General features: G+C 68.0%; 40 protein-coding genes (1 of these 40 running past the window's edge). 31 read left to right on the top strand and 9 right to left on the bottom strand.

The window, feature by feature from the left end; all coding sequences use genetic code 11:
* The 4 genes in view from GVY41_RS17595 to prpB are tightly spaced (at most 12 nt apart) and all read left to right on the top strand, a layout consistent with a single transcriptional unit that may run on beyond the window.
* A protein-coding gene (locus tag GVY41_RS17595; protein WP_161348321.1) for a tripartite tricarboxylate transporter substrate binding protein crosses the window boundary here: on the top strand, window positions 1–721 show its 3' portion. It extends 269 nt beyond the left edge of the window; the window shows 721 of its 990 coding nt (coding positions 270–990); its start codon lies off the left edge, out of view; it ends in the stop codon at window positions 719–721.
* 12 nt (window positions 722–733) lie between these two features.
* On the top strand, window positions 734–1,174 hold the full coding sequence (locus GVY41_RS17590; protein WP_161348320.1) for a tripartite tricarboxylate transporter TctB family protein: 441 nt from the start codon (window positions 734–736) through the stop codon (window positions 1,172–1,174).
* A complete protein-coding gene (locus GVY41_RS17585; protein ID WP_161348319.1) occupies window positions 1,174–2,697 on the top strand; it encodes a tripartite tricarboxylate transporter permease in 1,524 nt (507 codons plus the stop codon). The genes GVY41_RS17590 and GVY41_RS17585 overlap by 1 nt, the downstream gene beginning before the upstream one ends.
* A 1-nt stretch (window position 2,698) precedes the next feature.
* On the top strand, window positions 2,699–3,604 hold the full coding sequence (gene prpB / locus GVY41_RS17580; protein ID WP_161348318.1) for a methylisocitrate lyase: 906 nt from the start codon (window positions 2,699–2,701) through the stop codon (window positions 3,602–3,604).
* Window positions 3,605–3,888: 284 nt separating this feature from the next.
* Here prpB and GVY41_RS17575 read toward each other — a convergent pair whose 3' ends face one another.
* From GVY41_RS17575 to GVY41_RS17565, 3 genes are read right to left on the bottom strand one after another with little or no spacing between them, the layout of a single operon-like run.
* Window positions 3,889–4,815, bottom strand: coding sequence for a 2-hydroxyacid dehydrogenase (locus GVY41_RS17575; protein ID WP_205600093.1), 927 nt, complete (start codon window positions 4,813–4,815; stop codon window positions 3,889–3,891).
* A gap of 24 nt (window positions 4,816–4,839) precedes the next feature.
* Window positions 4,840–6,147 carry an NAD(P)/FAD-dependent oxidoreductase gene (locus GVY41_RS17570; protein WP_161348317.1) on the bottom strand — a complete coding sequence of 436 codons (1,308 nt, stop codon included), beginning with the start codon at window positions 6,145–6,147 and terminating at the stop codon, window positions 4,840–4,842.
* 25 nt (window positions 6,148–6,172) lie between these two features.
* On the bottom strand, window positions 6,173–6,799 hold the full coding sequence (locus GVY41_RS17565) for a cupin domain-containing protein (RefSeq protein ID WP_161348316.1): 627 nt from the start codon (window positions 6,797–6,799) through the stop codon (window positions 6,173–6,175).
* A 273-nt stretch (window positions 6,800–7,072) separates the two neighbouring features.
* Between GVY41_RS17565 and GVY41_RS17560 the strand changes: the two genes are divergently transcribed.
* From GVY41_RS17560 to GVY41_RS17540, 5 genes are all read left to right on the top strand, one after another.
* A complete protein-coding gene (locus GVY41_RS17560) occupies window positions 7,073–8,737 on the top strand; it encodes an ABC transporter ATP-binding protein (protein ID WP_161348315.1) in 1,665 nt (554 codons plus the stop codon).
* Between the two features lie 50 nt (window positions 8,738–8,787).
* Entirely contained in the window at window positions 8,788–10,455 is a 1,668-nt protein-coding gene (locus tag GVY41_RS17555) for a peptide ABC transporter substrate-binding protein (protein WP_161348314.1), read from the top strand.
* A gap of 68 nt (window positions 10,456–10,523) precedes the next feature.
* Window positions 10,524–11,474 carry an ABC transporter permease gene (locus GVY41_RS17550; RefSeq protein WP_161348313.1) on the top strand — a complete coding sequence of 317 codons (951 nt, stop codon included), beginning with the start codon at window positions 10,524–10,526 and terminating at the stop codon, window positions 11,472–11,474.
* Between the two features lie 23 nt (window positions 11,475–11,497).
* Window positions 11,498–12,376 (top strand): ABC transporter permease, encoded by an 879-nt coding sequence (locus GVY41_RS17545; protein WP_161348312.1) that lies wholly within the window; start codon window positions 11,498–11,500, stop codon window positions 12,374–12,376.
* A gap of 125 nt (window positions 12,377–12,501) precedes the next feature.
* Window positions 12,502–12,855, top strand: coding sequence for a cupin domain-containing protein (locus tag GVY41_RS17540; protein WP_161348311.1), 354 nt, complete (start codon window positions 12,502–12,504; stop codon window positions 12,853–12,855).
* Between the two features lie 16 nt (window positions 12,856–12,871).
* Here GVY41_RS17540 and argE read toward each other — a convergent pair whose 3' ends face one another.
* Window positions 12,872–14,005, bottom strand: coding sequence for an acetylornithine deacetylase (argE, locus tag GVY41_RS17535; RefSeq protein WP_161348310.1), 1,134 nt, complete (start codon window positions 14,003–14,005; stop codon window positions 12,872–12,874).
* Between the two features lie 154 nt (window positions 14,006–14,159).
* Between argE and GVY41_RS17530 the strand changes: the two genes are divergently transcribed.
* The 6 genes from GVY41_RS17530 (at window position 14,160) to GVY41_RS17505 (ending at window position 22,728) form a co-directional block, all read left to right on the top strand.
* Window positions 14,160–14,615 carry a GNAT family N-acetyltransferase gene (locus tag GVY41_RS17530; RefSeq protein ID WP_161348309.1) on the top strand — a complete coding sequence of 152 codons (456 nt, stop codon included), beginning with the start codon at window positions 14,160–14,162 and terminating at the stop codon, window positions 14,613–14,615.
* Between the two features lie 8 nt (window positions 14,616–14,623).
* Window positions 14,624–16,666 carry a hydantoinase/oxoprolinase family protein gene (locus tag GVY41_RS17525; protein WP_161348308.1) on the top strand — a complete coding sequence of 681 codons (2,043 nt, stop codon included), beginning with the start codon at window positions 14,624–14,626 and terminating at the stop codon, window positions 16,664–16,666.
* Window positions 16,663–18,609, top strand: coding sequence for a hydantoinase B/oxoprolinase family protein (locus tag GVY41_RS17520; RefSeq protein WP_161348307.1), 1,947 nt, complete (start codon window positions 16,663–16,665; stop codon window positions 18,607–18,609). The genes GVY41_RS17525 and GVY41_RS17520 overlap by 4 nt, the downstream gene beginning before the upstream one ends.
* Before the next feature lie 129 nt (window positions 18,610–18,738).
* Window positions 18,739–20,202 (top strand): aldehyde dehydrogenase family protein, encoded by a 1,464-nt coding sequence (locus tag GVY41_RS17515; protein WP_161348306.1) that lies wholly within the window; start codon window positions 18,739–18,741, stop codon window positions 20,200–20,202.
* Window positions 20,203–20,209: 7 nt separating this feature from the next.
* A complete protein-coding gene (locus GVY41_RS17510; RefSeq protein WP_161348305.1) occupies window positions 20,210–21,241 on the top strand; it encodes a tartrate dehydrogenase in 1,032 nt (343 codons plus the stop codon).
* 11 nt (window positions 21,242–21,252) lie between these two features.
* Entirely contained in the window at window positions 21,253–22,728 is a 1,476-nt protein-coding gene (locus GVY41_RS17505) for an NAD-dependent succinate-semialdehyde dehydrogenase (RefSeq protein ID WP_161348304.1), read from the top strand.
* A 68-nt stretch (window positions 22,729–22,796) separates the two neighbouring features.
* On the opposite strand, the gene GVY41_RS17500 is transcribed toward GVY41_RS17505, so the two are convergent.
* Together GVY41_RS17500 and GVY41_RS17495 are read right to left on the bottom strand one after the other, a co-directional pair.
* Window positions 22,797–24,074, bottom strand: coding sequence for an NAD(P)/FAD-dependent oxidoreductase (locus GVY41_RS17500; RefSeq protein ID WP_161348303.1), 1,278 nt, complete (start codon window positions 24,072–24,074; stop codon window positions 22,797–22,799).
* A 4-nt stretch (window positions 24,075–24,078) separates the two neighbouring features.
* Window positions 24,079–24,747: a haloacid dehalogenase type II gene (locus GVY41_RS17495; RefSeq protein WP_161348302.1), complete on the bottom strand. Its 669-nt coding sequence runs from the start codon at window positions 24,745–24,747 to the stop codon at window positions 24,079–24,081.
* A 306-nt stretch (window positions 24,748–25,053) separates the two neighbouring features.
* Here GVY41_RS17495 and GVY41_RS17490 point away from each other — a divergent pair, with 306 nt between their 5' ends.
* The 7 genes from GVY41_RS17490 to GVY41_RS17460 all read left to right on the top strand — a co-directional run bounded on the left by GVY41_RS17490 (window position 25,054) and on the right by GVY41_RS17460 (window position 33,431).
* On the top strand, window positions 25,054–25,878 hold the full coding sequence (locus GVY41_RS17490) for a GNAT family N-acetyltransferase (RefSeq protein ID WP_161348301.1): 825 nt from the start codon (window positions 25,054–25,056) through the stop codon (window positions 25,876–25,878).
* Window positions 25,879–25,898: 20 nt separating this feature from the next.
* Window positions 25,899–27,275: an aspartate aminotransferase family protein gene (locus GVY41_RS17485; RefSeq protein WP_161348300.1), complete on the top strand. Its 1,377-nt coding sequence runs from the start codon at window positions 25,899–25,901 to the stop codon at window positions 27,273–27,275.
* A gap of 243 nt (window positions 27,276–27,518) precedes the next feature.
* A complete protein-coding gene (locus GVY41_RS17480; protein WP_161348299.1) occupies window positions 27,519–28,235 on the top strand; it encodes an HAD-IA family hydrolase in 717 nt (238 codons plus the stop codon).
* Between the two features lie 72 nt (window positions 28,236–28,307).
* On the top strand, window positions 28,308–29,921 hold the full coding sequence (locus GVY41_RS17475; protein WP_161348298.1) for an ABC transporter substrate-binding protein: 1,614 nt from the start codon (window positions 28,308–28,310) through the stop codon (window positions 29,919–29,921).
* A 56-nt stretch (window positions 29,922–29,977) separates the two neighbouring features.
* Complete coding sequence (locus GVY41_RS17470; RefSeq protein ID WP_161348297.1) at window positions 29,978–30,931, top strand: ABC transporter permease; 954 nt, start codon at window positions 29,978–29,980, stop codon at window positions 30,929–30,931.
* Window positions 30,932–30,939: 8 nt separating this feature from the next.
* Entirely contained in the window at window positions 30,940–31,788 is an 849-nt protein-coding gene (locus GVY41_RS17465; protein WP_161348296.1) for an ABC transporter permease, read from the top strand.
* The gene (locus tag GVY41_RS17460) at window positions 31,788–33,431 is read left to right on the top strand and encodes an ABC transporter ATP-binding protein (protein WP_161348295.1); all 1,644 of its coding nucleotides are present in this window, start codon (window positions 31,788–31,790) and stop codon (window positions 33,429–33,431) included. The genes GVY41_RS17465 and GVY41_RS17460 overlap by 1 nt, the downstream gene beginning before the upstream one ends.
* Here the strand turns inward: GVY41_RS17460 and GVY41_RS17455 are convergent, their stop codons facing one another.
* On the bottom strand, window positions 33,432–33,908 hold the full coding sequence (locus GVY41_RS17455) for an Lrp/AsnC family transcriptional regulator (protein WP_066815064.1): 477 nt from the start codon (window positions 33,906–33,908) through the stop codon (window positions 33,432–33,434).
* Window positions 33,909–34,117: 209 nt separating this feature from the next.
* Here GVY41_RS17455 and GVY41_RS17450 point away from each other — a divergent pair, with 209 nt between their 5' ends.
* Together GVY41_RS17450 and GVY41_RS17445 are read left to right on the top strand one after the other, a co-directional pair.
* Window positions 34,118–35,437: an NAD(P)/FAD-dependent oxidoreductase gene (locus GVY41_RS17450; RefSeq protein ID WP_161348294.1), complete on the top strand. Its 1,320-nt coding sequence runs from the start codon at window positions 34,118–34,120 to the stop codon at window positions 35,435–35,437.
* 17 nt (window positions 35,438–35,454) lie between these two features.
* Complete coding sequence (locus GVY41_RS17445) at window positions 35,455–36,783, top strand: NAD(P)/FAD-dependent oxidoreductase (protein WP_161348293.1); 1,329 nt, start codon at window positions 35,455–35,457, stop codon at window positions 36,781–36,783.
* Window positions 36,784–36,789: 6 nt separating this feature from the next.
* Here GVY41_RS17445 and GVY41_RS17440 read toward each other — a convergent pair whose 3' ends face one another.
* Window positions 36,790–37,662 (bottom strand): GNAT family N-acetyltransferase, encoded by an 873-nt coding sequence (locus tag GVY41_RS17440; RefSeq protein WP_211374371.1) that lies wholly within the window; start codon window positions 37,660–37,662, stop codon window positions 36,790–36,792.
* Window positions 37,663–38,399: 737 nt separating this feature from the next.
* Here GVY41_RS17440 and GVY41_RS17435 point away from each other — a divergent pair.
* The gene (locus GVY41_RS17435; RefSeq protein ID WP_161348292.1) at window positions 38,400–50,639 is read left to right on the top strand and encodes an autotransporter outer membrane beta-barrel domain-containing protein; all 12,240 of its coding nucleotides are present in this window, start codon (window positions 38,400–38,402) and stop codon (window positions 50,637–50,639) included.
* A gap of 20 nt (window positions 50,640–50,659) precedes the next feature.
* Window positions 50,660–51,175 (top strand): invasion associated locus B family protein, encoded by a 516-nt coding sequence (locus GVY41_RS17430; RefSeq protein ID WP_161348291.1) that lies wholly within the window; start codon window positions 50,660–50,662, stop codon window positions 51,173–51,175.
* A gap of 363 nt (window positions 51,176–51,538) precedes the next feature.
* On the opposite strand, the gene GVY41_RS17425 is transcribed toward GVY41_RS17430, so the two are convergent.
* On the bottom strand, window positions 51,539–52,279 hold the full coding sequence (locus GVY41_RS17425; protein WP_161348290.1) for an IclR family transcriptional regulator: 741 nt from the start codon (window positions 52,277–52,279) through the stop codon (window positions 51,539–51,541).
* 153 nt (window positions 52,280–52,432) lie between these two features.
* Here GVY41_RS17425 and GVY41_RS17420 point away from each other — a divergent pair, with 153 nt between their 5' ends.
* The 5 genes from GVY41_RS17420 to GVY41_RS17400 all read left to right on the top strand — a co-directional run.
* Complete coding sequence (locus GVY41_RS17420; protein ID WP_161348289.1) at window positions 52,433–53,656, top strand: ABC transporter substrate-binding protein; 1,224 nt, start codon at window positions 52,433–52,435, stop codon at window positions 53,654–53,656.
* Between the two features lie 74 nt (window positions 53,657–53,730).
* Window positions 53,731–55,233, top strand: coding sequence for an aldehyde dehydrogenase (locus GVY41_RS17415; RefSeq protein WP_161348288.1), 1,503 nt, complete (start codon window positions 53,731–53,733; stop codon window positions 55,231–55,233).
* 19 nt (window positions 55,234–55,252) lie between these two features.
* On the top strand, window positions 55,253–56,023 hold the full coding sequence (locus GVY41_RS17410; protein WP_161348287.1) for an SDR family NAD(P)-dependent oxidoreductase: 771 nt from the start codon (window positions 55,253–55,255) through the stop codon (window positions 56,021–56,023).
* Window positions 56,024–56,034: 11 nt separating this feature from the next.
* The gene (locus GVY41_RS17405; RefSeq protein WP_161348286.1) at window positions 56,035–57,150 is read left to right on the top strand and encodes a CaiB/BaiF CoA transferase family protein; all 1,116 of its coding nucleotides are present in this window, start codon (window positions 56,035–56,037) and stop codon (window positions 57,148–57,150) included.
* Window positions 57,147–57,671, top strand: a 525-nt coding sequence (locus tag GVY41_RS17400) for an ABC transporter ATP-binding protein (protein WP_161656923.1), incomplete at its 3' end; no start/stop codon positions are given. The genes GVY41_RS17405 and GVY41_RS17400, both read left to right, overlap by 4 nt.

Below are 57,671 nucleotides of genomic sequence, written 5' to 3'. Positions count from 1 at the left end.
TACGATCGTCGCCTTCTCGGCCGGGTCGCTGCTGAACCTCGCCCAGGGCAAGTTCGGCGCGCATGACGAAGGCGACGTGCGGTGGGTGGCGTCGATCGGCACCGATTACGGCGCGGTCGTGGTGCCGGCCGACAGCGAGTGGGAAAGCCTCGCCGCGATGATGGAGGGGATCAAGGCCGACGCGGGTTCGGTGATCCTTGGCGCCGGTGGCACCATCGGCAGCCAGGACTGGATGAAGGCCGCGCTGACGGCGCGCGCCGCGGGCATCGACCACAAGTCCATGCGCTTCGTCGCCTTCGAGGGCGGCGGCGATTGTGCCACCGCGCTGCAGGGCGGCCATGTCGATGCCTGCATGAACGACGTGGGTGACAGCCAGGCCGCTATCGATGGCGGGGCGCCGCTGAAGCTGCTGGCGGTGTTTGCGCCCGACCGGCTGCCCGGCAAGCTGGCCGAGGTGCCGACCGCGGCCGAACAGGGCTTCGACATCGAATGGCCCATCGTGCGCGGCTTCTACGTCGGCCCCGAGGTTTCGGACGCCGATTACCAGTGGTGGGTCGACGCCTTCGAGACCGCGATGGCGGCACCGGGCTACGCAGCCCTGCTGGAAAGCCGCAGCCTGCTGCCGCTGCCGATGACCGGCGACGAGCTGGATGCCTTCGTCACCGAGGCGGTCGCCACCTACCGCACGCTGGCGGGTGAATTCGAACTGGTTCAGCAGTAAGGACCCCGTGCCATGAGCAGTAACAGAAGCCTTGGGGCCATGGCATTGCTCATGGCCGGAATCCTCGCAGTCTTTGGCTGGGGGCTGGTCGCGCCCTTTGCCTATGAACCGGTGGGGCCGCGCGCCTTTCCGATGCTGACCGCCGTCCTGATCGCCTTTTGCGGGATCGTCCTGCTGATCGGCGGCGGCAACGATACCGAGGCGGTCAGCCGCCGCACCATGACCGGCATCGTGATGCTGACCGTGACGCTGCTGATCTACGCTGTCATCTTCGAACGGCTGGGATACGTTCCCTCGACCTTCCTGATGTCCGGCATCGTTGCCCGGATCTTCGGGGCAAGCTGGATACAGGCGACACTATCTGGCGCGGTGCTGTCGGTCGGCTCTTACCTGCTCTTCGACCGCGGGCTGGACGTGGTCCTGCCCGCGGGCATTCTGGGAGGCCTGTTCTGATGGAAACGCTCGCTTTGCTGATGACCGGGTTTGCCGTTGCAAGCAGCCCGATGAACCTGGCCCTGGCGGCGCTTGGCGCCGTGGTGGGCACCATGGTCGGCGTGCTGCCGGGGCTTGGCCCCGTCAACGCCGTCGCCATGCTGGTGCCGGTGGTCTTTGCCCTTGGGCTGCCGCCCGAAAGCTCGATGATCCTGATGGCCGCGATCTATATCGGGTCGGAATATGGCGGGCGGATCAGCGCCATCCTGATCAACGTGCCGGGCGAGGCATCGGCTGTGATGACCGCGCTGGAAGGCTATCCCCTGTCCCGGCAGGGCCTGGCCGGGGTGGCGCTGTCGCTGTCTGCCTGGACTTCGTTTCTGGGGTCGGTTCTGGCGACGGTGGGAATCGTGCTGGCCGCGCCGGTGCTGTCGCGGTGGGCGCTGGCCTTCGGGCCAGTGGAATATGTCGCGCTGATGATCTTTGCCTTTGCCTGCCTGACCGGCCTTCTGTCGGACCAGCCGATCAAGGCCCTGCTGGCGACCGGCATCGGCCTTGCCCTGTCCACCATCGGCATCGACGCCAATTCCGGCGTCATGCGCTATACCTTCGACATGCCGAACCTGATCGACGGGCTGGCCTTCTCCACCTTGGTCATCGGCCTCTTTGCGATCTCGGAACTGTTGATCCTGCTGCAAAGCCACCGCGACGGCGTGTCCGTCAAGATCGAACGGATGGGCCGCAACCTGTTCAACTTCAAGGAGATGCGCTTCACGCTGCCCTCGGCCCTGCGCGGGGCGGGGATCGGGTTCTTCATCGGCCTGCTGCCGGGCGCGGGCGGCACCGTCGCCTCGGCCCTCGCCTATTCGACCGAGCGCAAGATCACCGAACGCCGTGATCCCGAGGGCAGCCGGTTCGGCAAGGGCGATCTGCGCGGCCTCGCCACGGTCGAGGCCGCCAACAACTCGGCGTCGAACTCGAATTTCATCCCGATGCTGACCTTGGGGATCCCCAGCTCTGGCACCACCGCGATCATGCTGGGGGTGCTGACGCTCTACAACCTGACGCCGGGGCCGATGCTGTTCACCTCGCAGCCAGAGCTGATCTGGGGGCTGATCGCCTCGCTGTTCATCGGCAACGTCATGCTGCTGGCCATGAATATTCCGCTCGTCGGCCTGTTCGCGCGTATGCTGTCGGTGCCGGCCTGGGTGCTGGTGCCCTTCATCGTCGTCGTTTCGGCCGTCGGGGTCTATTCCGGCAAGTCGGCGAGTTTCGACCTGATCCTGATGGTCGTGGTCGGTGCCGCGGCCTACTGGCTGCGCCGGATGCATGTGCCGATGGCGCCGCTGATCCTGGGCTTCGTGCTGGGCGGTATATTGGAGACCAACCTGCGCCGGGCCCTGTCGCTGTCGGCCGGCGAGGTGCAGATCCTGTGGTCCAGCCCCATTGCCATCGCGCTTTGGGGGGCGGCCGCGGCGATCTTGCTGCTGCCGCGGCTGCTGCGCCGGGCGCTGCCCGCCGAAGCGCGACTGTCGGAGGATTGAGATGACCTGGCTTGAACGGCACGATCCTGTCCCGGCCGGGCGGCGCTTCCGGGACCGCCTGAGCTGCCCGGACATCTTTCGCCTGCCCGGCGCGCATAACGGGCAGGCCGCGCTGCAGGCCCGCGCGGCCGGGTTCGAGGGGCTCTATCTGTCGGGGGCCGCGATGAGCGCCTCGATGGGCCTGCCCGACCTGGGGCTGATCACCATCGAGGATGTGTGCTTCTTCATCCGCCAGGTTGCCGGCGCCTCGGGCCTTCCGGTGCTGGTCGATGCCGATACAGGATATGGCGAGGCGCTGAACGTGATGGTCATGACCCGCCGGTTCGAGGAGGCAGGGGCGGGGGCCATCCATCTGGAAGACCAGATCCTGCCCAAGAAATGCGGCCATCTGTCGGACAAGCGGCTGGCCACCCCCGCGGATATGGCCGCCAAGGTTGCCGCCGCCGTCAAGGCTCGCCGGGATATGGTGGTCATTGCCCGCACCGATGCGCTGGCCAATGAGGGGCTGGACGCCGCCATCGCCCGGGCGCGCCTCTATCTGCAGGCCGGCGCGGATGCCATCTTCCCCGAGGCGCTGACCGATATCGACCTGATGCGCCGCTTTGCCGAGGCATTGCCGGGTGTTGCCCTGCTGGCGAACATGACCGAGTTCGGGCGCACCCCGCAGCTGACCGGCGCCGCACTTCAGGATATGGGATACAGGATGGTGATCTGGCCCGTCTCGTCCCTGCGCGTGGCCAACCATGCGCAGGAACAGCTTTATGCCGCGCTTCGCGACCATGACACGACGGCCCCCCTGCTGGGGCAGATGCAGACGCGCACGCAGCTCTACGAAGTTCTCGATTACTTCGGGTTCGAGGCGCTCGACCAGTCCATAAGCCAGAGCGCGCTTCCCAACTCCGGCTGAAAGGCAGGGGACCGCAGTCGATGCAGTCGCACGCGTCAACCCCCAGCGGGGCCCTGTAGGCCTGCGTTACCGTGTTGGTGTTTATGGCTGTTGCCGTTGTTCCGGCCCTTCGAGCAGCCGCAGCGTGCCCTCCTAGGTGTTTGATCCCACGGTTTGATGGTGCGATGCGTTCAAGGGAACGGAAGGAAGCATTATGGGACAGGTTCGTCACGGGAGCGCCACCTCTGACAGGAGAAGTGAACCCTGACGCGTCCCTTCAGGGCATCGCGTTATGAGGTCAGACCCTAGTATCCCCGGCTGCGGTCCACCAGCCCGGTCACCCGCTGCCCCTGCAGATGCCGGCGGATGTTGGCGACAGTGGCGGCGGCGGCGCTTTCGGGGCGGCTGTGGCCGGCGATATGCGGCGTCAGCACCACCTTGGGATGCGACCAGAGCGGATGCCCCGCCGGCAGCGGCTCTGGTACGGTGACGTCGATCACGGCGGCGGAGAGCTGGCCGGAGTCCAGCGCCGCCAGCAGTGCCTCCTGATCCAGATGGTCACCGCGACCGGCCTGCACCAACCCTGCGCCCTGCGGCAGCTGCGCGAAGAGCCCCCCATTCAGGATGCCGCGGGTCTCATCCGTCAGCGGCAGCAGGCAGATCAGGATATCGGTCTCGGCCAGCATCTTGCGCAGCCCCTCCGGCCCGTGGTGGCAGGTGACCCCGTCAATCTGGCGCGGGCTGCGCGACCAGCCTGCCAGCGGAAAGCCGAAAGGGCGGAGCGCGGCGGCCGTCGCCCGGCCAAGCTCTCCCAGCCCCAGGATCCCCACCCGGCGCTGATCGGCCCAGACGAAGTCGCGCGTCTTCCAGACCTGCTGGCGCTGCTGGTCCAGATAGGCCGGCAGGTCGCGGTGCAGTGCCAGAACCGCCATCACCACATAATCGCGGACCATGGCCGTCAGCCCTTCCTCCACCATGCGCACCAGCTGCGCACGCGGCGGCAGGTCGAGGCCCACCACCTGATCGATCCCGGCGCCGGTGGAAAAGATCAGCTCCAGATTGCCAAAGCGCGTCGCCAGATCCTCGGGGAAGGTCCAGGCCATCAGATAGCGGACCTCGGCCGGGTCCACCTCGGCCAGGTCGCTGGCAAAGCGCACCTCGGGCAGATCACGCGCAAAGATCCGGCGGAAGGTTTCGACCCGCTCGGGGTAGGACAGGATGAGGAAGGTCACGGGGGCAGCCTTTCTGGAAGGGGGTCAGCGGGTGGCGCGGCTCATGGCGATGCGGTCCTGCATCCGGTAGCCCTGGATGAAGGCCGGCATGAACCACGGCTTGCCGTTATAGAGCGGGATCGCCGGCGGTGGGCGCATGTCAAAGGCGGACCGGCCCTGCGCGTCGCCCATCAGCTTGTGCGCGGCGCGGCTGCCGATCCACGGCGCCCAGACCACGCCAGACCCGCAGAAGCCCGTGGCATAGGTCAGGCCCTTATGCTCGAAGATCCGCGGGATCATGTCGCGGTGCATGGCGACATTGCCGAACCAGCTGTGGCTGAGGCGCACATCCTGCAGTTCCGGGAACAGCCCGATCAGCCCCTTGCGCAGCATCAGCGTCGGCGCCGCCGGATCGCCCGACTGCGAGGCGTCGCGGCCCCCCAGCAAGATGCGCGTCCCGTCGGGCGAGGGGCGGTAGTAGAACCCCAGCACCTTGCCCTCGGACCCCATCATCCGCTTGGGCATCAGCCGGTCCATCATCTCCACCGGCAGCTCCTCGGTGGCGATGATCCGGCTGCGCACGGGCACAAGCCGGCGGCGCAGGAAGGGCATTGCGGCATCGGTGTAGCCATTGGTGCAGATCAGCACCTGCCGCGCCGCAATCTTGCCGGCAGGGGTGGTGACGACAAAGCCCGCGCCCGTCGCCGCGATGCCGGTCACGGGGCAGCCTGAATGCACGGCCGCGCCAGATGCCAGCGTCACCCGCAGGATCTCGGCATGGTATTTCGCCGGCTGCAGCCCGCCGATATCCATCCGCACGGTGCCGCCGCGGTAATAGTCGGTGCCCATGTAGGCGCGCTGCTCGGCCCGCGGCACGGCAAAGCTGTCGATCCCCAGCTTCTTGTGCAACGCCTCGGCCCCGCGCGCCGCGCTTTCATACTGTTCCTGCCCGATGGCGCCATAGAACCGCCCGGTCAGCTGAAAATCGCAGTCCAGCCCCTCGCTGCGGATGAAATCATAGGTGAAGGCGCGCGCCGCCTTGCCCTCCGCCTCGATCGCCAGCGCGCGCTCCTCGCCATAGCGGCGCTTCAGCTGGTCGAAGGTCATGCGGATATTGCCGCTGGTGATCCCGCCGTTGCGGGATGAGGCGCCCTCGCCGGGGTTCATCGCGTCCAGCACCGTCACCGCCCGGCCCGCCCGCGCCAGCGTCAGCGCCGCCACAAGCCCCGCATAGCCGGCACCGACCACGACCACATCGGCCTTTGCTGCCAGCGGCGTTTCGGGCAGCGGGCGGACCGGGGCGTCCTCCCACCAATAGGGGGTGCGTTTGTCGGGGGCGCTGGTCTGCTGCATGGTCGGCCTTCCGGGGGGTTGTGCGCTAGAGGTGGCGGTCGAATTGCACGGCGCCGATGATCCACAGCACCTCGACCGGCTCATCGCCGGTGTTGCACAGGCTGTGGGGCAGGGCGCTGTCGAAGCAGAAGCTGTCGCCGGTGTTCAGCTCCACCCGCTGGTCATTGACGGTCAGCGTCAGGCGGCCCGACATCACGAAGCCGCCCTTTTCCGCAGGATAGCTCAGCGCGCGCCCGCCCGATTCGCCGCCCGGCTCGATCCGCAGGATCATCAGCTGCAGGTTCTGCCGGTCGGGCGGTGTCATCAGCTCCTTGCGGATCGAGCCCAGGTTGATGACCGGGCGATTCTCACGGCGGCGCACGAAAGACGGATCGCTGCCCGGCACCCCGGCATCCGCCGGCACCTCGCCGAACAGGTCCTGCATCGAGACATTCAGCGCCCGGCGCAGCGCCGTCAGCAGCCGGACAGAGGGGTTGGCCAACCCGCGCTCCACCTGGCTGATCATCCCCACCGACACGCCCGAGGCGACGGCCAGCGCCTGCAGGGAAAGCCCGCTTTGCTTGCGCAGGCGCCGCAGCGTGGCCCCGACATGGGGCTCCGGGGCCGCGCCCTCGGGGGGCCGCTCCGCCGGGGTCTCTGCCCGCTGATCCATCGCCTTGTCCTCCGGCCTGGCCGTGCCTGCATCTCCACACAATATTGAAAGAGGCCGCATAAAAATTCAATATCTATGTTTGCCCGGTTTGGTAAAAGTTTCGCTTAAATAATAATCGTTACATGAATAATCACTACTTAACAGCATATTGGTTGGCTATCTTCATGCAGATTCGGCCAAGACGGCAGCGCGATCTCTGACAAGACCCTTGCTGCAATATTCACTATATGCTTGTTTTTGTAAAAGTGAACGTTCAACCGGAAGTCAGCGACCATGCCCGACCAAGGCGCTCAACCCCTTCAGACTGCTGATCCTGCCGCACCGCAGCCGGTGCTGTCGGTGCGCGATCTGACCGTCAGCCTGCCGGACGGCATGGAACGCGCCCATGCGGTGCAGGGCATCTCCTTCGACCTGCTCCCGGGGCAGATCCTGTGCATCATCGGCGAATCCGGCTCCGGCAAATCGGTCACCGCCCATGCGGTGATGGGCCTGCTGCCGCCCAGCATCAAGGTCACCGAAGGCGCGATCCGGATGGGCGGGACCGACATTCTCGCCGCGGGGGCCGAGACGCTGCGCGATCTGCGCGGCCGCAAGATGGCGATGATCTTCCAGGATCCGCTCTCGGCGCTGAACCCCCTGATGACCGTGGGCGCGCAGATCGCCGAGGTGATGATGGCGCATGGGGTGGGCACGCCGGGCAGCCGCCGCGCCCGGGCGCTGGAACTGCTGGACGAGGTCGGCCTGCCCGATCCGCCGCTGATGTATCGCCAATATCCCTTCCGCCTGTCGGGCGGGCAGCGCCAGCGGGTGATGATCGCCATGGCGCTGGCGCTGGAGACCTCGATCCTGATCGCGGATGAACCGACGACCGCGCTCGACGTCACCACGCAAGCCCAGATCCTGAAGCTGATCCGCGACATCCAGGCCCGCAAGGGCATGAGCGTGATGTTCATCACCCATGACTTTGGCGTCGTGGCCGAGATTGCCGACAGCGTCGTGGTGATGGAAAAGGGCCATATCGTCGAGCAGGGCAGCGCCGATACCGTACTGCGCACCCCCGCGCATCCCTATACCAAACGCCTGATCGCCGCCGTGCCGCACCTGACCGGCACCGACCGCGCGCATCCTGCCGCGGCACCTGCCAAGGCCGAGCCGCTGCTGCGCGTGGAGGGTCTGGTCAAGACCTATCGCAGCGGCAGCAAGCTGCTGGGCACCGAGCGGGTGGTGAAGGCGGTGGACGGCGTGTCCTTCGACCTCTGGCCCGGGCGGACCTTGGGTGTCGTGGGCGAAAGCGGATCGGGCAAATCCTCGCTGGGCCGGCTGCTGGTCAAGCTGATGGACAGCGACAGCGGCAGCATCCTGTTCGAGGGCAGCGATATCGCCGCGCTGAAGGAAGACCGCTTCCGCGCGCTGCGCCCCAAGATCCAGATGATCTTTCAGGATCCCTTCGCGTCCCTCAACCCGCGCTCGACCATCGGCCATATCCTGACGGTGGGCCCGGTCGCGCACGGCGTGCCCTATGCCAAGGCGCGGGCCTCGGCGCAGGATCTGCTGACGATGGTCGGCCTCGATGCCGGCGCCTTCGGCCGCTATCCGCACGAATTTTCCGGCGGCCAGCGCCAGCGCGTGGGCATCGCCCGGGCGCTGATGTTCCAGCCCAAGTTGCTGGTCGCAGACGAGGCGGTCTCGGCCCTCGACGTGTCGATCCAGGCGCAGATCCTGGAACTGCTGGACAAGATCCAGCGCGAGACCGGCGTCGGGATGATCTTCATCACCCATGACCTGCGCGTCGCTTCGCAGATCTGCGACGAGATCGCGGTGATGCAGCGCGGCAAGATCGTCGAGAGCGGACCGCCCTCGCAGATCTTCCTCAATCCACACTCCGCCTACACCCGCGAACTGGTGGCGGCGATCCCAGGGGAACAGCCGGGCAGCTAAGACCCGGTGCCCCTTCCGACAACGGCAAAGCCACTTCAGGGAGACGATCAATGGCTCACCACAAGACCCCAACCACGATGTCGCGCCGCGGCGCCCTCATGCTGATGGGCGCGGCCGGCACGGCTGGCCTGCTGGCCCCGAACCTGCTGGGCAAGCCGGCCTTCGCCGCGACGCCCCCCGAAACGCCGACAGGGCGGATCATCGTCGGCCTGTCGCAGGAACCCACCAACTTCAACCCGCTGATGGTCAAGATCGAGGTGGATGACGGCGTCCATTTCTCGATGTTCGACGCGCTGTTCCGGGTGATGCCGGATGGCGAGATCGTGCCGAACCTTGCCAGCGAAGTGCCAAGCCAGGCCAATGGCGGCATTTCCGAGGATGGCCTCGAATGGCGCGTGAAGCTGCGCGATGACGTGACCTGGCATGACGGCGCGCCCTTCACCGCCGAAGACGTCAAGTACACGCTCGACCTGATCGTGAACCCGGATTTCCGCAGCTGGCGCACCGCCGGCCACTCGCTGCTGCGCGAAGTCACGGTGGTCTCGCCGACCGAGGTCACCTGGCGGATGGAAAAGCCCTTCTCGCCGTACCTGTCGTTCCTGACCGAAACCTTCATGGTGCCCAAGCACATCCTGGGCGCCGAGGCCGATCCGAACACCGCCGCCTTCAACCAGGCGCCGGTCGGCACCGGCGCGTTCAAGTGGGACAACCGCATCGCAGGGGACCATATCAGCCTGGTCGCCAACCCGGACTATTTCGGCGAGGGCCCCTATATCGAGCAGCTGATCTTCAAGTACATCCCCGACGTGACCGTGCTCTACACCCAGTTCAAAAGCGGTGACGTCGATCTGCTGGGCCGCATGTACATCACCCCCGACAACTATGCCGAGGCGCAGACGCTGGCCGGCAAGGTGATCAAGCTCGAACCGGCCACCTCGGTCGAGACCATCTACCTGAACCTCGAACGCCCGGTCTTCAAGGAACTGGCGGTACGCGAGGCGGTCTATGCCGCCATCGACAAGGCTTCGATCATCGACGCGCTGTATTACGGGCTGCCGGATTCGGTGGAAACCTTCATGCCCCGCACCTCGGCCTATTTGCACCCCGACCTGCCACAGCATGAATTCAGCCTGGAACGCGCCAACCAGCTGCTGGACGAGGCCGGCTGGGTTCCGGGATCTGACGGCATCCGCGAGAAAGACGGGGTGCGGCTCTCGTTCGTGAACTCCACCACCTCGGGCAACCACCTGCGCGAGCAACTGCAGCAGTTCGTGCAGCAGACCCTGCGCGAGGCGGGCATCGAGATGACGATCGAGAACTACCCCGCTGCGGTGATCTGGGGCGAGTTCTGGACGCAGTCGCAGTTCGACTCGGTCGTCGTCGGCATCACCTATCTGATCGGCTCCGACCCGGACGTCACCAACCGCTTCCACTCGGGCGCGATCATCGCGCAGGGCGGGCGCGGATCGAACAACGCGCAATACAAGAACGCCCGGGTGGACGAGCTGCTGGACGAAGGCAGCGCGAGCTTCGATCCCGAACGCCGCCGCGAGATCTATCTCGAGGTGCAGGAACTGATCCGCGCCGACCTGCCCTTCCTGCCGCTGTTCTCGGACAACTCGATCCGCGCCTGGAAAGAGGGGATCGAGGGGGTCGTCCACAACGGCAACACCCGCACCGAGACCTGGAATGCCGGCCAGTGGTACTGGGCCAGCTGATCCGACGCCGCCGCCCCGTACAGGGGCGGCGGCACCCACCCGAAATTCGCTGATCCCCCGAGGCGCCCATGCTGGTCTTCTTGCTCAACCGTCTGTGGCAGAGCGTGATCTTGCTGCTGATCGTGTCGATCATCGGCTTCACGATCCTGAACCTGATGCCCGGCGGGCCGCTGGCGCAATTCGCGCTCGATCCCGGCATGACCCAGGCCGACATGGACCGCCTGGCCGAGCAGATGGGGCTGAACCGCCCGCTGCCGGTGCAGTATTTCGACTGGCTGATGCGGATGCTGCAGGGCGACTGGGGCACCTCGTTCCGCGACGGGGTTCCGGTGCTGGACGTGATCGGGCGGCACCTGTTCGCCACGCTGCTGCTGATGGGATCGTCCACCGTGATCGCCATCGCCATAGGCACCTGGATCGGCATCCGCGGCGCGACGCATCGCTATTCGATGTTCGACTATTCGGCCACGGTCGGCGCGATGGTCGCCCTGTCGATCCCGACCTTCTGGTTCGGCCTTGTCGGCATCTATGTCTTCTCGCTGCGCCTTGGCTGGGTGCCGGCGGGCAACATGTACACCATCGGCGACGGGTCGGTGCTGAATTACCTGCACCACCTGATCCTGCCCAGCATCGTGCTGTCGCTGGTCAATGTCGCGGTCTGGAGCCGCTATATGCGCAGCGCCACGCTGGACGTGATCAACCAGGATTTTGTCAAGACCGCCCGTGCCAAGGGCCTGACCGAACGGCGGGTGCTGATGAAGCACGTCGTGGGCAACGCCCTGCTGCCGATGATCACGCTGGCGGGAATGCAGCTGCCCAGCATCCTTGGCGGCGCGCTGGTGACCGAGACGGTGTTCACCTGGCCCGGCATGGGGCGGCTGTTTCTGGATAGCCTCGGCTACAGCGACTACCCGGTCGTGATGGGGATCTTGATGTTCTCGGCCTTCCTGACCGTGCTTGGCAACCTGATCGCCGATGTCGTGATCGCCATGGTCGACCCCCGCATCCGCCTGGGCTGAACGCCGCCCCCGAGGAGACTGACATGTCCACGATCCCCCTTTCCGAACCGCGCAGCCGCTGGTGGCACAGCCGCGCCGTGCGCCGTTTTGCCCGGCACCGGCTGGCGCTGATCGGGGTGGTGATGATCACCGCCCTGACGCTGGCCTGCGTGGCGGGGCCTTGGCTGCTGCCCTATGACCAGCTCTATATCGACCTGCGGGCCCGCTTCGCGCCGCCGATGACCGGGCAGCACTATCTGGGGACTGACCCGCTTGGCCGCGACATTGCCGCGCGGCTGCTGATGGCCGGGCGCACCTCGCTGCTGGTCGGCGTCTGCGCGATGGTGCTGTCCACGCTGCTGGGGGCCTTTGTCGGCGTCGTCGCAGGCTATCGCGGCGGCTGGGTCGGCGCGTCGCTGATGCGCATGGTCGATGCGTTCCTGGCCTTCCCGTCGATCTTCCTGGTGCTGGCACTGGCGGCGCTGCTGAAACCCAGCCCGACCATGATCACCATCATCATCGCCCTCACCAGCTGGATGGAGGTGGCCCGCATCGTCGAGGCCGAGGTGAGGTCGCTGCGCGAGCGGGAATTCGTGCAGGCCGGGCGGATGCTGGGCCTCAGCCGCAGCCACATCATGTTCCGCGAGATCCTGCCCAATGCCATGGGCCCGATCATCGTCGCCGCCACGCTGACCGTCGCCCGCGCGATCCTGCTGGAGGCGTATGTCAGCTTCCTTGGCTACGGCATCCAGCCGCCGCTGCCGAGCTGGGGCAACATGCTGAACGGCGCGCAGCAATACCTGGCCAGCGCGCCCTGGCTGGCCATCGTGCCGGGCATCACCATCACCATGGCCGTCACCAGCTTCAACTTCATCGGCGACGGGCTGCGCGACGCGCTCGACGTGCGCAGCGGCCCGGGCTGAGGCCGCCGCCGAACGATCCACTCCCCGCCCCCCGGTCTTCGGCACGATCTGCGCCCCCGCGCGCCAGATCGGGGGCGGGGCTGCGGGCGGGCATCGTATCTTGCCCCCGACATAAGGAGACGACCATGACCCTGCTCAAGACCCTCGACCATAACCCGACCTTCACCCCGACCCATGCCCTGCCGGATGCCGACCGCCTGATCGAAGGCGCGCCAGAATTCAGCACCTGGGCGATGGATGAGGCGCGGGACGGCAAGATCAAGTCCGGCGTCTGGCAGGCCACCCCCGGCCTGACCCATTCGATCAAGGGCGAGACCTTCGAGTTCTGCCACATCCTCGAAGGCGTCGTCGAACTCACCGAGACCGGCCAGCCGCCCGTCACCTACCGCGCCGGCGACAGCTTCGTGATGAAGCCCGGCTTCGTGGGCACATGGCGCACCATCGAAACCGTGCGCAAGATCTACGTGGTCGCCTATTGAACGGCGTGCGGCGGGGTCAGCCCGCCGCCACCTGCCCAAGCCCCCGCAGCATGGCGCAGCACCCGGCCAGCTCATCCACCGTCACGAACTCATCGGGCCGGTGCGCGCGGGAAATCGAGCCCGGCCCGCAGATGATCGAGGGCACCCCCGCCCCATGGAACAGCCCGGCCTCGGTGCCATAGCTCACCGATTGCAGCGCGGGCTTGCCGGTCAACCGTTCCAGCAGCTCGGCCAGGCCGCGATCCTCGGGCGGGGGCAGCGCGGGATAGCGGGCCAGCTCGCGATGCGACACCCGCACCCCCTCCAACGCCGCCAGCCGCGCCAGCACCTCGGCGCTGATCGCCTCGGGCGCCTGGCCGGGAACGGAGCGCACCTCCATCTGCACCGTGCAGCGGTCGGGGATGATGTTCAGGGCCGCCCCGCCCTGCACCACCCCGGCCACGACCGTCGAACAGGGGGGCGAGAACCGGGCGTCGAACGGCCCCTCGGCCGCCAGCCGCGCCGCCAGATTGCGGATGAACAGCAGCACCTCCGCCGCCGGATAGATCGCGTTCACCCCCAGATCGGGCTGCGAGCTATGCGCCGCCTTCCCCTCGATCACCAGTTCCAGCGCCTGCTTGCCCTTGTGCGACAGCACCGGCTGCATGTCGGTCGGCTCGCCCACGATGCAGGCCAGCGGCGGGGCGCACAGACCCGGCAGCGCCGCGAGCATATGGGGGACGCCGCGGCAGCCGATCTCCTCATCATAGGAAAACGCCAGATGGATCGGCCGGCGCAGGCCGAGTGCCAGAAGCTCCGGCACCATGGCGATCATGCAGGCCAGAAAACCCTTCATGTCCGTCGCGCCGCGCCCATAGAGCCGCCCGCCTTCGGCCCGCAGGCGGAACGGGTCGCTGGCCCAGACCTGCCCCGCCACCGGCACCACATCCATATGTCCCGACAGCACATAGCCCGGCACATCCCGCGGCCCGATGGTGGCGAACAGGTTCACCCGGTCCCCCTCGGGCCCCGGCAACACCGTGCACTCCACCCCCGCCCGCGCGAGGTGGGCCTGCACGCAGCCAGCCACCCGCGCATTCGGCGCGCCGGGCAGATCGGCGCAGGCAACAAGATCGGCCAAGATCGCTTCGGGGATCGCTTCGGGCGTCATGTCAGGCTCCATCGGGGGTTTCCCCATCCTCACCGGCGCGCCCCGCAGATCGTGCCGAACTGCGCAGCCCCTGCAACATTCCCTGCGGATCGCCGGCGCATCACAGTCAGCGGCCATCGTGCCGCCGTGCGATCCTGCCCGCAAGGAGATAGCCATGATCCACCCCCTCGCACCCCAGACCTGGACCCGCCCCGACGGCTACAGCCTGTCCACCGAACGTGCCCGCATCGACATCAGCGTCGTCGCCTGCTTCCTGGCGGAGGAGGCCTATTGGTCGGATGGCCTGCCCCGCCCGGTGCTGGAACGCGCGCTGGCCGGATCGCTGCCGATGGGCCTCTATGCCCCGGATGGCGCGATGGCGGGCTTTGCCCGCGTGGTCACGGATTGCGCCGTCTTCGCCTATCTGCGCGACGTCTTCGTGCTGCCGCCCCATCGCGGCCGCGGCCTTGCGCCCTGGCTGGCGCTGACCATCCGCAGCCACCCCGAACTGGCGACGGTGACAAGCTGGATGCTGGCGACGCGCGATGCCCATGCCGTCTATACCCGCGCCGGCTACGCCCCGGCGCCGAACCCCGAATACTACATGACCGTCCCCAGGCGGCAGGAATGAGGCACCCCATGGGCTACAGGATCGGCGTCGATGTCGGCGGCTCCTTCACAGATTTCGCGGTGCTGGATGACAGCGGCACCCTCACCACGCTCAAGGTCTTCTCGCGCCCCGATGCGCCGGGGGCCGAGATCACCGCCGGGCTCGACCGTCTGGCCCGGGGCCATGGCATCCCCGCGGCCGAGGTCAGCTATTTCACCCATGGCACCACCGTCGGCATCAACACCGTGATCCAGCGCAACGGCCCCCCGCTTGCCCTGTTCACCACAAGGAATTTCGAGGATGTGCTGGAGATCGCCCGCCTCAAGATCCCGCAGATCCACAACCTCTACTCGAGGCGCCCCGCGCCGCTGATCCCGCGCAACCGGGTCTTTGGCATCACCGAGCGGATGGGGGCAGATGGCCAGGCGGTCACCGCGCCCGATCCCGCCGATGTGGCGGCGATGGTCGCGCAGGCGCAGGCCGCGGGCGCCGAGGGCATCGTGCTGGCCTTCCTGCACGCCTATCGCAACCCCGCGCATGAGCAGGCCGTCGCCGCGATGATCGCAAGGATCGCCCCCGGCCTGCCGGTCGTCACCTCCTCCGGCACCTGGCCGGTGATCCGCGAGTATGAGCGCACCATCACCGCCGTCATCTCGGGCTATGTGCAGCCGCGCGTGGCCCATTATCTGGGCCGGTTCGAGGCGGCGCTGAAAGACAAGGGCGTGACCGTGCCCGCCCATATCACCAAGTCCAACGGCGGGGTGATGGGCATTGCGCAGGCCCGGGCCGAATGCGTGCAGATGATCCTGTCGGGCACCGCATCCGGCGTGATCGGCGCGGGCTGGCTGGCGCGGGAATGCGGCTTTCCGAAGGTGCTCAGCCTCGATATCGGCGGCACATCGGCCGATGTGGCGGTGATCCTGGACGGTGTGCCGCAATATGGCACGGGTGAGGTGATCGGGGATTTCCAGATCCACATCCCCTCGGTCGCGGTCAGCTCGGTGGGGCAGGGCGGCGGATCGGTCGCCGCGGTGGATGCGGGCGGCATCCTGACCGTGGGGCCGCAAAGCGCAGGCTCCACCCCCGGCCCGGCCTGCTACGGGCGCGGCGGCACGCAGCCCACGATCACCGATGCGATGGCCGCCGCCAACCTGATCGGCCATGGCACGCTCGGCTATGGCGCGGTGACGGTGGACCGCGAGGCCGCCCGCGCCGCCATCGCCCCGCTTGCCGCCGCGTTGGATGCCAGCATCGAGGAGACCGCCGCCAGCATCGTCGAGATCGCGGTGTCTGCCATGTATGCCGAAGTCTCGGGCCTCATCTCGCGCTTCGGCATCGACCCGCGCGAGTTCCACCTGTTCGCCTGCGGCGGCGCGGGCGCGATGCTGGCCTGTTTCCTGGCGCGAGAGCTGGACATGAAAGGCGTCATCGTGCCGCCCACCCCCGGCGTGGTGTCGGCGCTTGGCGGCCTGATCGCCGACCTGCGCAACGACTTCATCCGCACCCTGTTCGTCGACCTGACAGAGGAGGGCGCACAGACCCTCGCCGCGCCTTTGGCAGAGCTGGAGGCAACGGGCCGCGACTGGCTCGCCGCCCAGGGGCACGCGGCCGAGGCGCAGATCACCGTCAGCGCCGACATGCGCTATCTGGGCCAGAGCTACGAGATTGAAACGCCGCTGCAAGCGGGCTGGCTGCGCAGCGCCGACCGCGGTGCCATCGCCGCCGCCTTCCATGCCGAACATGCGCGGCTGTTCGGGCATGACAGCCCCGAGGCGCCGGTGCAGATCGTCAACCTGCGGCTCGTCGCCAGCGCCCCCACGCCCAAACCGCGCCTGCAACGCCCGGCCCCCGCCACCGGCCCGGCCACGACCTCCGGCCAGATCACCGGCTGGTTCGACGGGCGGCCGCACCCCACACCGCTCTACCCCCGCGCCGGGCTGCATCCCGGCCACCGACTCAGCGCCCCCGCAATCGTCACGCAGGACGACACCACCACCGTCATCCCGCCCGGCTTCGCGCTGGAGGTCGATCCCTTCGGCAACCTCATCCTCACGCGGGAGTTGCACGCATGACCGCCATCACCCCCCGGACCCTTCAGGTTCTGGCCAATTTCTGCGGGGCCGCCGCCGATGCGATGGCCTTCACCCTGATGCGCACCGCCCATTCCGCCTTCGTGAAGGAGACCGAGGATTTCTCCTGCCAGATCGTCACGCGCGATGGCCTCGCCTTCGCCAACCCGCGCCAGTTCGGCGCGCCCTGGTATTCCGGCATCGACTATGGCCCGCTGCTGGCCTGCATCCCGGACTATGCCGAGGGCGATATCTGCATCACCAATGACCCCGAGGCGGGCCATGTCGCCACCCACACGCCCGACATCCACATCTGGAAGCCGGTGTTCTTCGGCGGGCAGCTGGCCTGTTTCGTCGTCGGCCACATCCACAACACCGATGTCGGCGGCGCCGTGCCCGCCAGCCTGTCGCGCAGCCTGACCGAGATTGCGCAAGAGGGCCTGCGCATCCCGCCGGTCAAGCTGGTGGAAGGCGGCGTGCAGAACCCCTTCGTGGCGCAGCTGATCCGCGCCAATGTGCGCCTGCCGGACCAGAACCTTGGCGACCTTGCCGCGCAGATCGCCTCGGTCAATGTCGGCGAGCGCAAGATGCAGGGCATCATCCGCCGCTTTGGCCTGACCGCCTTTCTGGAAGGCGTGGAGGCGATCCTCGACCACGCCGAGGCGCAGGCCCGCCGTATCCTCGGCACCATCCCCGATGGCAGCTACAGCTTTGCCGACTACGCCGATGAGGACAGCCCCGCCGGCCTGCCCGCCCGCATCGCGCTGACCCTAAGGATCGCGGGGGATGAGGTGACGCTGGATTACACCGGCTCGGACCCGCAGCTTGGCTCCTCGCTGAACATGCCGACCGGCGGGCGCGAGCGGCATCCGCTGGTGATGGTCGGGCTGACCTATGTGCTCTATACGCTCGACCCGTCGCTCTGGCTCAACGCCGGCACCCTGCGCCCGGCGCGGGCGGTGCTGCCCGAAGGCACGGTGGTGAACTCTGCCCCCGGCGCGGCCATCGGGATGCGGTCGCTGACCTGCGCCATGACGCAGATCGTGACGGTGGGCGCCTTCGCGCAGGCCCTGCCGGGGCGCATCCCGGCGGCTGCCCCCGGTGGCAACGCGATCATGAACATCAAGACCGCGGCGCGGAACGGCCGGCCGATCATGGCCTCCATCGGCCCGGTGGGCGGCGGTGGCGGCGCGATGCCCTTTGCCGATGGCAGCGACGGCGCGGGCGGGGCCACGGGCTTCCTGCGCAACACCCCGGTCGAGATCACCGAGGCCGAGGTGCCGATCCGCTTCCTGCGCTATGGCCTCACGCCCGATACCGGCGCGCCGGGGTTGTGGCGCGGCGGGCTGTCGGCGGTGATGGAGTTTCAGGTGACGGCCCCCGAAACCGTGGTCACGGCCCGCAACCGCAACCGATCCATCATGGGCGCATGGGGCCTGAACGGCGCGGGCGAGGCCTGCGTTTCGCGCTTCGTGAAAAATCCGGGGTCGGATCAGGCGGTCGAGCTGGGCAACACCGATCTGGTCCACTGCGCCCCCGGCGACGTGATCCGCGTCACCGGCCCAGGCGCGGGCGGTTGGGGCGATCCCTTCGCGCGGCCTCCGGCGCTGGTGCTACAGGACGTGCAGCGCGGCGCGGTCAGCCCCGAGGCCGCCGCCCGCGACTACGGCGTGGTGATCGCGGGCGGTGCGGTGGATGCGGCGACGACCGGGGCGCTGCGCGCCGCCCCCCGCCCGGCCCCCGCGCTCTATGCCTTCAGCCCCGGCCGCCTTGCCTTCGAGGCGGTCTGGACGGAAGATCGCTATGCCCACCTGACCGCCTTCCTCGCCGCGCAGCCGGTCGGCTGGCGGTTCTTCCTCAAGCACCGGGTCTTTGCCGAGGTGGCGGCGGGCGAGACCGACATGCCCACCCTTTTCGCCCGTCTCCGCGAAGCATACGCCCTCTGACACCCCCACAGGGAATTGCGCCACCGCGCCGGCAAACAGAATTATCCGCTGCGACGCGGGTGGCCCCGACGCAATCTGCGGGCACCCCGGCGCTAGACTCCCCGCAGAGCCAGCCCCCCGGAGACCGCCATGAGCCTTTCCTTCGACCCCGACGCGCTCGACCTGCCGAAGGGGCACTTCATCGGCGGCCGCTATCGGCCCTCACCTGACGCGATGACCCTGCATCGCCCCTCGGACGGCGTGGCCTATGCCGGCCTGCCCATCGCCAGCGCCGATCTGATGGATGAGGCGGTCTGCACCGCCAAGGCCGCCCTGAAATCATCGGGTTGGGGCAGCTGCCAGCCGCGCGAGCGCACCCGCGCCCTGCACCGTTGGGCCGATCTGATCGAGGCGGATGCCGAACACTTGGCCCGACTCGAAGCCGTCGCCTCCACCCGCCTGATCAGCCAGATCGCCACCGGCGACATCGCGGTGACGGCCGAACAGATCCGGTTCTTCGCCGAGATGGCCGACAAGGAGGGCGGCGACCTGGTGCCCACCCGCGGCGACCAGCTGGGCATGATCGTGACCGAACCCTACGGCGTGGTGGGCGCGATCACGCCCTGGAACTTCCCGATCTCGATGGCCGGATGGAAGCTGGCCCCCGCGCTGGCCGCAGGAAATGCCGTGGTGCTGAAGCCGTCCGAGATGACCCCCTTCGCCACGCTGCGCATGGCCGAGCTGTCGGTGCAGGCCGGCATTCCGGCGGGGCTGGTCAATGTGGTTCTGGGCGACGGCCCCACCACCGGCAACGCCCTGACCGGGCATCCCGGCATCGGCAAGGTCAGCTTCACCGGCTCCACCGCCGCCGGATCGGCGATCATGGCGAATATCGCCCGCAGCGGTGTCAAGCCGATGACGCTGGAACTGGGCGGCAAGAGCCCGCAACTGGTGTTTGCCGATGCCGACCTGACCCTCGCCGCCGACAGCATCGCCCGCAACATCCTGTTCAACGCGGGGCAGGTCTGCGTCGCCGGCAGCCGGGTTCTGGTGGAGGCGAGCGTCGCGGGGGCCCTGACCGAAGCCCTCGTCGCCCGCCTGCAGCCCGGCCGCCTCGGCCCGACATGGGACGCCGCCACCGAGTATACCCCCATCATCTCGGCCCGCCAGCTGGACCGGATCGACGCGCTGGTGGCCGCCGCCATCACCGAGGGCGCGGAGGTGCTGACCGGCGCCGCCCGGCTCGACTGCCCCGGCTATTTCTATGCCCCCACCCTGCTGGCCGGCGTCAGCCAGACCAACACCGCCGTGACCGAGGAAATCTTCGGCCCGGTCCTGACCTTGCAGACCTTCCGCACCGAGGAGGAGGCGCTGGCCCTCGCCGATCACCCGACCTATGGCCTTGCCGCGGGCCTCTTCACCCGCGACCTGTCACGCGCCCTGCGGGTGATGAAGCGGCTGGAGGCCGGCACCGTCTGGATCAACCGCTATGGCCGCTCGCGCGATCACATCCTGCCGACGGGGGGATACAAATCCTCGGGCATCGGCAAGGATCTGGGCCGCGACGCCTATCACGCCAACCGCCGCACCAAATCGGTGCTGATCGACCTGTGAGGACGCCATGACCTACCGTATCGCCCTGATCCCGGGGGATGGCATCGGCCGTCCCGTCACCGAGGCCGCCATCGAGGTGGCGCAGAAAGCCGCCCCCGACCTGCTGGAGACAGTGACCTTCCCCTGGTCCTGCGAGACCTACCTTCAAACCGGCCGGATGATGCCCGAAGACGGGATCGAGACGCTGCGCAGCTTCGACGCCATCTTCCTCGGCGCGGTCGGCTGGCCCGCATTGGTGCCCGATGCGGTGTCGCTGCACGGGCTCTTGCTGCCGATCCGCAAGGCCTTCGTGCAATACGCCAATATCCGCCCGCACCGGCTGCTGCCCGGCGTGCAGGGGCCGCTGCGCAAGGAGGGGTTCGATATCCTGTGCATCCGCGAGAATACCGAAGGCGAGTATTCCGGCGCGGGCGGCCGCGTGCATGTGGGCACACCCGATGAGGTGGCGGTGGAAACCTCTGTCTTCACCCGGGTAGGGGTGGAGCGGATCCTGCGCTTTGGGTTCGAGCAGGCGCGCAAGCGCCGGGGCAAGCTGGCCTCTGTCACCAAATCCAACGCGCAGAAATACTCGATGGTGTTCTGGGATGAGGTGACGGACCAGCTGGCAGCCGAATACCCCGATGTCGAGGTCAGCCACTACCATGTCGACGCGATCTGCGCGCGCATGGTGATGGCGCCCGAAAGCCTTGACGTGGTGGTGGCGTCGAACCTCTTCGGCGACATCCTCACCGATCTGGGCGCGGCGATTCAGGGCGGGCTCGGCTTTGCCGCCTCGGCCAATATCAACCCCTCGCGCTCGGCCCCGTCGATGTTCGAGCCCGTGCATGGGTCGGCCCCCGATATCGCGCATCTGGGCATCGCAAACCCCATCGCCGCGATCTGGTCGGCGGCGATGATGATGGACCATCTGGGCGAGGCGGTCGCGTCGGCGCGGATCATGGCGGCGCTTGGCGCGACCACGGCGCAGGGCATCGGCACCGTGCCGGGGCAGGACCGGACCGAGGCGATCACAAGGGCCGTTCTGGCCGCATTGGACTGAGGGATTTCATCATGGGTGCAAGGGTTTACGCCAGCCTTCCGGGGCTGAAGGACGAGGGTCTGTTCCGGCAGGCGGCGCTGATCGGCGGCGCGTGGCTGCCGGCCGCCAGCGGCAAGGTCGTCGAAGTGACCGACCCGGCGACGGGCGCGGTCATCGGCACGGTGCCTGACCTGTCGGGCGGCGAAACGGCTGCGGCGATTGCCGCCGCAAATACCGCGTTCCAGATCTGGCGCCGGGTGCCCCATGCCGCCCGCGCCGCGGCGCTGGAGCGTTGGTTCGCGCTGATGGAGGCCCATGCCGACGACCTCGCGCTGATCGTGACGCTGGAGCAGGGCAAGCCGCTGGCCGAGGCGCGGGGAGAGATCGCCTATGGCGCGTCCTTCGTGAAATGGTTCGCCGAAGAGGCGCGGCGCATCGAAGGCTCGGTGATCCCCGCCCCTGCCGGCGACCGGCAGATCGTGGTGCTGAAAGAGCCGGTGGGCGTGTCGGCCATCGTGACCCCGTGGAACTTCCCCAATGCGATGATCACGCGCAAGGTCGCCCCGGCGCTGGCAGCGGGCTGCACGGTGGTGATCAAGCCGTCCGAGTTCACGCCCTTCTCGGCGCTGGCCCTCGGGGTTCTGGCCGAACGCGCGGGCATTCCCGCCGGGGTGATCAACATCGTCACCGGGATGCCGGCCGAGATCGGGGCAGAGCTGACGGCGAACCCTATGGTGCGCAAGCTGTCCTTCACCGGATCGACCCGCATCGGCTCGCTGCTGATGGCCCAATGCGCGCCGACGGTGAAGCGGCTGAGCCTCGAGCTTGGCGGCAACGCGCCCTTCGTGGTGTTCGACGATGCCGATCTGGAGGCTGCGGTGGAGGGCGCCATCGCGTCGAAGTTCCGCAATGGCGGGCAGACCTGCGTCTGCTCCAACCGGATTCTGGTGCAGGCGGGGGTGTATGAGGCCTTTGCCGCGAAACTGGCCGCGAAAGTGTCGGTGATGAAGGTCGGCCCCGGGCTGGAGCCGGGGGTGGAGATCGGCCCCATGATCAACGCCGCCGCAATCGACAAGATCGCCCGCCACGTCGCCGATGCCACCGCCAAGGGCGCGGTGATCCTCGCCCGCGCCGCTGTGCCCGAAGGCGGCCAATACGCCGCGCCGATGGTGCTGACCGGCGCGACCGAGGCGATGGAACTGGCGCAGGAGGAAACCTTCGGGCCCGTCGCCCCGCTGTTCCGGTTCGAGACGGAGGAGGAGGCGATCCGCCTTGCCAATGCCACCCCCTTCGGCCTTGCCGCCTATTTCTACACCGAAAGCCACCGCCGCGCCTGGCGCGTCGGGCAGGCGCTGGAATTCGGGATGGTGGGGCTGAACACCGGCAGCATCTCGACCGCGGTGTCGCCCTTTGGCGGGGTCAAGCAGTCCGGTCTGGGCCGCGAAGGCGCGCGGGTGGGGATTGACGAGTATCTGGAGACCAAGGCCTTCCACATGGCCGGTCTCTGACCTTGGAAACGCTTCGGGGGGGCAGTCAGCCCCCCGAAGGCTTGGAAACACCCAGCTAGCGTCGATGTCTACTGCACCCGGTCCAGCAGCTTGTAGTAGGTGCCCACCAGCGGCAGGAACCAGGGCTGGCCGAAATGCCCCGGAACCGCCTTCCACGGCAGATCGGCCCAAGGATTGCGGTCGAAGCGGCCGGTGATCAGGTCGGCCATGATCTCGCCCATATGGGTGGCAATCTGCGCGCCGTGGCCGGAATAGCCCATCGAGTAGTAGACCCCGTCCGCATGGCCGGCGCGGGGAAAGCGGTCCTTGGTCATGTCCACGAGCCCGCCCCAGCAATAGTCCACCTCCACCCCCGCCAGCTGCGGAAAGATCCCTGCCAGCGCCGCCTCAAGGATCGCGCCGCTCTTCGCATCCGACTGCTGATCGGACCGGGCCGAGAACCGGGCGCGGCCGCCGAAGATCAGCCGGTTGTCGGGCGACAGGCGGAAGTAGTTGCCGATGTTCAGCGAAGTCACGCAGGTGCGGTTGCCGGGCATGGTGGCCGACACCTCGGCCTCGGTCAGCGGCCGGGTCGCCAGCAGGAAGCTGCCCACCGGCACGATGCGGCGGCGGAAGTAGCGGAAGGCCGAGGTGGTATAGGCGCCAGTGGCCAGGAACACCTTGTCGGCGGTGACCGTGCCTTGCGGCGTCGTCAGCTCCCATCCCTTGCCGTTCTGGCGGCGGGCGGTGACGGGCGCATTCTCATGGATCACCGCGCCATGCCGGGCAGCGGCCTCGGCAAGGCCGACCACGAAGCGGCCCATATGCATCATGGCGCTCTTGTGCTGCAGCATCCCGCCGTGGAAGATGTCCGACCCGATCTCGCCCGCCAGATCGGCCTTGGACAGGATCGCCGTATCGGCATCCACCTCGCGGTGGATCGCCTCGAAGTTCCGCGCGAGGCTGTCGTAATGCGCGGGCTTGGAGGCGAGCTTGAGCTTGCCGGACCGGCGGAAGTCGCAGGCGATACCTTCCTCGGCGATGATGCGTTCCAGCGTCTCGATGCCTTGGTCGAAGGCGCGGTACATCGCCTTGGCCCGTTCCGCCCCGAACATCTCTTTCGCGTGGACGAAGCTGTGGGCGATGCCGTTGTTCAGATGCCCGCCATTGCGGCCAGAGGCACCGAAGCCGACGCTCTTCGCCTCCAGCACCACAATCCGGCGGCCCTCCTTGGCCAGCTTGCGCGCCGCCCCCAGCCCGGTGAAGCCGGCGCCGATCACCGCCACATCATAGTGGCCCGCGACCGGCCCGGCCGCCGCGTCGGTGAAGGCGGGCGCCGTGTCGTGCCAATAGGATTCGAACTTCATCGCCCTACAGTCCGAACACGCCGGGAAGGCCGCCGATATCGGCAATCTCGGTATAGCCGTAATAGGGGTTCGCCGGTTCGTGCTTGCGGTTGACCCAGACCTTGGAGGTGATGCCAAGGTCATGCGCCGTCATGAGGTCATAGCGGAAGGAGGAGGAGACATGGGTGATGTCCTCGGGTCCGCAGCCCAGAGCGTCCATCATGTATTCAAAGCCGTTCATCTGCGGCTTATAGGTGCCGGTCTCCTCGGCGGTGATCACCTTGTAGAAGGGCGCGCCCAGTTTCTCGACGTTGGACATGATCTGGCTGTTCATCGCGTTGGACAGGATCACCAGCGGGATTTCCTTGGCGACCTTGGCAAGACCGGCCGGCACATCGGGATGCGGGCCCCAGGTGGGCACCTCGTTGTAGATCTGCAACGCATCCTCGGCCCGGAACGGCACGCCGTTCAGCTTGCAGCTGCGTTCCAGCGCGTTTGACACGACATCTGCATAGGGCTTCCAGGCGCCAAGGATCTCATCCAGCCGGTAGGCGGAGAAATTCTTGATGAACTTTTGCATCGCCGGCTCGTCCAGTGTCTCGCCATAGATGCGGCGGGCGGCGCCGGCCATGTCGAAATGGGTGAGCGTGCCGTAGCAATCGAAGGTGACGTATTTCGGGCGGAAGGGGGCCATGCGCGGATCCTCGGGGCTGGGATGATCTGTTGTCCGCAGTCTATGCCGCCTGCGCCGCCACCCCCGGCCGCATTGCGGGGCGGCGAGAGCACAAAACACCGTATGCAGCGCGCTCTGCGGCACAGAGTTGTGCTTGCGGTATTGTCTGGCCCCCGCGGGCGCGCTGCGCAGCCCCCCGGCGTGGCAGTTTCTGCGGTGGGCCGGGGGCGGAACGGCCGAAGATTGCGCCGCGCGGCGACCTGCCAAAGCACCTGCGTCGCCGGCCCGGCTAAGCTGGCCCCACGCCACGAATTCAGCAGGGCCGCAATGACCGACACACTTACCTTCGACCGCTTCACCGCCGAGCATCTGGAGGGCGCGCTGCGCCTGTCGCGGCAGGCGGGCTGGCCGCACCGGGCCGAGGACTGGCAGATGCTTCTGCGGCTGAGCCGGGGTGTGGTGGCGCTGGCCGAGGGCCAGGTGGTCGGCACGGCGCTGGCGACGCCGTTCGGCGGTGTGGCGATGGCGAACATGATCATCGTCGATGCGGCCATGCGGGGCCGCGGACTGGGGCGCAGCCTGATGGAGCGGGCAATGGCCCTGGAGGTGCCGGAATGGCGGTTGACCGCCACCGCCGACGGGCTGCCGCTGTATGAGAAGCTGGGCTTCGTCGCCTGCGGGCGGGTGTTGCAGCATCAGGGCCTTGTCGCTGCGCAGAACGCGCCGGACGGGGTGGAGTGGGCGGTGCAAGCCGACCTGCCCGCGATGGTGGCGCTGGACCGGCAGGCCACGGGCGCCGACCGCGCGGGCCTGATCGCCGAGTTGATGGCCGAGGGCCAGATGGCGGTGATCCGCGACGGCGCCGCGCTCGCAGGCTTTGCCGCCCTGCGCACCTTTGGCCGCGGCGCGGTGGCCGGGCCGGTGATTGCCGCCAGTGCCGGCGATGCGCAGCGCCTGCTGACCTTCGTGTTCGCACAGCGCCCCGGCGGCTTCCTGCGCGTCGATACCACCGAGGCCGCGGGTCTGGCCCCCTGGCTTGCCGCGCAGGGGCTGGCCCCCGCCGGCGGCGGCATCGCCATGCGGCGCGGCGGCGCGGCTGCCCCCCAAACCCCCTTCCAGTGCTTCGCCCTTGCGGCGCAGGCGCTTGGCTGACCCTGACCCGAGAGAGACCCATGCTGAGCAATTCCCTGATCGAACTCGACCGCGCGCATCTGGTGCATCCCGTCGCCTCGTGGCGCGGGCATGAAAAGGCCGGGGTGCGGATGCTGACCTCGGCCAAGGGCGCGACCGTCACCGACGCGACCGGCCACACCCTGATCGACGGCTTTGCGGGCCTGTGGTGCGTCAATGCCGGATACGGGCAGGAGAGCGTGATCGAGGCGGCGACGAAGCAGCTGCGCGAGCTGCCCTATGCCACGGGCTATTTCGGGCTGGGGTCGGAGCCGCCGATCCGGCTGGCGGCGCGGCTGGCCGATCATGCGCCGGGCGATCTGGACCATGTGTATTTCACCCTTGGCGGGTCGGATGCGGTGGACAGCACGGTGCGCTTTGCCCGCTATTACTGGAACGCGCGCGGGCTGCCGCAAAAAGACCAGTTCCTCTCGCTGGAGCAGGGCTATCACGGCTCCTCGACCGTGGGCGCGGGGCTGACGGCGCTGCCGGTGTTCCATGCCGGGTTCGGGCTGCCGATGGATTGGCAGCATAAAATTCCGTCGCATTACAGCTATCGCAATCCGGTGGGCAGCGACCCGGCGGCGATCATCGCTGCGTCCGTCGCGCAGCTGCGCGCGAAGGTCGAGGAGCTTGGCGGGGCAGGGCGGGTGGCGGCCTTCTATGCCGAGCCGATCCAGGGGTCGGGCGGGGTGCTGGTGCCGCCGCCGGGTTGGATGAAGGCCATGCGCGAAGTCTGCACCGAGCTGGACATCCTGTTCGTCGCGGATGAGGTCATCACCGGCTTTGGCCGCACCGGCCCGATGTTCGCCTGCAGCGATGAGGGCATCGTGCCCGACATGCTGACCTGCGCCAAGGGTCTGACCTCGGGCTATGTGCCGATGGGGGCGGTGTTCCTGTCGGACCGGATGTATCAGACCATCGCCGACCATGCAGGCGCTGCGGCCATCGGCCATGGCTTCACCTATTCGGCGCATCCGGTGAGCGCGGCGGTGGGGCTGGCGGTGCTGGACCTGTATGAAGGCGGGCTGCTGGAGAATGGGCGCCGCATGGGCGCGCGGTTGCAGGCGGGCCTTGCCGGGCTGGCGGATCATCCGCTGGTGGGCGATGTGCGCGGCCGCGGAATGCTGGCGGCGGTGGAGCTGGTGACCGACAAGGCGGCGAAGACGCCGCTGCCGGCGGCCGCGATGCCCGCGCAGCGGATCTTTGACCGGGCCTGGGCCAACGGGCTGGTGATCCGCGCCTTTGGCAACGGGGTGCTGGGCTATGCGCCGCCGCTGTGCTGCACCGGGGCCGAGATCGACGCGATTGTCGAGCGCACCCGGCTGACGCTGGACCAGACGCTGGAAGACCCGGACGTGCGGGCGGTACTGGGCTGATCGCGCGGGCGGCAGATGGCCTGATTCCGCTGCGCTGCGGCAATTCAGCACATTCTGCTGCACGCCCGCCAAGATCAGCGTTTTGCCCCCGTCGAACCGGCCAAGAATGACGTCACACACCGCGGCTTTCCGCGAAAATGATTGAAGAGCCCACAAAAACCACGGGCCGGACCAATGGCAGAAAATACTGCCACTCGACAGGGAACAGGCCTGCACCCGCGGGCCGCATCAGGGGAATTGTCCATGCCAGCCAAGCCGCTGCGCTCTTTTCGCTATCTCAGCTTCGATGTCGTCGGCACGTTGATCGACTTTGAGGCGGGCCTCGTCGGCAGCCTGCGGTCTATTGCGGCCGAGCATGGGGTGGATCTGGACGGCGAGGCGGCGCTGGCCCTGTACCGGACGGCGCGCTACACGCCCGAGGCGCTGAGCTTCCCCGATGACCTCGCGCGGGTCTATCTGGAGATTGCGCCGGATCTGGGCCTGCCGGTCGATCCGGCGCTTGGCGTGCGGTTGCGGGACGGGGTGGCGGCTTGGGCGCCCTTTGCCGACAGCGTGGCGGCGATGGCGCGGCTGAAACAGCATTACCGGCTGATCGCCATGACCAATGCACAGCGCTGGGCCTTCGCGCATTTCGACGCGGCCCTGGGTCACCCGTTCCATGCCGCCTTCACCACCGACGATACCGGCACCGAAAAGCCCGATCCGGCCTTCTTCCACCAGGTCTTCGCCTTTGTCGAAGCCGAGGGCGGCAGCCGCGACGACATCCTGCATGTGGCGCAAAGCCAGTATCATGACATCGGCATTTCCCGCGCGCTTGGGATGACCAATTGCTGGATCGAGCGGCGGCACGATGTTGCCGGCTATGGCGGCACCATCGCCCCGGCCGATTTCACCACACCTGATTACCATTTCACCTCGATGGCGGCACTCGCGGACGCCGCTGCGGTGGAATTTGCCTGAAAGCGCCCGGCCCGCCTAGGCGGCGACACGGGCACCACAACGCGCATTGGCGCATCAACAGGGAACGAAACCATGACCGATAAAGGCATCACGAACTGGACCCGCGGCGACGACGCGATGGTCGAGCACGCCATCCGCCGCGGCGCCACACGCCGCGACCTGCTGCGCATGTTCATGGCGGGCGGCGCCAGCCTCCTCGCCGGCGGTACCATCCTGGGCCGCGCGACGGCTGCGATGGCGGCAACCCCGGTGCGCGGCGGGCATCTGAAGGCCGCCGGCTGGTCCTCCTCGACCGCGGACACGCTGGACCCCGCCAAGGCCTCTCTGTCCACCGATTACGTGCGCTGCTGTTCGGTCTACAACCGCCTGACCTTCCTCGACGAGTCCGGCGCGGTGGTGATGGAGCTGGCCGACAGCATCGAAAGCAGCGATGCCACGGTCTGGACCGTCAAGCTGAAATCGGGCGTCACCTTCCACGATGGCAAGCCCTTCACCTCGGCCGATGTCGTCTATTCGATGATGCGGCATCTGGATGAGAATACCGGGTCCAAGGTCAACTCCATCGCCAAGCAGATGACGGCGATCACCGCGGTGGACCCGCTGGCCGTGCAGATCACGCTGGCTGCGGCCAATGCCGACCTGCCGACGATCCTGGCCATGCACCACTTCATGATCATCGCCGATGGCACCACCGATTTCACCACTGCCAACGGCACCGGCGCCTTCAAGATCGAGATGTTCGAGCCGGGCGTGAAGTCGATCATGACGCGCAACGAGAATTACTTCAAAACCGACGCCGCCTTTCTGGACAGCTTCGAGTACTTCGCCATCCCGGATGAGACCGCCCGCGTCAACGCGCTGCTGTCGGGCGACATCCATCTGGCGGCCTCGATCAAGCCGCAGTCGATGCGGCTGATCGAAACCCAGTCCGGCATCGATCTGGTGAAAAGCACCTCGGGCAACTACACCAACCTGAACATGCGGCTGGACATGGACCCGGGCGACAAGGCCGGCTTCATCGAGGGTGTCAAGAACCTGCTCAACCGCGAGACCATCCAGAAGTCGGTGATGCGCGGTCTGGCCGAGGTTGCCAATGACCAGCCGATCTCGCCGATGAGCCCCTATCACAATGCCGAGCTGAAGGCGCGGGACTATGACCCGGAAAAGGCCAAGGCGCTGTTCGACAAGGCCGGCCTGCTCGGCGTGTCGATCCCGGTCGTGGCCTCCGAAGCGGCGACCGCCTCGGTCGACATGGCAACTGTTCTGCAGCAATCGGGCGCCGAGATCGGCATGAACTTCGATATCCAGCGCGTGCCCTCGGATGGCTACTGGTCGAACTACTGGCTGAAGGCGCCGGTCCATTTCGGCAACATCAACCCGCGCCCGACGCCCGATATCCTGTTCTCGCTGCTCTATGACACCAACGCGCCCTGGAACGAGAGCCAGTACAAATCGCCCAAGTTCGACGCGATGCTGGTCGAGGCCCGCGGCGAGCTGGACTTTGCCAAGCGCAAGGAAATCTATGACGAGATGCAGGTGATGGTGTCGAACGAGGCCGGCACCGCGATCCCGGTGTTCCTGTCGAACGTCGATGCGAAATCCTCCAAGCTGCAGGGCCTGAAGCCGAACCCGCTGGGGGGCCAGATGGGCTATGCGATGGCCGAATACGTCTGGCTCGACGCCTGATCCATCGCGGGGGGCCGGGTATGGTCCCGGCCCCCATCTTCCCGAAAGGCCCCGCCATGAATCCGCAGATCGTCCGACTGGTGCTTGGCAGGCTGGGAGTGGCCCTTGTCACCCTGCTGATCGTGTCTTTCGTCGTCTTTGCCGCCACCCAGATGCTGCCCGGCGATGTGGTGGAGATCCTGCTGGGGCAGGCCGCCACGCCCGAGGCGGTGGCGGCCTTGCGCGAGGCGATGCACCTGAACGACCCGGCGCTGCTGCAGTACGGGCGCTGGCTGATCGGGCTGGCGCAGGGCGATCTGGGCATGTCCTATGCCAACAACCTGCCGGTGGCGGGGATGATCGGCGGGCGGCTGGCCAATACGCTGATGCTGGCGGCGGTGACGGCGGCAGTGGCGGTGCCGGTGGCGCTGTTCCTGGGCATCACCACGGCGATGCATCGCGGCTCGGTCTATGACCGGATCGTCACCACCGGCATCGTCGCGGTAATCTCTGTCCCCGAATTCATGATCGCCACGCTGGCGGTGCTGGTCTTCGCGGTCTGGCTGAAATGGCTGCCGGCACTGTCTTTCGCCAATGACGTGACCAGCCTGGCCGAGATGCTGCGGGTCTTCGCCATGCCGGTCATCACCCTGTGCTGCGTGATCTCGGCCCAGATGATCCGCATGACGCGGGCGGCGGTGATCGACGCGCTGACCATGCCCTATGTGGAAATGGCGCTGCTGAAGGGCGCCTCGCGCCGCCGGATGGTGATGCGCCACGCGCTGCCCAATGCGATTGGCCCTATCGTCAACGCGGTGGCGCTGTCGCTGTCCTACCTTCTGGGCGGGGTGATCATCGTCGAGACGATCTTCAACTATCCCGGCATCGCCAAGCTGATGGTGGATGCCGTCGCCACCCGCGACCTGCCGCTGATCCAGACCTGCGCGATGATCTTCTGCCTTGGCTATCTGACGCTGATCACGCTGGCCGACATCATCGCCATCCTGTCCAACCCGAAGCTGCGAAAGTGAGGGGCCCGATGCACACCAAAGCCTTCTGGCCCACGCCGCGCCGCCTTGGCTATCACATGAACTGGGTCGGCATGATCGCCGCGCTGGTGGTCTGTTTCTGGGCGCTGGTGGCGGTGATCGGCCCGATGCTCAGCCCCTATCCGCCGGGCGAGATCGTGGATTTCGACTATTACGGCCCGATCTCGGCCAAGCTGTGGATGGGGTCGGACTATCTGGGGCGCGACATCTTCTCGCGCGTGCTGATGGGCGCGCGCTACACGGTGGGAATCTCGCTGGCGGCGGTGTGCCTTGCCTGCATTTCGGGCGTGGTGCTGGGGATGACGGCGGCAGTGGTCGGCGGCTGGCTCGATACCGGGCTCAGCCGGTTTCTGGATGCGCTGAACTCGATCCCGTCCAAGCTGTTCGGGCTGGTGATGGTGGCGGCCATCGGCTCGTCGATCCCGGTGCTGATCGTGCTTTTGGGGGTGATCTACACGCCGGGCGCCTATCGCTTTGCCCGGGCGCTGGCGGTGAACATCAACACGATGGATTTCGTCACCGTCGCCCGCGCGCGGGGCGAGCGGACGGGCTATCTGGTCACGCGCGAGATCTTGCCCAACATCACCGGGCCGGTGCTGGCCGATCTGGGGCTGCGCTTCGTGTTCATCGTGCTGCTGCTGTCGGGCCTGTCCTTCCTGGGGCTGGGGGTGCAGCCGCCGAATGCCGACTGGGGCAGCCTTGTGCGGGAAAACATCGGCGGCCTGCCCTTCGGCGCGCCAGCGGTGCTGATGCCCAGCCTTGCCATCGCCAGCCTGACGATCAGCGTGAACCTTCTGATCGACAACCTGCCCGTCAAGATTCGCGACAGGAGCGAGTGATGCAGAACCTTGTCGAAATCCGGGATCTGAAGGTGCAGGCGCGCAGCGATGCGGGCCGCAGGATCGAGATCATCAAGGGCGTCAGCTTCGACATTGCCGAGGGCGAGATCGTGGCGCTGATCGGCGAAAGCGGGTCGGGCAAGACCACCATCGCGCTGACGCTGATGGGCCATACAAGGCCCGGCTGCACCATCACCGGCGGCACGGTGCGGCTGGCGGGGCGCGATCTGGTGGCGATGCCCGAGGCGGGGCGGCAGGCGCTGCGCGGCACCGAGGTGGCCTATGTGCCGCAAAGCGCCGCGGCGGCCTTCAACCCCTCGCAGCGGCTGATGGATCAGGTGATCGAGGTGGCGCAGATCCACAAGCTGATGACGCCCGATGCCGCGCGGGTGAAGGCGGTGGAGCTGTTCCGCGCGCTGGCGCTGCCGGAGCCAGAGACCATCGGCCAGCGCTATCCGCATCAGGTGTCTGGCGGGCAGCTACAGCGGCTGGCGGCGGCGATGGCGCTGATCGGCGGGCCGAAGCTGATGATCTTTGACGAGCCGACGACGGCGCTGGACGTGACCACCCAAATCGAGGTGCTGCGCGCCTTCAAGTCGGTGATGAAACTGGGCGGCATGGGCGGCGTCTATGTCAGCCACGATCTGGCCGTGGTGGCGCAGATCGCCGACCGGATCGTGGTGCTGAAAGGCGGCGAGGTGCAGGAGGAAGGCCCGGTCGAGCAGATCCTGCACCGCGCGGCCCATCCCTACACACGCGAATTGCTGGCGGCGTTCGAGCCGGTTCCCTATGCCTCGGCCTCGCGGTTGCAGGCCGAGACCAAGCGGCCCATTCTGGAAGTGCGCAACCTTGTGGCGGGCTATGGCCCCCTGGGGCGCGATGGGAGGCCGCTCAAGGTGGCGCTGAACAGCGTGTCGTGCCGGTTGGAGCGGGGGCAGAATCTGGGTGTGATCGGCGAAAGCGGGTCGGGCAAATCCACGCTGGCGCGGGCGATTTCCGGGCTGCTGCCCCCGGTGTCGGGCAAGGTGCTGCTGGACGCGCATATGCTGGAGCCAGAGGCGCGGGCGCGAACCAAGGACGAGCTGCGCCGCCTGCAGATCGTGTTCCAGCTGGCCGATACCGCGCTGAACCCGCAGCGCCCCGTCGGCGATATCGTCGGCCGCCCGCTGACCTTCTACCACGGCCAGAAGGGCGCCGCGCGCGAGGCGCGCACCGATGAGCTGCTGGACATGGTCCGCCTGCCGCGCGCGATGAAGCACCGCCTGCCGGGCGAGCTGTCGGGCGGGCAGAAGCAGCGGGTGAACCTTGCCCGAGCGCTGGCCGCGGCGCCCGAGGTGATCCTGTGCGACGAGATCACCTCGGCGCTGGACACGGTCGTGGCGGCTGCGGTGATCGAACTGCTGAAGGAACTGCAGCGCGAATTGCACCTGTCCTACGTCTTCATCAGCCACGATCTGTCGACCGTGCAGGCGATCTGCGACGATGTGATGGTGATGCTGAACGGCGAGGTGGTGGAACGCCTGCCCGCGAGCCGCTTGCAGGGCGGGGCGCAGCACCCCTATTCGCAGCTGCTGTTCTCGTCAGTGCCGAAGCTCGATCCCAACTGGCTGGACAGCGTGCCGCCGCGGGCGGCGGCGCTGTAGCTACATCGGGAAGATGCTTTTCAGCGGCAGATGCGTCTTGATGAAGGGCGATTTCATCACGACGAAGCTGAAATACTTGTCGATGCCGATATCCATGTCGGTCAGCCGTTCCATGATCGTCTGATACTCGCCGATGCCGCCGGTGACGAACTTTAACAAGTAGTCGTAACCCCCTGAAATCAGGTGGCATTCGATGATCTCCTCGACCTTCTCGGCGGCTTGCTGGAAGCGGGCAAAGTCGATCTGGCGATGGTTCTTCAGCGTCACCTCGGTAAAGACGGTGATGGTCTGGCCCAGCTTGGCGATGTCGATCTGCGCGGAATATCCAGTGATATAGCCAGCTTGCTGCAGTTTCTTCACGCGCATCAGGCAGGGGCTGGGGGACAGATGCACCAGTTCCGCCAGCTCCACATTGGTGATGCGGCCGTTCTTCTGCAATTCATGCAGGATGCGGATGTCGATCCGGTCAAGCTTCACTGTGTGCCCCTTGCGCTGGTCCGGCACACGCAGGATCTGCCGGTGCGCTCAGCCTACATGGGCAGGGCGCCCAAGGCCAGCCCGGCAAAAGCAAGGCGGTATAACGCGCTGGCAAGGGTTGTGCGTCCGGCACGAAATGCTGCAATCCGCGCAGGACCGGCAGCCCGAACCGGGCGGTGCGGCCTAGACTGGCGAAAACGGAGGCTCCGATGCCCGCACCCTTGCTTCATGTGACCACGAGCCCGGCCCTGCCGCAGGCGGCCGATGTCGTGGTGATCGGCGGCGGGATCGTCGGGGTCTGCACCGCCTATTATCTGGCGCGGCGCGGGGTGAAGGTGGCGCTGGTCGAGAAGGGGCGTATCGGGGCGGAACAGTCCAGCCGCAACTGGGGCTGGTGCCGCCAGCAGAACCGCGATGCCCGCGAACTGCCGATGGCGACGGCCAGCCTTGCGCTGTGGGAGGCGATGGCGGGGCAGATCGGGCAGGATGTCGGCTTTCGCCGTTGCGGACTGCTGTATCTTTCCAATGACGAGGCGGAGCTGGCTGGCTGGGCCCGCTGGCGCGACTTCGCCCGCGGCGAGGGCGTGGTGACGCATATGCTGGGCGCGGCCGAGGCGGCAGAACGCGGGCGCGCCACCGGCAAGGCCTGGAAGGGCGGGGTGTTCTCGCCCACCGACGGCATCGCGGGCCCCGAACGTGCGGCGCCGGTGATCGCGCTTGGCACCTTGGCCTTTGGCGGCAGCGTCCACCAGATGTGCGCCGCCCGCGGGCTGGAGCTGGAGGGCGGGCGCGTGGCCGGGGTGGTGACAGAGGCGGGCGTGATCCGCACCCGCACCGTGGTGATGGCGGGCGGGGCCTGGGCCTCATCCTTCTGCCGGCAGCTGGGGATCCGCTTTCCGCAGGCCTCGATCCGCTCGTCTATCCTGGCGGTGGGGCCCGGGGCGGATCTTCCCGACGCGCTGCACACCGCACAGGTCAGCACCACGCGGCGCGGGGATGGCGGATATACGCTGGCGATTTCCGGCAGGGCGCGGGTCGATCTGACGCCGCAGCAGATGCGGTTCGCGACCAGCTTCCTGCCGATGTTCTTCAAGCGCCGCAAATCGCTGGCCCCGGGCGGGCTGCAAGGGATGCGGTCGGGCCATGAGACGCTGCGCCGCTGGCGGCTGGATGCCGCCACGCCGATGGAGCGGATGCGCATCCTCGACCCAAGCCCGGACCAGGGCCAGATCGCCGAGACCCTGCGCCGGGCGCGGGCGCTGTTCCCGGCGCTGGCCGGGGTGCCGGTCACGGCCTCTTGGGCCGGGTATATCGACTCCACCCCCGACGGGGTGCCCGCGATCGGCGAGACGAACATCCCCGGCTTCATCCTGGCGGCGGGGTTCAGCGGCCACGGCTTCGGCATCGGGCCGGGGGCAGGCCACCTGATCGCCGATCTGGTGACCGGGGCCGCCCCGATCCTTGACCCCAAACCCTACCACCCCGCCCGGTTTGAACGGTCAAGCTGGGGCAAGGTCGCGGATTTCTGATCCGCCGAAAGGACGCCATGTCTCCGCCCGTTCGCGCCGTGGCCAGCGACGCAAGCCTGCCACCCCGCGCCGATGTCGTCGTGATCGGCGGGGGCATCTCCGGCGTCGCTGCGGCGTGGGAGCTGGCACGGCGCGGCAGCTCTGTCGCGCTGGTGGAAAAGGGCGTGATCGGCGGCGAGCAATCCAGCCGCAACTGGGGCTGGTGCCGCCAGCAGAACCGGGATGAGCGCGAATTGCCGCTGGCGATCCTGGCGATGCGCATGTGGGACACGCTGGCCGAGGAGGCCGGGGCCGATGTCGGCTTCCGCCGGTCGGGGCTGGTCTATACTTCCAGCAATCAGGCGGATCTGGCGGCTTGGGAGGCCTGGGGTCGGATGGCGCGCGGCTATGGCGTCGACAGCCGGATGATCAGCGGCGTCGAGGCTGCGGCCCTGCTGCCGCACCACGCGCAGCCCTGGACGGGCGGGGTGCACTCGCCCACCGATGGCCGCGCCGAACCGGCGCTCGCGGTGCCGGTGATGGCCGAGGCCGCGCGGCGGGCCGGGGCAAGGCTGCATCAGGGCTGCGCCGCGCGCGAGATCGAGTTTGCGGGGGGGCGGGTGTCGGGCGTCGTCACGGAAACCGGGCGCATCGGCTGCGATGCGGTGCTTGTCGCGGGCGGGGCATGGGCCGGGATGCTGCTGCGCCATCAGGGCGTGCCCTTCTTGCAAGCCTCGATCCAGTCGACGTCTTTCGCCACCGAGCCGGGGGCAGAGCTGCTGGCGGGCGGGCATTCGATGCCGGACCTGACGCTGCGGCGGCGGCTGGATGGCGGCTATACCGTCGGCCTCAGCGGCTTTGGCAAGCTGCATATCGCGCCGATGGGGATGCTGCAGGCGCGGCCCTTCTGGCCGACCTTCCTGCAACGGCGCGCGAAGCTGAGCCTGACGCTGAACCGCAATTTCCTGACCGGCCCGGACTCATTGCAGCGCTGGCGGGCCGATGGGCGATCACCCTTCGAGCGGGTGCGGGTGCTGGACCCGGCGCCCGATGCCGCCCTGCTGCGGCGGGGGCTGGAGGGGCTGGCCCGCGCCTATCCGGGGCTGGCAGGCCTGCGCATCGCCCATGCCTGGGGCGGGATGGTCGATTGCACGCCCGACGCCATCCCGGTGATCGGCCCGGTGCGCTCGCGCCCGGGCCTGTTCATCTCGGCCGGGCATACCGGGCACGGCTTTGGCACCGGGCCCGCGGCGGGGCGGCTGGCGGCGGAGCTGATCCGCGGCGATGCACCCTCGGTCGATCCGCGCCCGTTCCGGTACGAGAGGATGATCGACGGCACCGATCTGGGCAGCATGGGGATGATGTAGGCGGGCCTAGCCGAAGGCCTGATTGACCAGTGCCATGGTCTGCGCCGGTCCCTGCACCTGTGGCACGGGGCCAAGGCCCATCCGCGTCACCGTGTCGTGATGCCTGATCCCCGCGGCGATGAGGAAGTCGCGCAGGGGCCCTTCGGGCTGGCGGGTATCCATCCGCAGGAACTGGCCCGACAGCGCCTCGGCATGGGGCGCGACCAGCGCGATGGCGTCTTCCTCGGTTTCCGCCACCACCGGGCCGACGACATGGCCGCGCCCGAACTTGCGGCAAAGGGCAAAGCCGGTCACCCGCCCATCCCGTTCCAGCACCGTGCCAGTGGAGAGCTGCAGCAGCCGGTCGATCAGGGCAGGGCGCGCGGCCCCCATCGCCGCGGTATCCAGAGAGTGGATAGCCGCCGCATCCTCGGGGCGCAGCGGGCGGGCGTGGCGCGGGCTGGCCGGAACCTCGCCCACGATGCCATTGTGCTGGTGGACCGGCGAGAGCGGCATGAACCCCAGCGAGATATAAAGCCGGTAGGCGGCGCGGGTGGCGTTCAGCACCTTGCCGCGCGCACCGACCCGGTCCAGGATATGCCCCATCAGCCAGTTGCCCGCGCCAAGCTCTTGCAGCCGCGGCGAGGTGATGACCATGCCGATGGCGGCGAAGTCCGTGCCAAGCGGAAACCACATTGCCGAGCCGACGACGCGGCCGATCTCGTCGCGCGCGACGATGCCCTCGCCGAGGCTGATCGCCAGCTCCCAATCCTCGGGGCGGTGCGGCCAGCCGACGCCGATCGACAGCTCGTGCAGCTTCGGCAGATCCTCCACCGTCATCGGTGCGGCGAAGACCTGATAGGATTCCAGCTGCATGGTGGGGGTGGGCTGCAGGGTCACTCTCACATTCCGGCCATTGGCATCCATGGCGTCCAGACTAGGGAAGGGATGGAGCATTTGCTGCGCATTTTCAAGCTTTTACGGCAGAAACTGCGGATCCTGCACGCGGAGGGCAAGATCAGCTGTCGCGTGCTGCGCTGTAATCTTGCACCGGGTGACCCGCCCTCCACCGCGCAGCAGCATCACCTCCGTGCAGGGCTGGGCGCCCATCACCGATTCCTCCGGAAGATCAGCCGATGTCGCCGCAGCGTGGCGCCGCCACCGGTCAGCAGCGAGGCGAGGGTGCGCCTGTCGTCACTTGGCCATCGGCGCGGAGACTCCGGTCCCCCTTGTAGCCATAACTGATGCCGCCTGCCGACTTGCCGGCCTTCACCCTTGCTTCCAGATCCCGGCCAGCAACCGGCCGCAGCCCTGCGCCAGCACAGTGTGGCAGGCCACCTTCGGTTCGGGCCACGGCCGCCCTTTGGGCACCTTTGACACGAGTGTCGCCGCACAGAACCATCAGATCGGCAAAGCCGGCATGGCTACCTCTCCGGACCGCAGGCTGGAAAGTCATGCCGGACCGCTGAAAGAAGTTGACACGAAAGGAGCGGCGACCACTAGGTCGCGGGTATCTTTGTATTTTTCTCACCTCCGTCGCGCCGCGATGACGCTCAGGACCGCCCTTCAGGGCGTTCCCAGGGCGGGAATAGGATTTGTCGATGTCTTGTGAAGCCGGAAGCACGTCGCCCCAGCTCGTGACCACCACGGTCCTGATCCTGTTCCTCGCCTGCATCGCTCCGCATCCCGGGCGCGCGGCTGACGATCCGGCGCCGTCCAGTGCTTCGACCCTCGGGGCGAGCGTCTTCAATCCGCAGACCGGGCAATCGACCACGGTCCAGGCCCTGATCCGCGATCCGGCGTCGACACCGACGCAAGGGAACGTTGCCTTTGTCCAGACGGCGGATGGCTATACATTCCTGGTCAAGACCCCCGGCGAGATCTTCTACAACGCCGATGTCCCGCCTGTCGCCTTCACCGTGGTGTCTGTCGCTGGCGGCGTGGCACGGATCAGTGCCGGCGGGAACGAGGCGGAGGTCGCTTTCGGCATCACCAATGCCGAGTATGCCGAGCAGATCGCCGGCGAAGATACCGACACCCCGGACACGGTGACCCCGGTGATCCAGGGTCCTGACGGTGTCGTGCAGGTAAGCCACGGGGGCAACGGCAGCAACGGCCGCTCGGGCGCGCTGTTCGTGCCGCCGCGGTCGGGCGGCAATGGGGGGGCCGGGCCGACACGGAGCGAGTCGCTCAATTCCGACGTGAATGCAACGTCGCGCAGCGGCTGGGAAATCGGCAGCGTCGGCGGCAACGGCGGCAATGGCGGCAATTCCTATGGCAGCTTCTGGGATGGAGAGAAAGGCGGCAACGGCGCGGTCGGGGGCGCCGTCACGGCGACGCAGGGCGCGGCAAGCACGATCGTGACCCAGGGCAACGCCCACCACGGCATCATCGCCTACAGCCGCAGCGGCAAGGCCGGGAATGGCGGCAGCGGCTACGCGGCGCCCGGCGGCGGCGCCGGTGGTCTGGCGGCGGATGGCGGCAACGTCACCGTCAACCAAAGCGGCAAGATCGAAACCTCGGGCAATGACTCGCACGGCATCTTCGCGCTCAGCGTGGGCAACAACGGCGGCTCGGGCGGCTCGCAATGGGGGCTGGTCGGGGCAGCCGGCGGCGGCGGCATCGGCGGCAGCGGCGCGCGGGTCGAGGTCAAGTCCTTCGCGGGGGCGGAGATCCATACCAGGGGCAACTTCTCCCACGGCATTCTCGCGCAATCCGTGGGTGGGTCGGGCGGCTCGGCCGGGTTCAGCGGCAACCTGCTCGTCTCGCTTGTGGGAAGTGGTGACGGCGGCGGGAATGGCGGCGTGGTCAGCGTTTCCAACGGCGGTGCCATCCAGACAGACGGGACAATGTCGCGCGGGATCATGGCGCAATCGGTGGGCGGCGGTGGCGGTGCCGGGGGCACGGCGGCCGGGGCGGTCTCGCTTGCCCTGGGCGGGGCTGGCAACAACGGGGGATCGGGTTCGAGTGTCACCGTCGTGAACGCGGCGACAGGCACCATCGTGACCAAGGGCGACATGTCGGACGGGATCATGGCCCAGTCCATCGGCGGCTCGGGTGGCCGTGGCGCCAATGCCTATGGCCTTGTGGCCCTCGGCGGCGATGGGGCCAAGGCGGGGTCCGGCGCTGCTGTGTCGGTGTCCAACTTCGGGCGTATCGAAACCGCGGGCGACCGGGCGCGCGGGATCATTGCGCAGTCCATCGGCGGTGGTGGCGGCGACGGCGGCAACAGCGGCGGCATGGTCGCGGTTGGCGGCGATGGCGACGGTGGCGGCGAGGGCGGCGCCGTGACCATCGTCAACGACGGTGTGATCCTGACCGAGGGCGATGAAGCCATGGGCCTTCTTGCCCAGTCGATCGGCGGTGGCGGCGGCAACGGTGGCTCGGCCGGGTCGATTGGCGCCTTTGCCAGCGTGGGCATCGGCGGCGCGGGCGGCACCGGTGGCGCGGGCGGCGCGGTCAACGTGACGCTGTCGGATACCGATGCCGCGAACCCTTCGCTGATCCGCACGCGGGGCGACAGGTCCACTGGCGTCTTCGCGCAATCGGTCGGCGGCGGCGGCGGGAACGGCGGCGGCGCTGTAAGCGTCGGCGTCGGCGCCTTCGGCGCAGCTTCGGTGGCTGTCGGCGGATCGGGCGGCAAAGGCGGGGCGGGCGGCACGGTGACGCTGTCCGGTCAGGGCAATGCCCAGGTCCAGACCGAGGGCACGGACGCCACGGGCGTGATGCTGCAATCCGTGGGCGGAGGCGGCGGCAATGGCGGCTATGCCATCTCCGCCGCTGTTTCGGGCGGGCCGGTCTCGGGCAGCTTTTCTGTCGCGGTCGGAGGCTCGGGCGGATCGGGCGGCGCCGGTGGAACGGTTCTTGCCGGGTCGCTGGATGGATCGGGTGCTCTGGTCTCTCCGGGCTTCTCGGGCAGCGTTCTGACGACCGGTGACCGTTCGTCGGGCATGATCTTCCAGTCGGTCGGCGGCGGCGGCGGCAATGGCGGGCTTGCCGTGGCGGCGGCCGGCGGCGGCTCGCTGGCCTTCTCCGGCTCGGTCTCTGTCGGCGTCGGCGGGTCGGGGGGGCTCGGCGGTGCCGGCGGCACGGTAAGGGTCCGCACGGATGGGGATGTCACCACCATCGGCAACAGCTCGACCGCCTTGCTGGCGCAATCGGTCGGCGGCGGCGGCGGCAATGGCGGCGGCAGCATCGCGGCCGGAGTGAGCGCCAGCGGCGGCGTCGCAGCCACGATCACCGCCGCTGTCGGCGGCAGTGGCGGCGGCGCGGGCGGCGGCGGCCTGGTCGAACTGATCGCCGGCGGCGAGCAGATCAAGACCGAGGGCCAGTTCTCGACCGGGGTGCTGGCGCAGTCGGTTGGCGGTGGCGGCGGCAATGGCGGCTATTCCATCGGTGCGGGCGTCGCCGGGGCCGGCGGCGGGGCGGGTGCGATCAGCGTGGCTGTCGGTGCCTCGGCTGGTGGCGGGGGCGATGGCGGCACCTTGACGGCGGATATCGGTGCCGGTGTCTGGACCAGGGGCGATGATTCAGGCGCTGTCCTGATCCAGTCGGTGGGCGGCGGCGGCGGGAATGGCGGCTTTGCGGTCGCGGCCGGGATCGCCGGGGCCGGGGCCGGCAGCGGCGCCATCACCGTCGGTCTGGGTGGCAGCGGCGGAACGGGCGGCCAAGGCGGCCGCGTCGTCGCGGCACAGGGCGGAGACGTGCTGACCGAGGGTGACCGCGCGGCGGGCGTCGTGGCGCAATCCATCGGCGGTGGCGGCGGCAATGGTGGCTTCGCGGTTTCGGGGGCGCTTGCGGGCTCGGGAACGGGCAGCGGCTCCATTGCGGTCGGCCTTGGCGGGTCGGGCGATGCGGGCGGAAGTGGCGGCGCGGTGACCGCAGCCATCGGTGGCGACGTCACGACCATGGGCACGGATTCGGTTGCCATTCTGGCGCAGTCGGTCGGCGGCGGCGGCGGCAATGGCGGGTTCAGCGTGGCCGGCGCGATGGCAGGCGCAGGCGTTGGTGCCGGCGCGGTCAGCGTCGGACTGGGCGGCAGCGGCGGCACCGGCGCCACGGGGGGCAGCGTATCCCTGGTCAGCAACGGTGACGTCTGGACGCAGGGCGACCGGTCCTCGGGCGTGGTTGCGCAATCGCTGGGCGGCGGCGGCGGCAACGGCGGCTTCTCCGTGGCAGCCGGGGCCGCAGGCGCCGGGACCGGCGCGGGGTCGGTCTCTGTCGGTCTGGGCGGCAGCGGCGCGGGCGGGGGGAATGCGGGCAATGTCACCGCCACCTCCAACGGCCTGATCCTGACGCAGGGCGATGCGTCGGCGGGCTTTGTCGCGCAGTCGATTGGCGGCGGCGGTGGTAACGGCGGCTTCAACGTCTCGGCTGCCGTGGCCGGTGCGGGCACCGGCGCGGGCGCAGTTGCGGTCGGTCTGGGCGGCAGCGGCGCCGGTGGCGGCAATGGCGGCAGCGTGACGGCCATCACGACGGGCAATATCGAGACCCAAGGCACGTCTTCCGTGGGGATACTTGCGCAATCGGTCGGCGGTGGCGGCGGCAATGGCGGCTTTGACGTGGCAACCACCGGCGCGGGTGCGGGCACGGGCGCCGGGGCGGTCTCGGTTGGCCTCGGCGGCGCGGGCGCCGGCGGCGGCAATGGCGGCGCGGTCGATCTGACGGTCAGGAATGACGTGCAGACCGGGGGCGATCATTCCGCCGCTGTGGTTGCGCAATCGGTCGGCGGTGGCGGTGGCAATGGCGGCTTCAACGTCTCTGCCGCTGGCTCGGGCGCGGGAACAGGCTCGGGCGCGGTTGGTGTCGGGATCGGCGGCAGTGCTGGCACGGGCGGCGACGGCGCGCGCGTCGACAGCGATGTCGCGGGCGACATGACCACGTCGGGCGACAGCTCGACCGGCGTGCTGGTGCAGTCGGTCGGCGGCGGTGGTGGCAATGGCGGCATGAACGTCAGCGGCGCGCTGAGCTTTGCCGGAACCGGCTCCGGTGCGGCGGCCATCGGCATCGGCGGCTCTGGCGGCCTCGGCGGCAGCGGCGGCAATGTCGCGTCGATCTATTCCGGGACAGCCTTGACCTTTGGCGACAGTTCCGGCGGCGTGGTGGCGCAAAGCCTTGGCGGCGGCGGCGGCAATGGCGGGATCAACATCTCGGGTGCAATCTCGGTCGGCTCCGACTTTTCGGGCGCGGTCGGCTTCGGTATCGGCGGGTTCGGCGGCGGTGGCGGCGGCGCGGGGTCCGCGGACCTTGTCATGTCGGGCGTGGTGCAGACGAGCGGCAACGATTCCATCGGCGTCCTGACGCAAAGCCTTGGCGGCGGCGGCGGGAACGGCGCCCTCAACGTCAGCGGCGCGGTGTCCATCTCCAAGGGCGCAAGCGGCGCGGTCGGCCTTGGCGTCGGGGGCTTTGGTGGCAGCGGCGCGGATGCAGGCGCGCTTGCCTCGTCGTCCATCAGCGGCAAGGTCCTGACGCTTGGCGACAGGAGCGCCGGTGTCGTGACCCAGTCCATCGGCGGCGGCGGCGGCAACGGCGGGGCGAACCTCACGGGCGCGCTGAACCTGACCAGAACGTCAGGCGGCGCCGCGGCGCTTGGTCTTGGCGGCTTTGGCGGAGACGGCGGGAACGGCGGCAGGGTGATCAGCACCGTCACCGCCACCGGCGCGGGCGAGAGCATCACGACTGTCGGGGCCGACAGCATCGGGGTCTTGGCGCAATCCGTTGGCGGCGGCGGCGGTTCGGGCGGGCTCAACGTCTCTGGCGCCGTCAGCCTCAGCGGCCAGTCGGGCGCGGCGGTGGCCCTTGGCCTTGGCGGATTTGGCGGCGCGGGCGGCGATGCCGGCGCGACCAGCCTCAGCGTGACGGGCGACGTGAATACCTATGGCAACGGGTCCGACGGCGTCGTGGCGCAAAGCGTCGGCGGCGGCGGCGGTAGCGGCGGCGTCAATGTGTCGGGGTCGCTTGCGCTGACCAAACCGCAAACCTCCTCCACCATCTTCTCGGTCTCGGCGGGTGTGGGCGGCTTCGGCGGCGGCGGCGGCACGGCAGGCGCGGTCGACCTGAGCTATGGCGGGACGGTGAGGGCGGTTCCGGGCACGATTTCCGGCAATGACTTCACCCCCAATGCCAGCGGCAGCGCCAGTGGCCTTGTCGCGCAATCCATCGGCGGCGGCGGCGGTCGCGGCGGCGTCAATGTCAGTGCCGGCGTGGCGATCAGCTCCAAGCCCGGGCCGACGCAGGGCAACAGCAACTCCTCCTCCTATGCGGTCCTCGTGGGCGTCGGCGGGTTCGGCGGAACCGGCGGCGACGCCGGCAACGTCTCGGTGGACGTGGCAGCCGGCAGCAAGATCTACGCCCATGGCGTGAGCAGTTCCGGCATTCTGGCGCAGTCTGTCGGCGGCGGCGGCGGGACGGGCGGGCTGAATGTCAGCGGCGGCATCGTATCCGACACATCGCTGATCGTCGGCGTCGGCGGCATGGGCGGCAACGCCGGCCAGGCTGCAGATGTCTCGGTCGCGGCAGTTGCCGATATCTACGTGTCCACGAATCCGGCAAGCGTGGTCGACCCCACTGACGCCAGCTTCGAGGCAAAGCTGCGCTCGGTTTTCGGCGACAGCGTCTTCAACGACATGGCGAACAGCGCCGTCGACGGTGTCGAAGGCCTGATCCAGGACAAGGGACTGAAGAACCTCTTTGTCGACCTCGGGCTGTTCAAGGGCGAGGAGGGGCCGGAGACAGAAGGCTCTGCCGGGATCCTCGCGCAATCCATTGGCGGGGGCGGCGGCAATGGCGGGCTGAATGTCAGCGGCGGCCTCGCGCTTAGCAAGGACGGGAAAATTCCGTCGGTAACCTTCGGCATCGGCGGGTTTGGCGGCGACGCCAACACGTCGGGCAATGTCAGCGTCGATCACACCGGGACCATCGAGGTCGCGGGCAACTGGAAGCACGGGATCTTTGCGCAATCGGTGGCCGGCGGCGGCGGCAATGGCGGGTTGAACATCTCGGGCCAGCTGAACTGGGGCAGCTCCGATGGGTCGGGGGGCGCGACCGACCTGAGCATCGTCGCGGGTCTTGGCGGTCATGGCGGCACCGGCGCGAATGCGGGCGATGTCGAAGTGATCTCCAGCGGCAACATCTCCACCAGCGGCTACCACGCCCGCGGTGTCTTTGCGCAGTCCATCGGCGGCGGCGGCGGCACGGGCGGGATCAACGTCACGGCGGTGGGTACGAAGGACAGCTCGCCCATCGCGATCGGGATCGGCGGCTTTGGCGCAAGCGGCGGTGACGCGGGCGACGTGCGCGTCATTCGCGGCACCACCGATCTGGCCGCGGGCCAGATCGTCACCAACGGCAGCGGCAGCCACGGCATCGAGGCCAGCAGCATCGGCGGCGGCGGTGGCGATGCCGGCATCAACGCGGTGCTCGGCTTCAGCAAGACCACCGGAGCGGGTGAACCCGGCGGGGCTACGCCGGACCGCAAGGTGCCCGCGAATACCGGGGTCGACGCATCGGTCATCCCCAACTTCAACGCCGTTCTCGATCAGCTTGAAGGCAAGACGCAGACGGGATCCGCCTCTGGCGAGAAGAAGTCGGTCAACTCCGCGGTCATCGCCGTTGGCGGTTCGGCGGGGAACGCCGGTCAGGGTGGCCAGGTCGAGGTGGTGCATTTCGGCGATGTCGCCACACTCGGTGAGGCAAGCTACGGTGTCTTTGCCCAGTCCATCGGCGGTGGCGGCGGCAATGCTGCCTTCAACATGGGCAAGATCTTCGAGACCGGCGATGCCAAGAACAACAAGGGCTTTGGCCTTGCCATCGGCGGCGGCACCGGCACTGGCGGAACCGGCGGTGACGTGAGCGTGCGCAACACCGGCGACATCGATACGGTCGGCGCAGGCTCGCATGGGATCTTCGCGCAATCCGTTGGCGGCGGCGGCGGCAACACCAGCTTCAACTCCATCGGTCAGGGCGGTGAAGGCGGCAATATCGGCATCGTCATCGGGCGCACCGGGGGCACGGGCGGCTCGGCGGGAGATATCTATGCCTCCAGCGACGGGAATGTCATCACGCGCGGCGACGGGGCACATGCGCTGTTTGCGCAATCCATCGGCAATGGCGGCGGCAACTCCGGCACCAACTCCGTCTCCCTGTCCACCCCGGGCGAGGGTGACAAGGCCGGGCAGGACTTCAAGCTCAGCGTCGGGCTGGAAGGGGGCGAAGGCGGCACCGCAGGCGATGTGGTTGCGGTGGCAGACGGCCTTCTTGCAACGGGCGGCGATGACGCGCATGGCATCTTCGCGCAATCCGTCGGCGGCGGCGGCGGCACTGCCGGCAGCGCCGGCGGCTCTGCCGGCACGGCCACGTCCTATTCGCTGAACATCGGCGGCACCGGCGGCACCGGGGGCACGTCGGGGACGGTCAACGTCGACAGCACGGCCGAGATCGCCACGCAAGGCGACCGGTCCGTCGGCATTCTTGCGCAGTCGGTCGGCGGTGCGGGCGGGACCGGCGGCGCCGTCAACAGCGGCCCGGGCGCACTGGCCATCGCCAAGGCGACGGTCAAGGGCTCTGAAACCGGAACCACCGTTTCCGTCAATATCGGCGGTTCGGGCGGCGAGGGCATGACCTCGGGCGACGTGACTGTCATCAGCGAGAACATCATCACCACCCTCGGCTCCAGCTCCCACGGGATCCAGGCGCAATCCATCGGCGGCGGTGGCGGCAAGGGCGGGCTGGTCGAGAACAAGATCGTCAACCTGAAGTCCAACATTGCAACCACGGCGACATTCTCGCTGGGCGGATCGGGGGGAAGCGGCGCGGTTTCGGGCGCGGTCTCGGTCACGAACCTCAGCGACATCGGCACGCAGGGGGACCGTTCGGCAGGCATCTTCGCCCAGGCCATCGGGGGTGGCGGCGGCGACGCGCAGCATGTGCGCAACATCATCGCGGGTGCGGCGGCGGATAACAGTTCCCGAAGCGCGCTGCTGATCGGCGGAACCGGCGGGACGGGCGCACAGGGCGGGTCCGTCACGGTGGCGAATGGCGCGTCGGCGCGGATCGTGACCGACGGGACCGAGAGCCACGGCATCTTCGCCCAGTCCATCGGCGGCGGCGGCGGCAACGGATCGGACGTTCTGTCGATCTCCAAGGGGGACGCGGCCAGCGGCGCCAAGATGAGCCAGTCGATCCAGCTTGGCCTTGGCGGCTCTGGGGGAACGGGCGGCGCCGGCGGCGCGGTGGACGTGGTCAACGAAGGCCTGATCGTGACCCGGGGCGACCGGGCGCACGGCATCCTGGCGCAGTCCATCGGCGGCGGCGGCGGCAATGGCGGCTACTCGATCACCGGAAACGCAAGCCTTTCACCCGGCAGCGAGTCGGACCCGACCCTCGCCCTCAACATGGGCGGGGCAGGTGGCAGCGGCAACGCAGGCGGAAACGTGACAGTCTCCAATTCCGGCGAAATCCACGTTTCGGGGGCGGACTCCTATGGCGTGCTTGCGCAATCAGTGGGCGGCGGCGGCGGCAATGGCGGGGTCGCCATCGCCCTGTCGCTTCAGGACATCGGGGGACAAGCCAGCGGCAAGTCCTATACCAAGCTCGCCCTCGGCGGGGCCGGTGGGGCCGGTGCGGATGGCGGCGATGTGTCCGTCACCCATGAGGGAACGATCGTCGTGTCCGGCGATCGCGCCTACGGCATCTTTGCGCAATCGGTAGGCGGTGGCGGCGGCAACGCGGGCTTCTCGATCTCTGCGCCCGCGGTGATGGTGGCCGATTACGTGACCTCCACCCTGCTTGGCGCCCGCAGCGGTTCCGAGGGCAAGGCCGGCACCGTCACCGTTACCAGCAAGGGCGACATCCTCGTCACCGGAACCGGCAGCAAGGCGATCTTTGCGCAGTCGGTGAACGGTGGCGGTGGCAATGTCGACACGTTCCTCGATTTTGCCAGCGCAGAGGGCGAGCAAGACGCCCGGGCAAACATGGTCGCGCGGGCGGCGCTTCCGGGTGACCCCGGGACCGGCATGATCTATGCAGCCACCCTTGGCGGAGCGGATCTGCAGGGCTCTGCGGGCGAAGCGGTCGAGCAGTCGCACGAAGGCGACATCACGGTGACGGCCGACCGTTCCGTCGGGCTCATCGTGCAAAGCATCGGCGGCGGCGGCGGCACTCAGGCCATCGCGCTGAACAGCACCGGGTCGCCGAGCGATCTGACCGTCGCCGGCCATCTGGGCGCAACGAACACCGGCGAGTCCTCCGGCGGCACCGTGATCGCCAACCGGACCGGGCAGCTGGTCAGTGGGGGCGATTTCTCCCCGGGAGGCATTGTGCAGTCCATCGGCGGCGGCGGCGGTCGTTTCGCGGTCGCGGCAAGCGGAAACGCCGGGGCGCGGAGCGCGAGCTTCTCGCTCGGCGCGGTGGGCACGTCGCTGGGCAATCACGGCAATACCGTCACACTGGCCCTGAATGGCGATATCCTGACCTTCGGGGACAATTCCAGCGGCCAGATCATCCAGTCCATCGGCGGCGGCGGCGGCGAGGTGCAGGTGACAGGGCTCGATGCGGCACGGGTCGCCCTCGGCGCCAGCGATGGCTCGAGCGGCAACGGCGGCGCGATCTCTGTCGTGAACGCGGGCTACACCGAGACGCAGGGCGCGCGCTCGCACGGGTTCCTTCTGCAGTCCATCGGCGGGGGTGGCGGGCTTGTCACCACCGATCTGGCAAGCGCTGCACTGACGGTGGACCTGTCCAGTGGCAACTCCGGCAGCGGCGGCGACGTCACCTTCACGAACTCCGGCCACATCCTTGCCATTGGCACCGAGTCGGTGGGGGTTCTGGCGCAATCCATCGGCGGCGGTGGCGGCATGGTCGATGGCGTCTTCCGCGGCAGCGCGGGCGGGACCGGGCAGGGCGGCCGCATCAATCTGGACCTGACCGGCAACATCATGGCGCTGGGGCGGAACGGCATCGCCGTCTTTGCGCAATCCGCCGGATCGCAGGGTGGTGACGACATCACGCTGAACCTTGACGGCGTGATCATCGGTGGCGGCAACGCCGATGAGGAGGACGCGCCTGCGGCCGGAACAGGGCCCGAGACCGCGGCAATCGTTCTGGACGGAGGGGCCTCGAACACCGTGACTCTTTCGGCCGACACTTTCCTGATGGGGTTGAACAACCGCGTTCTTGCCGGCGGCGACGGCAATGACCAGGTGCTGTCCTTCGGCGCGGTCGTGGGGAATATCGACCTTGGGACCGGCCTCAACGGCTTCACCCTTGCGCAGGGCGGCGAGCTTTATGCGCAGGACGAAATCGCCCTGGGTGAAGCGGGCCTTCTGATGATCGAGGGCGATCTCTTCCTCGGCGGACAGGCCTATCTGCACGACGGAACGTTCGGCATCGGGCGTGCGGCGGCAGACTTCCGCGTCACAAACCTCGTCAGCCAGACCACGGTGGTAACGGGCTCCGCGGTCTTCGCAAGCACGGCAACCTACACGCCCGACGTCTTCTTCCGGCAAGACCTGGCCTATGGCGGCGAAAGTGACCTGATCGTTGTCTCTGCCGACGCGACCATGGGTGGCACGATCTTCCCGGTGCTGCGGATCCTGGAGCGGGCGGGGCCCCTCGTCATCGTCAATGCGGGCGGTGCCACTTTCGACTCCGGGACGACCGTCATCGGTACGCCGGTGCTGACCTACAGCATCGGGCTCAACGGGCCGACGGGCGACGGCAGCACGATCGACCTGCTGGTAGAGGCCGACTACAGGATGTCGGGGATGAACGGAAATCAGCGCCGCACCGCGGGGCATTTCAACCGGATCCTTGCCGGCGAGGGATCTGCCGCGATGGGCCCGATGTTCACCCTGCTTGCCACCACCGCAGACGAGGCGGCCATCATCGATGCCATCGACCGGCTTGGCTCGGAGGATTATGCGGCGACGCAGGTCGATGCACTTCACTCGGCGCTGACCTTCGCGGACTCTGTCATGAATTGCGACCATCCTCTGGGTTCTGGCGCGGGGATCCTCGAGAATGGCTGCTACTGGATGCGCGGAACCGGGCGCTGGATGGAGCGGGACCAAAGCTTCGAGTCCCGTCGCTTCGAAACCGAGTCCAACGGGTTTGGCGGCGGCGTCCGCGTGCCCCTCGGTGCCGACCTGCAACTGGGCATCGCGGTGGAGCAGGAGAGCTTCCGGATGACCAACGGCGACCGCTTCGCCGCCAGCGGCGACCGCCTGGCCATCGGGGCGGCCCTGATGCGCGAAGTTGGCGCCTGGGATATGTATGGCGTCCTGAGCACGAGCAACGCGCGCTATGACTCGACCCGCGGCATCGGTGTGTCGGGTGAATTGGTGGACGGCACCCCCGTGGTTGCAGGAGTGGCGTTCGCGCGTCAGCGCGTCGGCACGGCGAACCTTCGCCTTGGGGGCAGCTATCGGCATGACTTCGAGGACAGCGATATCTACCTCAGCCCGGGTCTCGATTTCGATGCGACCTACCTGCGCGCCCAAGGGACGTCCGAGACCGGGAGCGACTACGCTCTTGTGCTGCGGGACACGAACCAGTGGGTGCTGTCGCTGACGCCGTCGCTGGAGCTGGGGATTGATCGCAAGACCGCATCGGGATCACAGATCCGCGCCTTTGCCCGGGGCGAGGTCAGTGTTTCCAATACCGACGCGCTCTACGTCAACGCGACCTTCCCGGGCGCCAGCGACCTGGACGGCACGTTCCGGAACTACAGCGAGATCAGCAACCTTAGGGGGCGGTTGAAGCTGGGGGTCTCGGTCCACAATGCCGAGGGGACGGGGTTCTTCAACCTCGGCTATCAGGCCGAAGTGGGCGAAGGCATCGAGGGCCGTGCCGCGAGCTTGGGCTTCGGCATGAAATTCTGACCTGAATGGAAGACAATAGAATGCCAGTGATACCGACCACCCTTCGCGCAGCGATCCTGATTCTCGCCTGCAGCACGGCTGCCCCTGCGCAGGAGGCGGCCGACCCGCCGCAGCCTCAGCCGCCACTCTGGATCATCGCCTGCTCTAACGAGACCGACCCCGACGAGCTTTTGTGCGAGGTCTCGCAGAGCATTGTCATGACGGCGCAGAACGGCCAGAGCCAGCGCGTTGCCACCCTGTCCTTCGCGCGCGCGGCGGGTCAGGCGGACACCCAGGCCTTCCTCGCACTGCCGCTGGAGGTCAGCCTGACGGAACAGGCACAGATCGCGGTGGATGGGACCGAACGCGCCACCTTTGCCTGGCAGAGCTGCGACAGCTCCAGCTGCTATGCCACGGCTGATGTGGACGAGGCGTGGATGGCCGCGATGCGGGCGGGAACCGAGATGACGGCGCAGTTCAAGGCGCGCGACCAGCGCGACGTAAGCTTCGCCTTTCAGCTTCGTGATTTTCTCCGGACGGAGCAGATGCTGCCCTGACGGCGGGGACGGCGCGGGCACATGGCGGGCTGTGGTCGCGATTGCTTCGGCGCGGGGTGAGCAATCGCCCGGCGCGCGGAGCTCTCATCGCGGCAGCGCCCGCCGTGAATCGCGAGGCCGTCGCGCAGATGAAGGCCCATCTCGGGTTGTCGGAACGGCGGGCGTGCCGTCGCGCCGGCACACTTCGCGCCCGGCCTCATTCACTGCAAGATGCCGATGATCTGCTCTTCGGTCGGTATCGTCCGCTTCATCAAGCTGGTAATCTGACCAGCCATCCCGAAGGCGGTCATATCCGGGCCTTCGTGTGCGGCGGTCGCCCGCTGGCCCAGGCGAAGTCCTGAGGTCAGATCCCAACGACCGGGCTCACGGCTCGTGAAGGAGCCCTTGGGCACCTGAAAGGTCGCGGATGATCGCGGCTGTGTCAGCCCGTCGCTCCAGGCACCGCGACCTCGGCCCCGCCACGACGAGGGCCAGTCTTCGGTGAGGGCACAGAAGGGTCACGCTGACGCCCGCGAGATCCGGAACATATTCGGAATCGCTTTGATGATAGCCGCGGGTTTCCGCGTCAAAGAGCGCGGCCTCCAGCTCGTCAGGGGACCGTGGCGCAGTCGGCGGCAGGCCCGTGAAATCGATCTTGCGGTAGAGGGCCTCGCGCTCCGGTTTCGGATATTGGGCGAGGAGGGCGCGGCCGACAGAGCTTGCGTGGATCGGCACCCGGCTCCCGGCCTTGGCAAAGTAACGCACGGCCTGGCTCGATTCCGCCACAAACAGCATGACCGCGTTCATCCCCGACGGCGACGCGATGCCAGTTGTCTCGCCGGTGGCGTCGCGTATCTCTCGCGCAAGGGCCAGCAGCGGTTCGGGCAGCGGATCCGCTTCGGCGATCGCCTGGGTGGCGACAAACCAACGCGGCGTCGGGTAATAGCCGCCGCGCGTCACCGGCTCATAGAGGTAACCCTTGTCCGCCAGCGTTCCGACGATGTTGAACGTGCTGGACCTCGGCCAGTCAAGCTCGACGGCGATCTCTGTCAAGGTCGCCGGCTTGCGCCTTTCCGCAAAGAATTCAAGTAGTTCCAGAACGTTGGCGGCCTGCCGCACCTGCATGGAGGGTCTCCCTGTCGGCCTGTGTTGGCCGTTTGAGCACTATAGAGCAGCAAGGGCAGAATTCACCCACCCAGAATTCTTGTCGCAGAAATTCATGTACAGGAATAAAGAATCCCTGTACATGAATTGTATGAACAGCTTTGGGAGGAGCAGATGAAGGCATTGAGGAGAATGGGGCTGCTGGCGTCGATCTTGACTGCCGGCGTGCCGGGGATCGCAGCGGCTCAGGATCAGATCGAGGTGACCCTCGGGGTGCTCGCCGACATGAGCGGCATCTTCTCGGACATTGGCGGCGAGGGATCGGTGGTCGCCACGCGGATGGCCGTCGAGGATTTCATGAAGCGGCCCGAGGCTGCCAACTTCAAGATCGAGATCGTCTCTGCCGATGCACAGAACAAGCCCGACATCTCGTCGGCCATTGCGCGGGAATGGCTGGAGAGCGACGGGGTCGACGCCTTGCTTGACATGCCGACGAGCGCGATCTCTCTGGCGCTCGCGCCGATCGTGCAGCAAGCGAACAAGGTTGCCCTGCTGACGGCATCGGGCACCTCCGATCTTACCGGACCCGTATGCACGCCCAATTCCGTGCATTGGACCTATGACACCTGGGCACTGGCGCATGGCACGGCCGAGGCGTTGACGAGGCAGGGCAAGACGAGCTGGTATTTCCTGACCGTCGACTTTGCCTTGGGGCATTCGCTGGAGCGTGACGCCTCTGCTGTTGTCGTCGAACACGGCGGCAGCGTCCTGGGCTCGGTGCGCCACCCGACAGCGACCCCTGATTTCTCGTCCTACCTGCTGCAGGCGCAGGGCAGCGGCGCGGATGTCATCGCGCTGGCCAACACCGGCGGCGACGCGATCAACACGTTGAAGCAGGCACGCGAGTTCGGGTTGATCGACGGGGGACAGAGCTTCGCCGGGATGCTGATGTTCCTCTCGGACATTCATTCCACCGGCCTCGACACGGCGCAGGGCCTGCTTCTGACCACAGGCTTCTACTGGGACCGCAATGACGCCACCCGCACCTTCGCGGAACGCTTCGCCGCCGAAAACGGCGACCGGATGCCGACCATGAACCAGGCGGGCGCCTATTCCGCCACTCTGGCCTATCTCGAGGCGGTGGCCGAGGTCGGATCGCCCGAGGATGGGGCGGCGGTGGTGAAGGCGATGCACGATCGCGGCACCTTTGAAGACCCACTCTTCGGCCCCACCTCGCTGCGTGAAGACGGACGTGTGCTGCATGACATGCTGCTGGTGCAGGTAAAGACGCCAGAGGAATCCACCCAGCCCTACGACTATTACAAGATCGTCGAGGTTCTTCCGGGCGAGAGCGCGTTCCGCCCGCTCGCCGATGGCGGCTGCCCTCTGGTGCAGTAGCCGCACACCCGCGCGGCGCATCCGCCGCGCGGGCCCCACCAGGTTACCCAACATCCATCTGAACGAGGTAAGCGATGTCACTCGATCTGGCAAACGATGGGATATTGCGTCTCGACCGGCTGTTCATCGGCGGCGAGTGGCAGGTTCCCGATGACGGCGACGAAATCGAGAGCATCGACCCGTCCACGGCTCGCCCCTGGGCGGTGGTCGCCTCTGCCGGCCGCCGTGACGTGGACCGGGCTGTTGCCGCGGCACGCGCGGCGCTGGAAGGCCCCTGGGGCCGGATGCCGGGCCACGAGCGTGCGGCCCTTCTGCGCCGTTTCGCGGATCTCTATCAGGCGCGGGCCCTGGACCTTGCCGAGTTGGAGGCCCGCGATTCCGGCCGCGCGATCCGCGAGGCCCGCGCCGATATCGGCAGCCATCACTTCGGCTATCACTGGTGGGCTTCGCTCGCTGACAAGGCGGCAGGCCGGACCATTCCCTTCGACAGCTCTGTCCATGCCTTCACCAGCCGCGTTCCCGTCGGCGTCGTCGCCGCCATCACGCCCTGGAACGTGCCGCTGATGGCCGCTGCGTGGAAGCTTGGCCCCGCACTCGCCGCCGGCTGCACCGTTGTCATCAAGCCGGCAGAGCAGACGCCGGTGGCCACGGTTGAGCTTGGCCGGCTGTTCGAGGCGGTGGGCTTCCCGCCCGGTGTGGTGAACATCGTCCCCGGCTACGGGGCGGACGGCGTGGGCGAATGGCTCGTCGCGCATCCGGGCGTCGACAAGATCGCCTTCACGGGCGAAGGCGCGACCGCCAAGGCGATCTTGCGGACCGGCGCCGAGACAATGAAGCGCTTTACCTTCGAGCTTGGCGGCAAATCCCCCCATATCATCTTCGATGATGCCGATCTGGAACAGGCGCTGAATGCCGCGACCAACTCGGCCTGGACGCTTTGCGGCCAAAGCTGCGCGCTTGGCTCGCGCGTGCTGGTGCAACGCTCGGTCTACGACAGGGTGGCCGAGGCATTCCGGGCGCGCGCGGCAAAGGTCCGTGTCGGACCGGCGCTTGACGCCGCGACGCATATGGGGCCGCAGGCGCATCTGGCGCAGCTGGAAAAGACCCTGTCCTATATCGACATCGGCCAGGCCGAGGGCGCGGAACTGCTGACCGGCGGACAGCGCCTTTCGGGCGGGATCCACGGCGAGGGCTATTTCGTCGAGCCCACGGTCTTTGCGAACGTCTTCAACAAGATGCGGATCGCGCAGGAGGAAATCTTTGGCCCGGTGGCAGCCCTGATCCCCTTCGAGGACGAGGACGAGGCGGTCGAGATCGCCAATGACAGCCGCTACGGGCTGACCGCCGGGCTCTGGACCGGCGATACCGGGCGGGCGCACCGCGTCGCCGCGCGCATCCGCGCCGGCATGGTCTGGGTCAACACCTACCGCTTCATCCGCTGGTCGACGCCCTATGGCGGGTTCGGTGCAAGCGGCTGGGGCCGTGAGAACGGGGTCGAGGCGCTCGACAGCTATCTCGAGACCCGCACGACCATCGTCAGCACGCATGGTCGCTTCCCCGATGCCTATGCGGACTGAAACACCTGAGGAGATATCCATGAGACTTCAGAACAAACGCGTCATCGTGACCGCCGCTGCCTCGGGGATGGGCCGGGCCGGGGTCGAACTCTTCCTCCGCGAGGGCGCGTCCGTCGCAGCCGTGGACGTGAACAGCGCAGGGCTGGACGCACTCGCCGCCGACATGAAGAGCGCGGGCCACCACGTCCACACCGTCCTCGCCGACCTGTCGCGCCCCGAGGAGATGCGCAGCTCGATCCACGACGCGGCCGCCGCGCTTGGCGGGGTCGATGTTCTTTGGGCCCATGCGGGCATCCCCGGGCCTGGCGGCATCGAGAACCTCGACGTCGCGGCCTTCGATCTGGCGATGGCGCTCAACGTGACCTCGGCCGCGCTCGCGGCGGGCGAGGTGGTGGGCCATATGCGCAAGTCGGGTGGCGGATCGATCATTTTCACCTCGTCCATCTCTGGCCTGATGGGCTCGATGATGAGCCCGGTCTACTCGGCGGCGAAGTTCGCGGTCGTGGGTCTGACAAAGTCGCTTTGCCAGACCTTCGCGCCTGACAATGTGCGGGTCAACGTCGTCTGCCCGGGCCTTGCCGACACGCCGATGAAGCTGGGCTTTACCGGAAGATCCGGCGATCCGAAGGAAGCCGAGGCCAATCAGGCCAAGCTGCTCGCCGCGGTCCCGATGGGGCGGCTCTGCAAGGCCGAGGAGGTGGCACATGCGGTGCTCTGGCTCGCGTCCGATGATGCCTCCTTCGTGACCGGCGTCGCCCTGCCGGTCGATGGCGGGTTCACAGCGCGGTGACGGAGAGGTTCATGTCGGGTCCCCTTTCAGGCCTTCGCGTCATCGACCTCACAACGGTCATCGCCGGTCCCTTCGCCACGCAGATCCTTGGCGACATGGGCGCCGAGATCGTGAAGGTGGAGCCGCCGCAAGGCGACATCATGCGCGCCCCCGGCCCGGGCCGCTCGCCGGGGATGGGCGCGGCCTTCCTGAATTGCAACCGCAACAAGACAAGCCTTTGCCTCGACCTCAAGGACCCGGCCGACCTGGCGCGGCTGGTGGAGCTGATCGGCGGGGCGGATGTCTTCGTGCACAACATGCGGATGAATGCCGCACGGCGGTCGGGGCTCGACCCGGAAACGCTGGGGGCGCGGTTCCCGCGGCTTATCCATTGCGCCATTGTCGGCTATGGGCAGGACGGGCCCTATCGCGACCGCCCGGCCTATGATGACATCATCCAGGCGGCCTCCGGGTGGGCAGCCCTGACGGCAGATGCAGACACGCCCCCGCGCTACGCCCCCACCATCGTGGCCGACAAGACGGCAGGGCTGTTCGCTGTCTCCGCCATCACGGCGGCGCTCCTTCACCGCGAGCGCAGCGGCGAGGGTCAGGCGATCGAGGTGCCGATGTTCGAGGTCATGGTCTCTTTCCTCGCGGTCGAGCACCTGGCGGGCATGAGCTTCGTTCCGGCCGAGGGGCCTTGCGGCTATGACCGATTGCTCTCGCCAGGGCGCAGGCCCTACCGCGCGGCGGACGGGCATGTGGCGGTGATGCCCTATACTGGCGCACATTGGCGCGCCTTCTTCATGGCGGCGGGACGACCGGACTGGGCGGCGGACCCGGTGCTGGCCGACGACCGGCAGCGCGCGGCGGCGATTGGCATCCTCTATGAACGTCTGGCGGACTGCCTCTCAGGGCGCAGCGTCTCTGACTGGCTCGCGACGCTGGAGGCGCTGGAGATCCCCTGCAGCCCCGTGAACCGGCTCGACGACCTTGCGGACGACCCACATGTGCGTGCGACGGGCCTTTTCGTCGAGACGGAGCACCCGACAGAGGGTCGCCTCCGTTCCGTGCGCCCGCCGATCCGGTTTTCGCGCACGCCCTGCGCGATCCGCAGTCTCGCGCCGCCGCGGGAGGCTTCCCGATGACGCAAACCCCTGTGCAGACGCAGGACCAGCCGCGGGTGGTTTTATCCGCCCGCGGCCTGGGCAAGGATTTTGCCGGGTTCACCGCGGTGAACAATGTCGATCTGGATGTGCATCACGCGCGGATCCATGCGCTGATCGGGCCCAATGGCGCCGGCAAGACCACGGTGTTCAACCTGCTGACCAAGTTCCTGCAACCGACCCGGGGCAGCATCACGCTGCTGGGGACCGACATCACCCGCATGAACCCTGACAAGGTGGCGCGGATGGGGCTGGTGCGGTCGTTCCAGATCTCGGCGGTGTTTCCGCATCTGACGGTGCTGGAGAATGTGCGCGTCGCGCTGCAGCGGCCCAATGATCTGGCGGTGCAGTTCTGGCTGCCGATGTCGGCGCTGGACCGGCTGAATGGACGGGCCGAGGTGCTGCTCGGTGATCTGGGCCTGAGCGAATACCGCGATGCGCGCGCCGGGGACCTGTCCTATGGCCGCAAGCGGGTGCTGGAGATTGCGACGACGCTGGCGCTC

Origin of the sequence: Frigidibacter albus, from assembly GCF_009908165.1 — a bacterium.
Classification (GTDB): Bacteria; Pseudomonadota; Alphaproteobacteria; order Rhodobacterales; family Rhodobacteraceae; genus Frigidibacter; species Frigidibacter albus.
This window is presented reverse-complemented; position numbering and strand designations above follow the sequence as displayed.

Excerpts from the sequence above, each read along its gene's own strand:
- GVY41_RS17405 (WP_161348286.1), top strand. The coding sequence starts at position 56,035 with ATGTCGGGTCCCCTTTCAGGCCTTCGCGTCATCGACCTCACAACGGTC.
- GVY41_RS17585 (WP_161348319.1), top strand. The coding sequence starts at position 1,174 with ATGGAAACGCTCGCTTTGCTGATGACCGGGTTTGCCGTTGCAAGCAGC.
- GVY41_RS17450 (WP_161348294.1), top strand. The coding sequence starts at position 34,118 with ATGCCCGCACCCTTGCTTCATGTGACCACGAGCCCGGCCCTGCCGCAG.
- GVY41_RS17570 (WP_161348317.1), bottom strand. The coding sequence starts at position 6,147 with ATGCAGCAGACCAGCGCCCCCGACAAACGCACCCCCTATTGGTGGGAG.
- GVY41_RS17505 (WP_161348304.1), top strand. The coding sequence starts at position 21,253 with ATGGGTGCAAGGGTTTACGCCAGCCTTCCGGGGCTGAAGGACGAGGGT.
- GVY41_RS17490 (WP_161348301.1), top strand. The coding sequence starts at position 25,054 with ATGACCGACACACTTACCTTCGACCGCTTCACCGCCGAGCATCTGGAG.
- GVY41_RS17525 (WP_161348308.1), top strand. The coding sequence starts at position 14,624 with ATGGGCTACAGGATCGGCGTCGATGTCGGCGGCTCCTTCACAGATTTC.
- GVY41_RS17590 (WP_161348320.1), top strand. The coding sequence starts at position 734 with ATGAGCAGTAACAGAAGCCTTGGGGCCATGGCATTGCTCATGGCCGGA.
- GVY41_RS17445 (WP_161348293.1), top strand. The coding sequence starts at position 35,455 with ATGTCTCCGCCCGTTCGCGCCGTGGCCAGCGACGCAAGCCTGCCACCC.
- GVY41_RS17530 (WP_161348309.1), top strand. The coding sequence starts at position 14,160 with ATGATCCACCCCCTCGCACCCCAGACCTGGACCCGCCCCGACGGCTAC.
- GVY41_RS17410 (WP_161348287.1), top strand. The coding sequence starts at position 55,253 with ATGAGACTTCAGAACAAACGCGTCATCGTGACCGCCGCTGCCTCGGGG.
- GVY41_RS17420 (WP_161348289.1), top strand. The coding sequence starts at position 52,433 with ATGAAGGCATTGAGGAGAATGGGGCTGCTGGCGTCGATCTTGACTGCC.
- GVY41_RS17515 (WP_161348306.1), top strand. The coding sequence starts at position 18,739 with ATGAGCCTTTCCTTCGACCCCGACGCGCTCGACCTGCCGAAGGGGCAC.
- argE (WP_161348310.1), bottom strand. The coding sequence starts at position 14,005 with ATGACGCCCGAAGCGATCCCCGAAGCGATCTTGGCCGATCTTGTTGCC.
- GVY41_RS17460 (WP_161348295.1), top strand. The coding sequence starts at position 31,788 with ATGCAGAACCTTGTCGAAATCCGGGATCTGAAGGTGCAGGCGCGCAGC.
- GVY41_RS17520 (WP_161348307.1), top strand. The coding sequence starts at position 16,663 with ATGACCGCCATCACCCCCCGGACCCTTCAGGTTCTGGCCAATTTCTGC.
- GVY41_RS17465 (WP_161348296.1), top strand. The coding sequence starts at position 30,940 with ATGCACACCAAAGCCTTCTGGCCCACGCCGCGCCGCCTTGGCTATCAC.
- GVY41_RS17500 (WP_161348303.1), bottom strand. The coding sequence starts at position 24,074 with ATGAAGTTCGAATCCTATTGGCACGACACGGCGCCCGCCTTCACCGAC.
- GVY41_RS17555 (WP_161348314.1), top strand. The coding sequence starts at position 8,788 with ATGGCTCACCACAAGACCCCAACCACGATGTCGCGCCGCGGCGCCCTC.
- GVY41_RS17495 (WP_161348302.1), bottom strand. The coding sequence starts at position 24,747 with ATGGCCCCCTTCCGCCCGAAATACGTCACCTTCGATTGCTACGGCACG.
- GVY41_RS17560 (WP_161348315.1), top strand. The coding sequence starts at position 7,073 with ATGCCCGACCAAGGCGCTCAACCCCTTCAGACTGCTGATCCTGCCGCA.
- GVY41_RS17565 (WP_161348316.1), bottom strand. The coding sequence starts at position 6,799 with ATGGATCAGCGGGCAGAGACCCCGGCGGAGCGGCCCCCCGAGGGCGCG.
- GVY41_RS17510 (WP_161348305.1), top strand. The coding sequence starts at position 20,210 with ATGACCTACCGTATCGCCCTGATCCCGGGGGATGGCATCGGCCGTCCC.
- GVY41_RS17415 (WP_161348288.1), top strand. The coding sequence starts at position 53,731 with ATGTCACTCGATCTGGCAAACGATGGGATATTGCGTCTCGACCGGCTG.
- GVY41_RS17430 (WP_161348291.1), top strand. The coding sequence starts at position 50,660 with ATGCCAGTGATACCGACCACCCTTCGCGCAGCGATCCTGATTCTCGCC.
- GVY41_RS17470 (WP_161348297.1), top strand. The coding sequence starts at position 29,978 with ATGAATCCGCAGATCGTCCGACTGGTGCTTGGCAGGCTGGGAGTGGCC.
- GVY41_RS17425 (WP_161348290.1), bottom strand. The coding sequence starts at position 52,279 with ATGCAGGTGCGGCAGGCCGCCAACGTTCTGGAACTACTTGAATTCTTT.
- GVY41_RS17475 (WP_161348298.1), top strand. The coding sequence starts at position 28,308 with ATGACCGATAAAGGCATCACGAACTGGACCCGCGGCGACGACGCGATG.
- GVY41_RS17485 (WP_161348300.1), top strand. The coding sequence starts at position 25,899 with ATGCTGAGCAATTCCCTGATCGAACTCGACCGCGCGCATCTGGTGCAT.
- GVY41_RS17545 (WP_161348312.1), top strand. The coding sequence starts at position 11,498 with ATGTCCACGATCCCCCTTTCCGAACCGCGCAGCCGCTGGTGGCACAGC.
- prpB (WP_161348318.1), top strand. The coding sequence starts at position 2,699 with ATGACCTGGCTTGAACGGCACGATCCTGTCCCGGCCGGGCGGCGCTTC.
- GVY41_RS17540 (WP_161348311.1), top strand. The coding sequence starts at position 12,502 with ATGACCCTGCTCAAGACCCTCGACCATAACCCGACCTTCACCCCGACC.
- GVY41_RS17550 (WP_161348313.1), top strand. The coding sequence starts at position 10,524 with ATGCTGGTCTTCTTGCTCAACCGTCTGTGGCAGAGCGTGATCTTGCTG.
- GVY41_RS17480 (WP_161348299.1), top strand. The coding sequence starts at position 27,519 with ATGCCAGCCAAGCCGCTGCGCTCTTTTCGCTATCTCAGCTTCGATGTC.